The sequence below is a fragment of the Streptococcus mitis genome (genome assembly GCF_946190065.1).
Lineage (GTDB): Bacteria > Bacillota > Bacilli > Lactobacillales > Streptococcaceae > Streptococcus > Streptococcus mitis_DE.
On record NZ_CAMHZD010000020.1, the window covers coordinates 1 to 44,723 of the forward strand.

Consider the following 44,723-nt stretch of genomic DNA (forward strand, 5'->3'; position numbering starts at 1 on the left):
AGGCTCGGTAGCTCAGTTGGTAGAGCAATGGATTGAAGCTCCATGTGTCGGCGGTTCGATTCCGTCTCGCGCCATTTATATATTTTGGAAGGGTAGCGAAGAGGCTAAACGCGGCGGACTGTAAATCCGCTCCTTCGGGTTCGGGGGTTCGAATCCCTCCCCTTCCATTTTACGGGCATAGTTTAAAGGTAGAACTAAGGTCTCCAAAACCTTCAGTGTGGGTTCAATTCCTACTGCCCGTGTTAATAGAATTATGGCGGGTGTGGTGAAGTGGTTAACACACCAGATTGTGGCTCTGGCATGCGTGGGTTCGATCCCCATCACTCGCCTATTTTATATTATTGGGGTATAGCCAAGCGGTAAGGCAAGGGACTTTGACTCCCTCATGCGTTGGTTCGAATCCAGCTACCCCAGTTACTATTTGCCGGCGTGGCGGAATTGGCAGACGCGCTGGACTCAAAATCCAGTGTCCGCAAGGACGTGCCGGTTCGACCCCGGCCGCCGGTATAGTATTAAAGACAAGGTTTTCGGACCTTGTCTTTTTCTTTTATTTGTTGAATTTGTAACGCTGAGTTACTTAAAATTAGGCTCTTTGTCAACTGTAGTGGGTTGAAGAAAAGCTAAGCTCGAGAAAGGACAAATTTCGTCCTTTCTTTTTTGATGTTCAGAGCAATAAAAATCCTTTTTTTGAAGTTTTCAAAGTTTCGAAAACCAAAGGCATTGCGTTTGATGAGTTTGATGAGATTATTAGTGGCTTCTAATTTTGCGTTGGAATAGGGTAACTGAAGAGCGTTGATGATTTTCTCTTTGTCCTTTAGAAAGGTTTTAAAGACAGTCTGAAAAAGAGGATGAACCAGCTTTAGAATGTCCTTAATGAGTCCGAAAAATTTCTCTGGTTCCTTATTCTGGAAGTGAAAAAGCAAAAGCTGATAGAGATGATAGTGGTGTTTCAAATCTTCTGAATAGCTCAAAAGCTTGTCTAGAATCTCTTTATTGGTTAAGTGCATACGAAAAGTAGGGCGATAAAATCTCTTATCACTCAGTTTACGGCTATCCTGTTGAATGAGTTTCCAGTAGCGCTTGATAGCCTTATATTCATGAGATTTTCGCTCAAATTGCTTCATGATTTGGACACGAACACGACTCATAGCACGACTAAGATGTTGTACAATGTGGAAGCGATCTAGAACGATTTTGGCATACGGAAAAAGATGTTTAGCCAAGTCATAGTAAGGACTAAACATATCCATAGTAATGATTTTCACCTGACAACGAACAGAGCGATTGTAGCGCAGAAAATGATTTCTTATGATAGTTTGTGTTCTACCCTCAAGAACAGTGATAATATTGAGCTTATCAAAATCTTGAGCAATGAAACTCATCTTTCCCTTAGTGAAGGCATATTCGTCCCAGGACATAATCTCAGGGAGGTAAGAAAAATCAGACTTAAAACAGAATTCATTGAGCTTGCGAATAACAGTTGAAGTTGAAATAGACAGCTGATGGGCAATATCGGTCATAGAAGTCTTCTCAATTAGCTTCTGGGCAATCTTTTGGTTGATGATACGAGGGATTTGGTGATTCTTCTTGACGAGAGAAGTCTCAGCTACCATCATTTTCGAGCACTGATAGCACTTGAATCGACGCTTTCTAAGGAGAATTCTAGTAGGCATACCAGTCGTTTCAAGGTAAGGAACCTTAGACGGTTTTTGAAAGTCATATTTCTTCATTAGACTTCCGCAATCAGGACAATATGAAGTCTCATAATCCAATTTAGCGATGATTTCTTTATGTGTGTCCCTATTAATAACATCCATAATTTGGATATTGGGGTCTTTAATATCGAGTAGTTTTGTGATAAAATGTAATTGTTCCATAGGATTCTTTCTAATGATGGTTTGGTTGCTTTTCATTATAGATCTTATGGGACTTTTTTTCTACAACAAAATAGGCTCCATAATATCCATAGGGGATTTACCCACTACAAATATTATAGAGCCTAAAATTACTAGTTTTATAACAAATCATCTAATTTATCCGCTAATTTTTGTTGCTTGCTTGGATACAAATGAGAGTATGTATCTATTGTTGTAGTTATAGAAGCATGTCCTAATCTTTCTTTTACGACAAGATAATCTTCTCCTTGGTTTATTAGTAGGGAAGCATGTGAATGCCTGAAGTCATGAATTCTTATTTTTTTTAAAGAACTATCTCTTTGTAATATTTTTTTATATTGTTTTTCGATTGAATCCTTAGTTATCGTAATCGGGCTATTTTGAAATATCTGTAGATCATCTAGGTTGGTTGTAAATTCTTTTAATCTTTCATGCTGTGTTTGCCTCCATTCTTCTAGTGTCTCCACTAGTTTGGTGTTCATGATGATTCTTCGGGTTCCAGCTTTTGTCTTTGTACTACTAATGTGTTCTTCACCTTTTTTAACGTATATTGATTTACTTACATGGATTGTATTTGTAGAAAACTCTATGTCCTTCCACGTTAGAGCAAGAGCTTCTCCGAGTCTTAGACCAGTAAAAAATAGAACTGTGAATAGTAATTTTATATTGTATTCATCGTTGCTAAATAGTGTTAAGAAATGCTTAAATTCTTTTACTGTCCAGAAATTTAATTTTACTTTTTCTATGGGTAATTTTTTCAGTAATCCTACGGGATGTTCCTTGTAAAATCCCTTTCTTAATCCAACATCCAGAATTTTCTTTAGTAAAATTATAATTTTATTAATAGTGTTTGGACTTAGCTTCTTTTCTGAGTTTTGAGTATTTTTATCTCTTAGATGTTCTCTGAATTGATAGATATCTTCATAAGTTAATTTAGCTACATCATCAACTTTTTCAAAATAGTTTTTTATATGCCTGTTATAGTTGTTTTCTTGTGTATCTATATAGCTTTGTTTTCTGTTGTTTATTCTATCCTCTTCTTTTAAGAGATCATAAAGGATATCAATTGATATTTTTGAGTTGAAACTTTTTTCTTTAAGTTCGACACTTCGTAAGTATTGTTCGGCCTCCAATGCTTCTTTTTTAGTTTTGAATCCTTTTCTTACAATTCTACGTTGTTTTAGAGATATTGGATTTATACCATTGGAAACATCAACAATCCAAGTTCCGTCTCTACTTTTACGTAAAGCCATAAGCTACGCTTCTTTCTGGAGTTCAATTCCTAGTAGTTCTTCAGCGACACTGGCTGGAATTGTACCTATCCGTTTGTTATCGTAGATGTTAAAACCACGATTCACTAATAGTAATTTGCCGGTATGGATAATCTTTCTTGCAGTTCCTGGAGCAAATCCAAGTTCGATAAGGTCATCTTTTGTTACAGTTTTAATCATGTGATCTCCTTTTCTAATTAGATTAAGTAAGGGGAGGATTTACTCCCCTTGTCTGATACTTATTTTTGTTTTACATCTACTAAATGGATAGCATCCGCTTTATAGTACATTGTCGTACTAATCATAGTGGCTTGTAAATTGTCAAATGTTACTGGTACTTCATCCATTGCTTGGATATAGTCATTATCAACTAAAGCTTCTGGATTGTCTACTGAGACTTGGGTTGATTTCTTTTTGAATTGTCCATCCTTGATTGTTACATTGTATTTCCAACCAATGATTTTATCGGTATTAAAACGTCTTTCGCTACCATCTCGGTTTTTGATAATTTCTCCGTTTGCATCTGCTCGGACTTCCGTTTCAAATTTTGGAATAACTTCATCCAATTCAAATTTTGTTCCAATGTTATTAAAATTCCAGTCATTTTGTGAAAGCATTTTTGCCATAATTAATTTCTCCTTTTGATATTTTCTTTGATTGTGGGGATCAAATCCTCTCTTTTAAAGAGAATTGCCCTTTCTATTAATCCACTTGCTAAATCTGGTGGATATTCCATATTGTTGAGTGCGAGATAGTTAGTCTTCTCATACTCATGCAGTAAGTTATTGTCGTATAGAAATTTATACGCTTTTAGAATAGCTCCGGACCCTTTATAGGTAAACCATTCTAATTTTTGTTCTAGTTCTGTTTTTGATTTTGAAATAATGATAGAGACGGGTTTTGAATGGCCTAAAAACTTTTCCCAAGATCTCAAAGGTTTTGAGAAATAGCTATCACTATAGAACCTCACTTTTTCTTTGAGATATCCCTTGGTAAAGTTGAGAAGATCTATTTCTGAATGCAACCATTCTTGAATGAAGTAGTGAGCTTTTTCTTTCCTAAGTTCTAACTCAGTTCTTATCCAATTTTCTATATACCGCTTGCTGATACCGAGCTTCTCAGCTCGTTCTAAGCGTTTATCGTAAATTCTAAGTCTTTCGTCATCATTGGGTTTTCTCAAATATAAGGTCTGGCCGATTGTTTCATCTCCGTAGGTATTGTAGTAGGTGCTTTTTCCATATATAAAGCGTTTCTTCTGACAAATCTTTAGAAGCTGATTAGGAGTGAAATAGGGTGTTTCATTAAAATCATCTATTGCAATATCAATTCGTCTTACTGAAAAATGATTGTAATTGTAGTAGAGGTTGTTCAAAAACTGTCTTTCGGACAGACTATTTGGATCTAATACCATATCTCTATAGAACTCGAGTGCCTGTCCTGACATGACAAGCATGTAGGACGACTCTTTCGCTCCATAGTAGATACGGATATTCCCATAATGAAGCTGGCTATCATAGTTATAGTATTTAAGGCTCCCTTTATTCTCAATAAATAGGTCATAGTCAAGAAATAGAATGTCTTCGATTATTTCTCTTGGCGAAAATTCAGTCTTATCAAACTGAATTTGAATCCAGTCAAATACAGAACGTAAATGTTCATTTTTTGCCATAGATTTTGATTCAACTTTTTGCTTAATTTTGCCACCCTTAAAATCTCCGAAACCCTTGGAAATACTGAATTCTTTCGATGGTACACCTAACTTGCAGAGGGTGGTGTTACTACACACCCTATCGGTCAAAAATGGTCCGTCCGCATCTACGCTCATTTTCGGCTTTCTGCCTCATGGCTCAGCCGAAAACTCGCTATTAGCCGAACCTATTTTTTGACCTCTTGTTAACAAACCCTAGTAAGCCGGTTTGCATCGACTCTTCAATATCTTGGATTTTCTTTTTTAGGTTGGAATTCTCAATTTTTATCAGTCGTATTTCTCGTTTAAATTCCTGTTTCAAGGCGCTCAGTTCATCGTAGAGCTCATCTATTACTTGGTTTAGGGATTCTTGCTCATTATCTGCTAGACTCCCAAATACGGCTTGTATAGCCTCTTTGAGACCTATTTCAAGTTTTAGGTTAGCTAACTTTTGAAATTGTCTAAGGTCTTCGTCTGTAAAGTCATAGGCAACTGTATAACTTAATTGATGAGTTCTTGGATTTCTACTGATAGGAATTTTAATTTTCTTAAATTCCTTGCCACTTATCTCTCTAATCAGTTGAATCCAATTTTTAAGAGTAGAGGTAGAGTTTAGGCCAGAAATTTGATTGACTAACTCTTTATTGGTCATCTTTTTGTGAAACCTCCGAAATTTTCTTGTGCAACTGAAGAGTTTTCTGTGGTATAATTGTTACATAATATGTTTTGATCTTGGAACGAACGGCACATTTGTTTCAAGATTTTTTATTTTGTCGAATCCTACCTCCTTTATTAAAATTTTTTAAATCGACTACTAGTTACATACGCTTTTACCTCCTTTTATGCTATAATATTCTCAATGGAATATTCAATCTCAAAATAAATATTCCTTATGGAATAATTCTATTTTATACCGTTTAGAATATTTTGTCAAGCTAAAATATACGAATAAGAATATCTATAGGAGAATTATGTATACAGAGGATTATAAATTTTCAGAGAGGTTAAAAACTCTCAGAAAATCAAAAAAGTTAACTCAAGTACAAATATCGGAATTAATTGGAGTTCAACAAGGGACATATTCTCGGTGGGAGAATGGAACGTTAGAACCAGGATTAGAATTCGTTGTGAAATTAGCAAATATCTTTGGGACTACTACAGATTATTTGCTGGGACAAAAACCTTATTCAATTATCAGTAGTTTACCTCTAGAACAATTAGATCTTACCAATATTGCAAACTTTTCAAAGGATGAGTTTGATATTTTGAAACATTCAATAGCAGTTTCGGTGGCAAGAAATAAAATAAAGGCAACAGAACTAAAAGATAGAGTTATAGAAAAAAATCAGTTGTCAGAAAAAGATGCAGAACTTTTGAATAAGATTTTTGAAGAAGTTAAAACTTATTGGGAAAATTAGGAGGACGCTAGTCTTCAAAATTCCCTCCCAAAATGTGTCCAAAATATTGACAGAATTCTAGCTTTTCATTATAGTTCTTATGGAACTTTTTTTCTACAACAAAATAGGCTCCATAATATCCATAGGGGATTTACCCACTACAAATAGTATAGAGCCGGTTTTATTAATGTCCTGCATTTCCTAATAAGTTAACCATGACAACACCAATGATAATCAAAATTAAACCGATAATGCTATAAACATTTAGTGTTTCTTTGAAAATCATTACTGCGATAGAGGCTGTCAAAACTAAACCGACAGCTGACCATGTTGCATAAGCTATTCCTAAAGGAATTTTTTGCATTGCTAGTGAGAGGAAATAGAAACAAACGCCATAGCTAAGTAGGGCAGAAACGGTTGGAATAGGCTTTGTAAAACCGTCTGATAATTTCAAAAGGTTAGTTCCCAATATCTCTCCTACAATGGCGATAAAAAGATAAAAGTATGACATGTCTTTAACCTCCTATATGTCATGTTTTTGCTCTAAGAGCTATTATAGCTATCCGTTTTTTATAAATCTTGGCACAAGTCATGAGAATTTGTAGTAAAACTGTGGCAGACACTTTTTCAGAACCAATAGCTGATAAGTTTATTATATCATAAGATAAATTTTAAAAAAAGTCTTGATTTATTTCAATGTCTTGCGTGGTCTCGATTTTACTGGTAAAATTACTTTTAAGAACTTTAAAAAAGAGGTTTCTATATTTGACAAAACAATGACTTGTTGTCCCGAATGTGGGCATCCTTTGGAGAAAAAATTTTTAAAAGATGAGGGAGATATTCCTTATTGTTCACAATGTGCGAGTTTTCGTTTTCCAGTCTTTAATACAGCAATTAGTGCGATTTTATTTAATGAAAAACATGATAAGATTCTCTTGATTAAGCAATATGACATGGCTGAGCATATTTTGCTAGCTGGTTATGTGTCTAATGATATTCACAACCAATTTCTACAATCATTAAAGGCAATTAATTTAGCCTCTCTTATTACGGATATGGGTAATAAAATTGCACAAAACTAGTCCAAAACTCTTTTTAATAAGGAGTATACTTTCTAGCATTTTATAGTTACTAAAAAGTATCTAAACTTTGGAAGTGATACTAAGTTTTAAAAAATATTATGGAAAAAAAGCTTATAAAATCAATATTTCTGAGATTTAAAACTAATAATATTAGACTCAAAATCCAGTGTCCGCAAGGACGTGCCGGTTCGACCCCGGCCGCCGGTATAGTATAGAGTTAAGGAACGTTGTAAATCTTCGTTCCTTTTTTATATTATTTTTGCTATAATAATAGTTATTCAAATTTTATTTAGATTATGAAAGTGTAGGGAAGTATGTCTCGTTCTATCGATTTATTAAAACATCGGTATTTGAAAAATATTAAAGAAAATTCTGAATTGTTTGTCGGGATTGAGCTGGAATATCCTGTTGTAAACTTGGAAGGGGATGCTACAGATGTTGAAGTTATCAAACATTTATTCCGATATTTAGTTTCTGATTTGGATTTTACTGTCGAAAAGGTAGATAATTTTGGGACTCCTATTCAGTTAGTGAACCCATTAAGTCAGGATGCTATTTTATTTGAAGTTTCCTATACTACGATTGAGTTTGCATTTGGTAAGGCTGATACAATTCAAGAGGTCGAAAATCGTTTTAATAATTATATGGATGTAATTCAGAGAAAATTAGGCGAATCAAATCATGCTATTGTTGGCTGTGGTATCCATCCCAACTGGGATAAAAATGAGAATTGTCCAGTGGCTTATCCACGCTATCAGATGTTGATGGATTATTTGAATATGAGTAGAAATGTTGCTAAATCAGACTTACATCATTTCCCTGAATACGGAGCGTTTATCTGTGGGAGTCAGGTACAGTTGGATGTTTCAAAGTCTAACTACTTACGAGTGATTAATGCTTTTACCCAAATTGAAGCAGTTAAGGCTTATTTATTTGCTAATTCTGAGTTTTCAGGTGAGGATTGGGATACGAAAATTTCAAGGGATATTTTCTGGGAAGAATCGATGCATGGTATCTATCCAGAAAACGTTGGAGTCAATGCTAAACTCTTTAAAGATGAGGATGATTTTTTTGATTATCTAGATCATTCTGCAATTTTTACTGCGGAACGTGATGGACAAACCTATTATTTTTATCCGATTCAAGCTAGGGACTATTTGGCTACATCTGAAATCCAATCATATGCTCTTAATGGGGATGAGATTCTTATTTACGCTCAAGAGAAGGATTTTGAAACTCATCGTAGTTATCAGTACCAAGACTTAACGACTCGTGGAACAGTTGAGTTTCGTAGTGTGTGTACTCAACCTCTAGATAGAACCTTCGCTTCAGCAGCTTTTCACTTAGGATTGTTGGTTAATTTAGATAAGTTAGAAGCTTACTTAGAAACAGCACCTTTCTTTAAAGAATTTGGTCGTGATTACAAGTTTTTAAGACGGCAATTTTCTAAAAAAAATCTTATAGCTGAGGAAAAAACTGCGATTATAGAGTTTTCAAAAGACTTACTCCTTCTAGCTGAGGAAGGACTGGAGATGAGAAATAAGCAAGAAATGACCTACTTACAGGCTTTGAAAGAAGAATTGGGCCTATAATTTCTCTTACAAAAGGAGAATTTTCTGAAAAATCATGATATAATGTATGAGACTATAGATAAAGGACAGAGAGTAATGACATTAGTTTATCAATCAACGCGTGATGCCAACAATACAGTAACTGCTAGTCAAGCTATTTTGCAAGGTTTGGCGACGGACGGTGGTTTGTTTACACCGCTTACTTATCCAAAGGTAGATTTGGACTTTGACAAATTGAAAGATGCTTCTTACCAGGAAGTTGCTAAGTTAGTTTTGTCAGCATTTTTAGATGACTTTACAGCTGAGGAGTTGGACTACTGTATCAACAATGCCTACGATAGCAAGTTTGATATTCCAGCTATAGCGCCTTTGGTGAAATTAGACGGCCAATACAATTTGGAACTGTTCCATGGTTCAACAATTGCTTTTAAGGATATGGCCTTGTCTATTTTGCCATACTTTATGACAACAGCTGCTAAGAAGCATGGTTTGGAGAACAAGATTGTCATCTTAACAGCGACATCTGGTGATACTGGGAAAGCTGCTATGGCAGGGTTTGCGGATGTGCCTGGAACTGAGATTATCGTCTTTTATCCAAAGGATGGTGTCAGCAAGGTTCAAGAGTTGCAAATGACTACTCAGACTGGTGATAATACTCATGTTATCGCTATTGATGGTAACTTTGATGATGCTCAAACAAATGTGAAGCATATGTTTAACGATGTAGCCCTTCGTGAAAAGTTGGCTACCAATAAACTGCAATTTTCATCTGCCAACTCTATGAATATCGGTCGTTTGGTGCCACAGATTGTTTATTATGTTTATGCCTATGCTCAGTTGGTTAAGACTGGTGAGATTGTGGCTGGTGATAAGGTCAACTTCACAGTACCAACAGGAAATTTTGGAAATATCTTGGCTGCCTTTTATGCTAAGCAAATTGGTCTACCAGTTGGCAAATTAATCTGTGCTTCAAATGACAACAATGTTTTGACAGACTTTTTCAAGACACGTGTTTACGACAAGAAACGTGAGTTTAAAGTGACTACTAGTCCATCTATGGATATTTTGGTATCTTCAAACTTGGAGCGTTTGATTTTCCATCTTTTAGGTAATGATGCGGTTAAAACAGCTGAACTTATGAATGCCTTGAACAAGCAAGGACAATATGAGTTGACAGACTTTGATGCAGAGATTTTGGACCTCTTTGCAGCTGAATATGCGACTGAGGAAGAAACGGCAGCAGAAATCAAGCGTGTTTATGAGGCAGATTCTTATATCGAGGATCCACATACGGCGGTTGCCTCGGCAGTTTATAAGAAATACCAAGCGGCTACTGGCGATGTGACTAAGACAGTGATTGCTTCAACAGCGAGTCCATACAAGTTCCCAGTGGTTGCAGTAGAAGCTGTAACAGGTAAAGTAGGCTTGACTGACTTTGAAGCCTTGGCTCAATTACATGATATTTCAGGAGTTGCAGTGCCACCAGCAGTTGATGGCCTAGAAACGGCTCCAGTTCGTCATAAAACAACAGTGGCAGCTGCTGACATGCAAGCAGCGGTTGAGGCTTATCTAGGACTTTAAGACAGAGGAAGTAAACTCGGTTGGGAAACCAACTGAGTTTCTTTTCATCAGGAGGAAGGATTGTTTAGGAAAAATAAAGACATTCTGAATATTGCATTGCCAGCTATGGGTGAAAACTTTTTGCAGATGCTCATGGGGATGGTGGACAGTTACTTGGTCGCTCACTTGGGTTTAATCGCTATTTCGGGTGTTTCAGTGGCTGGCAATATTATCACGATTTACCAGGCAATTTTCATCGCTTTGGGAGCTGCTATTTCCAGCGTTATTTCAAAAAGTTTGGGGCAGAAGGATCAGTCCAAGCTAGCCTATCATGTGACTGAGTCGTTGAAAATTACTTTACTATTAAGTTTCCTTTTAGGAGTTTTGTCCATCTTTGCTGGGCAAGAGATGATAGGACTCTTGGGGACGGAGAGGGATGTAGCTGAGAGTGGTGGGCTCTACCTATCTTTGGTGGGTGGATCAATTGTTCTCTTGGGCTTGATGTCCAGTTTGGGGGCCTTGATTCGTGCAGCGCATAATCCACGTCTACCTCTCTATGTTAGTCTTTTATCCAATGCCTTGAATATTCTCTTTTCCAGTCTAGCTATTTTTGTCCTTGATATGGGTATAGCGGGTGTTGCTTGGGGGACTATCTTGTCTCGCTTAGTCGGTCTTGGAATTTTATGGTCGCAATTAAAGTTGCCTTTTGAGAAACCGACTTTTGGTTTAGATAAGGAACTATTGACCTTAGCTTTGCCAGCAGCTGGAGAGCGGCTCATGATGCGGGCTGGAGATGTCGTGATCATTGCCTTGGTTGTTTCTTTTGGAACGGAGGCAGTTGCTGGGAATGCAGTCGGAGAAGTCTTGACCCAGTTTAACTACATGCCTGCCTTTGGCGTCGCTACGGCAACGGTCATGCTGGTGGCTCGAGCAGTTGGAGAGGATAATTGGGAAAGAGTAGCTAGTTTGAGCAAGCAAACTTTTTGGCTTTCTCTGGTCCTCATGTTACCCTTGACCTTCAGTATCTATGCTTTGGGTATACCACTCACTCATCTCTATACGACTGATTCTTTAGCGGTGGAGGCTAGTGTTTTAGTGACACTTTTTTCACTACTTGGTACTCCTATGACGATAGGAACAGTCATCTATACAGCAGTCTGGCAGGGTTTGGGCAATGCTCGGCTTCCCTTTTATGCGACAAGTATAGGAATGTGGTGTATCCGCATTGGAACAGGATATCTGATGGGGATTGTGCTTGGTTGGGGCTTGCCTGGTATTTGGACCGGAACCCTTTTGGATAATGGTTTTCGTTGGTTATTTCTACGTTACCGTTACCAGCGTTATATGAGCTTGAAAGGATAGGAAATGCAAAAAACAGCTTTTATTTGGGATTTAGACGGGACTTTATTGGACTCTTATGAGGCGATTTTATCAGGGATTGAGGAGACCTATGCTCAATTTTCTATTCCTTATAATAAAGAGAAGGTGAGGGAGTTTATTCTCAAGTATTCTGTTCAGGATTTGCTTGTGCAGGTGGCGGAAGAGAGAAAACTGGATGTGGAAGTGCTCAATCAGGTGCGTGCCCAGAGTTTGGCTGAAAAGAATGCTCAGGTAGTTTTGATGCCAGGTGCGCGTGATGTGCTAGCTTGGGCAGAGGAAGCAGGAATTCAGCAGTTTGTTTACACTCATAAGGGAGATAATGCTCTTACCATTCTCAGAGATTTGGGGTTGGAGTCCTATTTTACAGAGATTCTAACCAATCAAAGTGGCTTTGCGCGAAAGCCCAGTCCAGAAGCAGCTGCATATCTGATAGATGAGTATCAGTTGAATCTTGATAATACTTATTATATAGGGGATCGGACTCTGGATGTGGAATTTGCCCAGAATAGTGGGATTCAAAGCATCAACTTTTTAGAGTCGTCTTATGAAGGCAATCACAGGATTCAAGAGTTAGCAGATATTACTTATATTTTTGAGAGCAAGTAACGAGAAGATTGTGTCAGTTTTGTGACAGAGACCTAACAAACTATTTCAAGTAACCGAGTTTGTTACAAGGAATAGACAGTTCTGTTAAATAGGCCCAAGAGGGCTTTTTTTCTGCATTTTTTGTGTTATGATAGACAGGTATTCATTTGAAAGGAATAGGAAAGAATGAAGAAAAGAATATTATTAGCTTCAACAGTAGCCTTGTCATTTGCCCCAGTATTGGCAACTCAAGCAGAAGAAGTTCTTTGGACTGCACGTAGTGTTGAGCAAATCCAAAATGATTTGACTAAAACGGACAACAAAACAAGTTATACAGTACAGTATGGTGATACCTTGAGCACAATTGCAGAAGCCTTGGGTGTAGATGTCACAGTTCTTGCGAATTTGAATAAAATCACTAATATGGACTTGATTTTCCCAGAAACTGTTTTGACAACGACTGTCAATGAAGCTGAAGAAGTAACGGAAGTTGAAATTCAAACACCTCAAGCAGATTCTAGTGAAGAAGTGACAACTGCGACAGCAGATTTGACAACCAATCAAGTGACCGTTGATGATCAAACTGTTCAAGTTGCAGACCTTTCTCAACCAATTGCCGAAGCTCCAAAAGCAGTAGAGACTACAAGTGCAAAAGAAGTAGCATCAAGTTCAGAAGTTGCAGAAGTAGCTCCTCAGGCAACGACTCCAGCTGAGAAAGAGGAAACACAAGCCAGCCCTCAAGCTGCTTCAACAGTGGAACCAACTACAACACCAGTAGAAGAAAAAGCACCTGAAACAACTGCAACAAGTTCAGAAGAAGCAAAAGAAGCCTCATCAAGTGAAGCTACAACAGCAGTTTCTACTTATCAACCAGAAGAGACGAAGATAGTTTCAACAACTTATGCAGCTCCAGCTGCGCCCGATTATGCTGGACTTGCAGTAGCAAAATCTGAAAATGCAGGCCTTCAACCACAAACAGCTGCCTTTAAAGAAGAAATTGCCAACTTGTTTGGAATCACATCCTTTAGTGGTTACCGTCCAGGAGACAGTGGAGATCACGGAAAAGGTTTGGCTATCGACTTTATGGTACCAGAAGGATCAGAACTAGGGGATAAGATTGCGGAATACGCTATTCAAAACATGGCTAGCCGTGGAATTAGTTACATTATTTGGAAACAACGTTTCTATGCTCCATTCGATAGCAAATATGGACCAGCTAATACTTGGAACCCAATGCCAGACCGTGGTAGCGTGACAGAAAACCACTATGACCACGTTCACGTTTCAATGAATGGATAAATCAGACTTTGTAATATCATTTTGACGAATGAGATCTAGATTTCGTGATAGAAAGCGATTCTCGTTCGTTTTTTTCTTTGTCATACTCTTCGAAAATCTCTTCAAACCACGTCAGTTTCGCCTTGCCGTACTCAAGTATAGCCTGCGGCTAGCTTCCTAGTTTGCTCTTTGATTTTCATTGAGTATCAATATGAATGGAAAATGGGAAGTTACCATTTTGTAATGATTGAAGCAACATTCTTGCAATCTATTTTACTTTATATTATACTTGATTAGTCAATTATTGATAAGTCAACAGAAAGAAGGAAGAAATGTTAGAGATTCAAGATCTGCTTTATCAACTCCGCTTGTCTGAGCAAGCGAGTACGCAATTGTTTGAAAAAAGACTTGGGATTAGTTTGACACGGTATCAGATTTTACTGTTTTTGCTGGAGAATTCTCCCTGTAATCAAATGGGAGTTCAGGAGCGTTTGAAGATTGATCAGGCTGCTTTGACCCGACATTTCAAAATTCTGGAAAAGGAAGGTTTGGTGGAGCGTCATCGTAATCCTGAAAATCAGCGAGAAGTGTTGGTAGAGGCTACGAAGTATGCTAAGGAGCAATTAGTGGTGAATCCACCTCTGCAGCATATCAAGGTTAAGCAAGAGATGGAAAGTATCTTAACAGAGTCTGAAAGAACAGAACTCAGCCGTTTATTAAATAAATTGGTTTTGGGTATTGAGAATATAGAGATCTAAGGAGAAAAATATGTCAATTATGACAACCATTTTAGCAACAATCGTTGCTTTCGAACATTTTTACATTTTTTATTTGGAAAGTATTGCAACGCAATCAGAAGCGACTAGTCGTGTCTTTAACATGGACAAGGAAGAACTGGCTCGTCCGTCAGTAAGTTCATTGTTTAAAAATCAAGGGATTCATAATGCTTTGCTAGGAGTCTTTCTCTTGTATGGAATTTATTTCTCACAGAATTTAGAAATTGTGACTATTTTTGTTTTATTTGTGATTGGTGCTGCGGCTTATGGTTCTTTAACAGCAGATAAGAAAATTATTTTGAAGCAAGGTGGACCAGCTATTTTGGCCTTGATTAGTATTTTATTCTTTAAATAAACTCAAAAATCAATTCTAGCCTCTCTAGTCCTTTTCACTCCAGAATAAGGGAAATATGTTATACTTGTTTTTAAGAAAAAGTCTCATTGAATTTGTTTTGAGGAGTTAGAAATGAAAGTATTAGTGACAGGTTTTGAGCCCTTTGGAGGGGAAAAGGTCAATCCAGCTTTGGAGGCCATTAAAGGTTTACCAGCTGAAATCCATGGTGCTGAGGTCCGTTGGCTAGAAGTGCCGACAGTCTTTCACAAATCGGCTCAAGTATTGGAAGAAGAGATGGACCGTTATCAACCTGACTTTGTCCTTTGTATCGGCCAAGCAGGTGGAAGGTCTAGCTTGACGCCTGAACGAGTGGCCATTAATCAAGACGATGCACGTATCCCGGATAACGAAGGTAATCAACCGATTGACCGTCCTATTCGTCCAGATGGTGCTTCGGCCTACTTTAGCAGTTTGCCGATTAAAGCGATGGTTCAAGCTATAAAAAAAGAGGGCTTGCCGGCCTCTGTTTCCAATACGGCAGGGACTTTTGTCTGCAATCATTTGATGTATCAGGTCCTCTATTTGGTAGAAAAGAAATTTCCACATGTTAAGGCAGGTTTTATGCATATTCCTTATATGATGGAACAGGTGGTGAATCGACCGACTACTCCAGCTATGAGTTTAGTGGATATTAGGCGAGGGATAGAAGCAGCAATCGGCGCCATGATAGAACATGGGGATCAGGATATCAAGTTGGTAGGTGGAGAAACTCATTGATAGAAAAAAGCTTGAGGGGAAAACCTTCAAGCTTTTGGACGTTTTCGAGCCAATACTGCTCGGTAGAAAATTATTTTATTGATTTGAATGTAGGGTAGGAGTGAGAAACTAGCAATTCCAAAGGTAATCCAATTGAGGAAGTACCAAGGAAGGAGTTGTAGGTCTAGAATAAAACGTTGAAATTTGTAGCCTTTCATCAGGAAACGACTGGTTTTAAGGATTTGTCCTGGTTTGGCTTGTCCCAAGTCGAGGGTGTCACAGAGGAGAAATTCTACCTGCGAATAGGCATAGTATTGTGGAATATAGAGACTATTTCCTATAATCATCAAGAGGATACTTGCTAGAAAGTAAAGACCAAAGATCATGAGGAAGTGCTCGGTTTCAATTGACGAGAGATCCAAATTGGGAAATTCAGGATGAAGGACAACGAATTTCTTTGCTAGAAAGCTACTGTAAAAAAGAAAGTAAATTCCAAGCAAACTAGGAATACTCCATAAGAAGAGATAGAAACGTTTGAGAAGGAGAGTCAAAAAGGTTTGTGAAAAGTGCTCTTCGTTAAAGAGTGTGAGACTATTTTTGACGGATAGTCCTGTATCAGGATTCTTGATGAGTTTCAGTGTTGTATAGACTGAACTGGTTAGAAGTATTGTTCCGATAAAGGAAACTAATAATGGAAAGAGGTAGGCTTGGAATACATGGCCAAACACGCTTAAAAAGGGTTGTTCTAAAATTGCTTCGTTGATACGCTCTAAGGGATTGAGGAAGCCAGACAAGATGACCAGCATGCTAGGTAAGAGATAGACGAGAAAGAGGCGGGGATTTTCAGCCTGAAATTGTCTGGCTTGCAGACGAACGGTTTTTAAATCAATTTTTGGGTATTTCATTCTCTCATTATACCATAGTTCGTGACAGTTCCTCCTTTTTTTGATAAAATCATACAGTATGCCCTTGGGCACAAAGTATGAACTGGGACTGTCTTTTCCAGCTTCGGAGGTAAAAAATGTCAGATTCACCAATCAAATATCGTTTGATTAAGAAAGAAAAACACACAGGAGCTCGTCTGGGAGAAATCATCACTCCCCACGGTACCTTCCCAACACCTATGTTTATGCCAGTTGGGACACAAGCCACTGTCAAAACTCAGTCGCCTGAAGAATTGAAGGAGATGGGTTCGGGAATTATCCTGTCAAACACCTATCATCTCTGGCTTCGTCCTGGAGATGAACTCATCGCACGCGCAGGTGGTCTCCACAAGTTCATGAATTGGGACCAGCCTATTTTGACAGATAGTGGTGGTTTTCAGGTTTATTCCTTAGCAGATAGCCGCAATATCACAGAAGAAGGGGTAACCTTTAAAAACCATCTCAATGGTTCTAAGATGTTCCTATCACCAGAAAAAGCCATTTCTATTCAGAACAATCTGGGCTCAGACATCATGATGTCCTTTGACGAATGTCCTCAGTTTTATCAACCATACGACTACGTTAAGAAATCAATCGAGCGTACCAGCCGTTGGGCTGAGCGTGGTTTAAAGGCTCATCGTCGTCCGCATGACCAAGGGTTATTTGGAATTGTGCAAGGGGCTGGATTTGAAGACCTGCGTCGCCAATCAGCTCATGACCTTGTCAGCATGGATTTCCCAGGTTATTCTATAGGTGGTTTGGCAGTGGGAGAAACCCACGAAGAGATGAATGCGGTCTTGGACTTTACAACCCAATTGTTGCCTGAAAACAAACCTCGCTATTTGATGGGTGTGGGAGCGCCAGATAGCTTGATTGATGGGGTGATTCGTGGGGTGGATATGTTTGACTGTGTCTTACCGACTCGTATCGCTCGTAATGGAACTTGTATGACCAGTCAAGGTCGTTTGGTTGTCAAAAATGCTCAGTTTGCTGAGGACTTTACGCCACTAGATCCTGAGTGTGATTGCTACACATGTAAGAACTATACACGCGCTTATCTTCGTCACCTGCTCAAGGCTGATGAAACCTTCGGTATCCGCTTGACTAGCTATCACAATCTTTACTTCTTGCTTAACCTGATGAAGCAAGTGCGACAAGCCATCATGGATGACAATCTCTTAGAATTCCGTGAGTATTTTGTAGAAAAATATGGCTATAATAAGTCAGGCCGTAATTTTTAAACTGGAATAGATATAAGCTAAAAATCCTAAGTTTTCTCTTGGGATTTTTCTTCTTTTTTTGATAGAATAAAGTGTACAATGAAAGGGAGAATAAACTCGTATGCGTATTAAATGGTTTTCCTTGATTAGGATTACAGGTTTACTTTTGGTACTCTTGTATCATTTCTTTCAGACGATCTTTCCTGGAGGATTTTTCGGGGTAGATGTCTTTTTTACATTTTCAGGTTTCCTGATTACAGCTCTACTTATCGAAGAATTTTCTAAAAATCATGAAATTGATTTGGTTGGATTTTTTAGGAGACGCTTTTATCGTATCGTACCACCTGTGGTTTTGATGGTCTTGGTAACCATGCCCTTTACCTTTCTAGTTCGCCAAGATTATGTGGCTGGAATTGGGGGTCAAATTGCGGGTGTCTTAGGCTTCATGACCAACTTCTATGAACTTCTAACAGGAGGAAGTTATGAATCTCAGTTCATTCCTCATTTGTTTGTTCATAATTGGAGCTTGGCTGTTGAGGTTCACTACTATATCCTCTGGGGCTTGGCAGTTTGGTTCTTATCCAAACAGGCTAAATCAAATGGTCAGTTGAAGGGAATGGTCTTTCTCTTGTCTGCTGCTGCCTTCTTGATCAGCTTCTTCTCTATGTTTATTGGTAGTTTTCTAGTAACTTCTTATTCTTCTGTTTACTTCTCCAGTTTAACTCATATCTATCCATTCTTTTTGGGAAGTGTGTTAGCAACGATTGTAGGCGTTCGTCAGACGACTTCCCTAGTTAAGCAATTGGATAAAATCTGGGATTTACGCAAGACCCTTTTGGTTTTTGGAGGAGGTTTTGGATTCTTACTCATTTTGACCTTCTTTGTCAAATTTACCTATCTCTTTGCCTATCTTATGGGCTTCTTGCTTGCCAGCCTTGCAGCCCTTGCTATGATTCTGGCGGCGCGTGTCTTACATGAAAAGACTCCTAACATGCAGGAGCCAAAGATGATCAGCTTTTTAGCGGATACTAGCTATGCGGTTTATCTTTTCCATTGGCCTTTCTATATCATTTTCTCACAGTTGACATCAAATCTTCTTGCTGTGTTACTGACTTTGTTTTTTTCTTATGGATTTGCCAGCCTGTCATTTTATGTGCTGGAACCTTGGATTGCGGGAAAGAACACACCTATTATACAAGCCCTTCGTCCCCTGCCTCATATTCACACAATCCTTGCAGCAAGTACTGGAATCTTGGCCTTCATTGTCTTCTTAGTAACTTTGCTGGCACCACAAGTGGGAGCTTTTGAGACAGACTTAACTGTCAATGGCTTGAAGCAAGCTGCAACAAATATTAGCCAGACCAAGGTGATGACAGAACGAGCAGAAGCTGATAGTTTAGGAATTGCTGATGGCACTATGTTAATTGGTGATTCGGTAGCACTAAGAGCTAATACAGCCTTGCAGACAGCCCTTCCTGGAGCACAGATTAATGCACAAGTCAGCAGAACAACCAAGACCGCCAACGAAATCATGCTCAACAATAGCCAGAATAAATTTCTACCAAAGATGGTGGTTATTGCAACTGGGGTAAATAATCCTGAAAATTACAAGGAAGACTGGGATAGTATCGTAAAAAATCTTCCTAAGGGCCACCATATGGTTTTGGTGACTCCTTATGAGGGAGATAAGACAAAAGAGACCTATGCAATCGTTGAGAAAGAGGCTGCCTATATGAGAGAATTGGCAGAGAAGACTCCTTACATCACGATAGCAGATTGGAACCAAGTTGCGAAAGAGCATCCAGAGATCTGGACTGGAACAGACCAAGTCCATTTTGGAAGTGACAATAGTAAGATTGAAGCAGGAGCTAAATTGTATGCAGATACCATTGCTACAGCCTTGCAAACAGCTCAAGACAAGCCAGTCAAATCAAAATAACTTGTATTAAAAAGAGAAGAGTTGGAGAAATCCAGCTCTTTTAAAATATCTCTAAAAAATAGGTCTATACCATTTACAAATGAATCAGAAAGGTTTATAATGTAATTGACATAATAAATATCAAAAGTAATCTTTTAAGGAGGTCATTATTATGCCTAATTACGTTAAAGCGGATCAGTTTTTCTATCCATTTGGCATTCGTCGCGGTGGGTACTTAGAACTTGTTGATGGCAAATTTGGGAAACATGTGGATCAAATTCCTGAAGGAGCAGAGGTTCTTGACTATACTGGTTATAGCATTGCACCAGGTCTTGTGGATACTCATATTCATGGATATGCAGGTGTAGATGTGATGGACAACAACATTGAAGGTACATTGCATACTATGAGTGAAGGACTTCTTAGTACCGGTGTTACCAGTTTCTTGCCCACAACTTTAACAGCCACTTATGAGCAATTGCTTGCAGTCACTGAAAATCTTGGAAACCATTATAAAGAAGCAACAGGTGCTAAGATTCGTGGGATTTATTATGAAGGTCCATATTTCACAGAAACTTTTAAGGGGGCACAAAATCCAACTTATATGAGAGACCCGGGTGTTGAGGAGTTTCATTCTTGGCAGGATGCTGCAAAAGGGATGCTAAATAAAATCGCTATTGCACCAGAACGTGATGGGGTGGAAGATTTTGTACGTACTATTACAGGTGAAGGTGTGACAGTTGCACTTGGACACTCAGATGCGACATTTGAACAAGCTAAGAAGGCAGTTGATGCTGGAGCTAGTGTATGGGTACATGCCTATAATGGGATGCGTGGTTTAACACACCGCGAACTAGGTATGGTAGGAGCTATGTATGAGCTCCCACATACTTACGCAGAATTGATTTGTGATGGTTATCACGTAGATCCAAAAGCTTGTGAGATTTTACTTAAGCAAAAGGGGACAGAAAACATCGCTCTTATTACGGACTGTATGACAGCTGGTGGGCTTGAAGACGGTGACTATATGTTGGGAGAATTCCCTGTTGTAGTAGCAAATGGAACTGCACGTCTCAAATCTACTGGTAATTTGGCAGGTTCTATCCTCAAACTTAAAGATGGTATGAGAAATGTAGTCGAGTGGGGTATTGCGAATCCGCATGAAGCAGTCATGATGGCCAGCCTCAACCCAGCTAAATCTGTTCACATTGACGATGTCTGTGGTCAAATCTGTGAAGGCTATGATGCGGACTTTATCGTACTAGATAAAGATTTGGAATTGGTAGCAACCTACCTAGATGGTGTGAAACGTTATCAAGCATAAGATAGAAAGCAGAAGTTAGAGATTAGCTTCTGCTTTTTTATCTATATTACTTTACCGGTAAATAAAAAAGTTAAAAAAATCACAAAAAATCTTGAACAAACAAATGAAAAGGCTTACAATTATATTATAAATAGTACAAATAAAAAACGGAGGAGTGCTTTATGAAAGCCTATACTTATGTTAAACCAGGACTTGCTTCTTTTGTTGATGTAGACAAACCAGTTATTCGCAAGCCAACAGACGCTATTGTGCGTATCGTAAAAACTACTATTTGTGGAACAGACCTCCATATTATCAAAGGGGATGTTCCTGCTTGCCAAAGTGGTACCATTCTTGGCCACGAAGGGATTGGGATTGTTGAAGAAGTTGGGGAAGGAGTTTCGAACTTCAAAAAAGGCGATAAGGTCTTGATTTCTTGTGTCTGTGCCTGTGGTAAATGCTACTACTGTAAAAAAGGAATTTATGCCCATTGTGAAGACGAAGGGGGCTGGATTTTCGGTCACTTGATTGATGGTATGCAGGCTGAATATCTACGTGTCCCTCATGCAGATAACACTCTTTACCATACTCCAGAAGACTTGTCAGACGAAGCCTTGGTTATGCTATCAGACATTCTGCCTACTGGATATGAAATTGGTGTCTTAAAAGGGAAAGTAGAACCTGGTTGCAGCGTAGCCATTATTGGTTCAGGTCCAGTTGGTTTAGCAGCTCTTTTGACAGCTCAATTCTATTCACCAGCTAAATTGATTATGGTGGACTTAGACGATAACCGCTTGGAAACTGCCCTATCATTTGGTGCGACTCATAAGATTAATTCTTCAGACCCTGAAAAAGCCATTAAAGAAATTTATGATTTGACAGATGGTCGTGGTGTGGATGTTGCTATCGAAGCTGTTGGTATTCCTGCAACATTTGATTTCTGTCAAAAGATTATCGGTGTAGACGGAACGGTTGCCAACTGTGGTGTGCATGGTAAACCAGTCGAATTCGATTTGGACAAACTTTGGATTCGCAACATCAATGTAACAACTGGTTTGGTATCTACAAATACCACTCCACAATTGTTGAAAGCTCTTGAAAGTCATAAGATTGAACCAGAAAAATTGGTAACTCATTATTTCAAACTCAGTGAAATTGAAAAAGCTTATGAAGTTTTCAGTAAAGCAGCAGACCACCATGCAATCAAAGTCATTATCGAAAACGATATTTCTGAAGCCTAGGTAGTAACAAGATTTTGGAACATAAGCAAATAGAAATTCAGTCATCATAGGATGGCTGGATTTTTTATCAAAAAAATTAAGAAATGAGCATTTTACTTTCCTTGTTTGGCAGAATTGGTTATAATATACGGTACAGAGGAATGAATATGTATCGTGTTATAGAAATGTACGGAGATTTTGAACCGTGGTGGTTCTTAGAAGGTTGGGAAGAAGATATTGTAGCAAGTAGAAAATTTGACCAGTATTATGATGCTCTCAAATACTACAAAACTTGCTGGTTTAGATTGGAACAAGAATCCCCTCTTTATAAAAGCAGAAGCGACTTGATGACCATTTTTTGGGACCCAGAAGACCAACGCTGGTGCGATGAATGTGATGAGTATTTACAACAATACCATTCTTTGGCTCTTTTGCAGGATGAGCAGGTTATTCCAGATGAAAAACTACGCCCAGGCTATGAAAAACAAACTGGTCAGGAAAGGCATCGTTCTTGCCGTATGAAATTAAAATAGAGAAAAAGTAACTTTTTGGGAGTTGCTTTTTTATTTTTTCCAAATCTTTGCGAATAGTATAGGTGAGGAGGTAAGTATGGTTCAAGAAATTGCACAAGAAATTATTCGTTCGGCCCGGAAAAAAGGGGCGCAGGATATTTATTTTGTCCCTAAGCTCGACGCCTATGAGCTTCATATGAGGGTAGGAGACGAGCGTTGTAAAATTGGTTGTTATGATTTTGAAAAATTTGCGGCCGTCATCAGTCATTTCAAGTTTGTGGCTGGTATGAATGTAGGGGAAAAGCGACGTAGTCAGCTGGGTTCCTGCGATTATGCCTATTGCGATAAGATGGCGTCCCTACGTTTATCTACCGTAGGCGATTATCGAGGGCATGAGAGTTTAGTTATTCGCTTGTTGCACGATGAGGAGCAGGATTTGCATTTTTGGTTTCAGGATATTGAAGAATTGGGCAAGCAGTACAGGCAACGAGGACTCTATCTTTTTGCTGGTCCAGTTGGGAGTGGTAAGACAACCTTGATGCACGAATTGGTCAAGTCCCTCTTTAAAGGACAGCAAGTCATGTCCATTGAAGATCCGGTAGAAATCAAACAAGAGGATATGCTCCAATTACAGTTGAATGAAGCGATTGGACTAACCTATGAAAATCTAATCAAACTTTCCTTGCGTCATCGTCCTGATCTCTTGATTATCGGAGAAATTCGGGACAGCGAGACAGCGCGTGCAGTGGTCAGAGCCAGTCTGACAGGGGCGACAGTCTTTTCAACCATTCATGCCAAGAGTATCCGAGGTGTTTATGAACGCCTGTTGGAGTTGGGTGTGAGTGAGGAGGAATTGGCAGTCGTTCTGCAAGGAGTCTGCTATCAGAGATTGATCGGGGGAGGAGGAATTGTTGACTTTGCAAACAAAGACTATCAAGAACACCAGCCAACTAGCTGGAATGAACAGATTGACCAGCTTCTTAAAGATGGACATATCACAAGTTTTCAGGCTGAAACGGAAAAAATTAGCTACAGTTAAACAAAAAAATATCATCACCCTGTTTAACAATCTCTTTTCTAGCGGTTTTCATCTGGTGGAGACAATCTCCTTTTTAGATAGGAGTGCCTTGTTGGACAAGCAGTGCGTGACCCAGATGCGCACAGGTTTGTCTCAGGGGAAATCATTCTCAGAAATGATGGAAAGTTTGGGCTTTTCAAGTGCCATTGTCACTCAGTTATCCCTAGCTGAAGTTCATGGAAATCTCCACCTGAGTTTGGGAAAAATAGAAGAGTATCTAGACAATCTGGCCAAGGTCAAGAAAAAATTAATTGAAGTAGCGACCTATCCCTTGATTTTGCTGGGCTTTCTTCTCTTAATTATGCTGGGACTGCGTAACTACCTACTACCACAACTGGATAGTAGCAATATTGCCACCCAAATTATCGGCAATCTGCCACAAATCTTTCTAGGAATGGTAGGGTTTGTTTCAGTAGGTATTCTTTTAGCACTCACTTTTTATAAAAGAAGCTCTAAGATGCGGGTCTTTTCTATCTTAGCACGTTTTCCCTTCTTTGGAATTTTTGTGCAGACCTATCTGACAGCTTACTATGCGCGTGAATGGGGCAATATGATTTCGCAGGGGATGGAGTTGACGCAGATTTTTCAGATGATGCAGGAACAAGGTTCCCAACTCTTTAAAGAAATCGGTCAAGACTTAGCTCAATCCCTACAAAATGGTCGGGAATTTTCTCAAACCATAGCAACTTATCCTTTTTTTAAAAAGGAGTTGAGCCTCATTATCGAGTATGGAGAAGTCAAGTCCAAGCTGGGTAGTGAGTTGGAAATCTATGCTGAAAAAACTTGGGAAGCCTTTTTTACCCGAGTCAATCGCACCATGAATCTGGTGCAGCCACTGGTCTTTATCTTTGTGGCTCTGATTATCGTTTTACTTTATGCGGCAATGCTCATGCCCATGTATCAAAATATGGAGGTAAATTTTTAAAATGAAAAAAATGATGACATTCTTGAAAAAAGCGAAGGTGAAAGCTTTCACACTTGTGGAGATGTTGGTGGTCTTGCTCATCATCAGCGTGCTTCTCTTGCTCTTTGTACCTAATCTGACCAAGCAAAAAGAAGCAGTCAACGACAAAGGAAAAGCTGCTGTTGTTAAGGTGGTAGAAAGCCAGGCAGAGCTTTATAGCTTAGATAAAAATGAAGATGCTAGCCTAAGTAAGTTACAAGCAGATGGGCGAATCACAGAAGAACAGGCTAAAGCTTATAAAGAATACCATGCTAAACAAAATACCAGTCAAACCGTTGCAGATTAAGGCCTTTACCATGCTGGAAAGCCTATTGGTTTTGGGTCTTGTGAGTATCCTTGCCTTGGGCTTGTCCGGCTCTGTTCAGTCCACTTTTGCGGCGGTAGAGGAACAGATTTTCTTTATGGAGTTTGAAGAACTCTATCGGGAAACCCAAAAACGCAGTGTAGCTAGTCAGCAAAAGACTAGTCTGAACTTAGATGGGCAGACAATCACTAACGGCAGTCAAAAGCTGACAGTTCCTAAAGGAATTCAGGCACCATCGCGACAAAGTATCACATTTGACCGAGCTGGGGGCAATTCGTCTCTGGCTAAGGTTGAATTTCAGACCAGTAAAGGAATGATTCGTTATCAATTATATCTAGGAAATGGAAAAATTAAACGCATTAAGGAAACAAAAAATTAGGGCAGTGATTTTACTGGAAGCAGTAGTCGCTCTAGCTATCTTTGCCAGCATTGCGACTCTACTTTTGGGACAAATTCATAAAAATAGGCAAGAAGAAGCAAAAATCTTGCAAAAGGAAGAAGTCTTGAGGGTAGCTAAGATGGCCTTACAGACAGGTCAAAATCAGGTAAACATAAATGGAGTTGAGATTCAGGTGTTTTCTAGTGAAAAGGGATTGGAGGTCTACCATGGTTCAGAACAGTTGTTGGCGATCAAAGAGCCATAAGGTCAAGGCCTTTACCTTATTAGAATCCCTGATCGCCCTTATTGTCATCAGTGGAAGCTTACTCCTCTTTCAGGCCATGAGTCAGCTTCTCATTTCAGAAGTTCGCTATCAGCAGCAAAGCGACCAAAAGGAGTGGCTCCTGTTTGTGGACCAGTTGGAGGCAGAATTAGACCGTTCGCAGTTTGAAAAAGTGGAAGGCAATCGCATTTATATGAAGCAGGATGGCAAGGACATCGCTATCGGTAAGTCCAAGTCAGACGATTTTCGTAAAACAGATGCCAGTGGACGAGGATATCAGCCTATGATTTATGGACTCAAATCTGCGCAGATTACAGAGGACAATCAGTTGGTGCGTTTTCATTTCCAGTTCCAAAAAGGCTTAGAAAGGGAGTTCATATATCGTGTGGAAAAAGAAAAAAGTTAAGGCAAGTGTTCTCCTCTATGCAGTCACTATGGCAGCCATCTTTAGTCTTTTGTTACAATTTTATTTGAATCGACAAGTCACCCACTATCAAGACTACGCTTTAAATAAAGAAAAGCTGGTCGCTTTTGCCATGGCAAAACGAGCCAAAGATAAGGTTGAGCAAGAAAGTGGGGAACAGGCCTTTAATCTGGGTCAGGTGAGCTATCAAAATAAGAAAACAAACTTGGTGACAAGGGTTCGCACGCCGAGGAGCCAATATGAGTTCTTATTTCCTTCAGTCAAAATCAAAGAAGAGAAAACGGATAAAAAGGAAGAGGTAGCGACTGATCCAATCGAAAAAGCGGAGAAGAAAAAATCAGAAAAGAAGTCTGAAAAGAAAGAGAATTCCTAGCCAATTAAGATACTTTGTGCTAAACTAAAAGCATGAAACATGATTTTAATCACAAAGCAGAAACTTTCGATTCTCCTAAAAACATCTTCCTCGCAAACTTGGTTTGTCAAGCGGTCGAGAAACAGATCGATCTTCTATCAGACAAAGAAATTCTGGATTTCGGTGGAGGGACGGGTCTATTAGCCTTGCCTCTAGCCAAGCAGGCTAAGTCTGTCACTCTTGTAGACATTTCTGAGAAAATGCTGGAGCAAGCTCGTTTGAAAGCGGAGCAGCAAGACATCAAGAATATCCAGTTTATGGAGCAAGATTTATTGGAAAATCCCTTGAAGCAAGAGTTTGATATTATTGTCGTTAGTCGGGTTCTTCACCATATTGATTTGGATGCAGCTCTCTCACTGTTTCATCAACATTTGAAGGAAGATGGACAACTCCTACTTGCTGATTTTACCAAGACAGAAGCTAACCATCATGGATTTGAATTGGTTGAACTGGAAAACAAGCTAACCCAGTTTGGTTTTTCATCTGTGCATAGTCAGATCCTCTATAGCGCTGAAGACCTGTTTCAAGGAAATTACTCAGAACTCTTTTTAACAGTAGCCCAAAAATCACTCGCCTAGTCAGGGAGTGATTTTTCTATAAGGATGGAAAAAAGAATGGAAATTTGATAAGATAGGAATATGGATTTTGAAAAAATTGAACAAGCTTATACTTATTTACTAGAGAATGTCCAAGGCATCCAAAGTGACTTGGCGACCAACTTTTATGACGCCTTGGTGGAGCAAAATAGCATCTATTTGGATGGTGAGACTGAGTTAGAGCAGGTCAAGGAAAACAATCAGGCCCTTAAACGCTTAGCGCTTCGCAAAGAAGAATGGCTCAAGACCTACCAGTTTCTCTTGATGAAGGCTGGGCAGACAGAGCCCCTACAGGCCAATCACCAATTTACACCGGATGTTATTGCTTTACTTTTGGTGTTTATTGTGGAAGAGTTGTTTAAAGAGAAGGAGATTACGGTCCTCGAAATGGGTTCTGGGATGGGAATTCTAGGCGCTACTTTCTTGACCTCGCTTGATAAAAAGGTGGATTACTTGGGAATGGAAGTGGATGATTTACTGATTGATTTGGCGGCTAGTATGGCAGATGTAATTGGTTTGCAGGCTGGCTTTGTCCAAGGAGATGCCGTTCGTCCACAAATGCTCAAAGAAAGCGACGTGGTCATCAGCGACTTGCCTGTTGGCTATTATCCTGATGACGCCGTTGCGTCGCGTCATCAAGTTGCTTCTAGCCAAGAACATACTTACGCCCATCACTTGCTCATGGAACAAGGCCTTAAGTATCTCAAGTCAGATGGATACGCTATTTTTCTCTCTCCGAGTGATTTGTTGACCAGTCCTCAGAGTGATTTGTTGAAAGGGTGGTTGAAAGAGGAAGCGAGTCTGGTTGCCATGATCAGTCTGCCTGAAAATCTTTTTGCCAGTGCTAAACAATCCAAGACGATTTTTATCTTACAGAAGAAAAGTGAAACAGCAGTAGATCCTTTTGTTTATCCGCTTGCTAGCTTGCAAGATGCAAGTGTTTTAATGAAATTTAAAGAAAATTTTCAAAAATGGACTCAAGGTACTGAAATATAAAATAGATTTTGTTATAATAGATGAAAACGCTTAAAAAGGGGTATCATGTTATGACAAAAACAATTGCAATCAATGCAGGAAGTTCAAGTTTGAAATGGCAATTATACTTAATGCCAGAAGAAAAAGTATTGGCGAAAGGGTTGATTGAACGTATCGGTTTGAAAGATTCAATTTCAACTGTAAAATTTGATGGCCGTTCTGAACAACAAATTTTGGATATCGAAAATCATACACAAGCTGTTAAAATTTTATTGGATGATTTGATTCGTTTCGATATTATCAAGGCTTATGACGAGATTACAGGTGTTGGACATCGTGTTGTTGCAGGTGGAGAATATTTCAAAGAATCAACAGTCGTTGAGGGAGATGTTTTAGAAAAAGTTGAAGAGTTGAGCTTGTTGGCTCCTCTCCACAATCCAGCCAATGCAGCAGGTGTTCGTGCCTTCAAGGAATTGTTGCCAGACATTACCAGTGTAGTTGTTTTTGATACTTCGTTCCACACAAGTATGCCAGAGAAAGCTTATCGCTATCCTCTACCAACAAAATATTACACAGAAAACAAGGTTCGTAAATATGGTGCCCACGGTACAAGTCACCAGTTTGTAGCAGGAGAAGCTGCAAAACTCTTGGGCCGTCCATTAGAAGACTTGAAATTGATTACTTGCCATATTGGTAATGGAGCTTCTATCACAGCTGTTAAGGGTGGTCAATCTGTTGATACTTCAATGGGATTCACTCCACTTGGTGGTGTGATGATGGGAACACGTACAGGAGATATTGACCCAGCTATCATTCCTTACTTAATGCAATATACAGAGGACTTTAACACGCCTGAAGACATTAGTCGCGTCCTTAATCGTGAATCAGGACTGATGGGGGTTTCAGGTAAATCTAGTGATATGCGTGATGTGATTGCTGCTATGAAAGAAGGGGATCACGATGCCACTTTGGCTTATGAAATGTATGTTGACCGTATTCAAAAACATATCGGTCAATACCTTGCAGTCTTAAATGGAGCAGATGCTATTATCTTTACTGCAGGTATCGGTGAAAATGCTGCAAATGTGCGTGAAGATGTTATCTCAGGTATCTCTTGGTTTGGTTGTGATGTTGACCCAGAAAAGAACGTCTTTGGTGTGACAGGAGACATCTCAACAGAGGCAGCGAAGATCCGTGTATTGGTTATTCCAACAGATGAAGAGCTAGTTATTGCCCGTGACGTTGAACGCTTGAAAAAATAAGTAAAACTAGTAAAAATATTCCGTACAAGGAGTTGGAAAAGAGATTTTTCCAGCTTCTTTTTCTGATGGAAATGTCCAAAACCTTGCTATGATTGGCTTTTTTGAAAAATATGGTATAATAGTAGTAATTTAATAGATGGAGTTGAGTTTTGAAGAAAAACTTTCGTGTAAAAAGAGAGAAAGATTTTAAGGCAATTTTCAAGGAAGGGACAAGTTTTGCCAATCGCAAATTTGTTGTCTACCAACTAGAAAACCAGAAAAACCATTTTCGAGTAGGTCTATCAGTTAGCAAAAAACTTGGGAATGCCGTCACTAGAAATCAAATTAAGCGACGGATTAGACATATTATCCAGAATGCAAAAGGGGGTCTGGTAGAAGATGTCGACTTTGTTGTCATTGCTCGAAAAGGAGTCGAAACCTTGGGATACGCAGAGATGGAGAAAAATCTACTCCACGTATTAAAATTATCAAAGATTTACCAGGAAGGAAATGGGAGTGAAAAAGAAACTACAGTTGACTAGTCTGCTAGGACTGTCCCTATTGATCATGACAGGCTGTGCGACTAATGGGGCAACTAGCGATATTACAGCCGATTCGGCTGATTTTTGGAGTAAATTTGTTTACTTCTTTGCTGAAATCATTCGCTTTTTATCATTTGATATCAGTATTGGAGTGGGGATTATCCTCTTTACGGTCTTGATTCGTACACTGCTTTTGCCAGTCTTTCAAGTGCAAATGGTGGCTTCCAGAAAAATGCAGGAAGCTCAACCACGTATTAAGGCGCTTCGAGAACAATATCCAGGTCGAGATATGGAAAGCAGAACTAAGCTAGAGCAAGAAATGCGTAAAGTCTTTAAAGAAATGGGTGTCAGACAGTCAGATTCTCTTTGGCCGATTTTGATTCAGATGCCGGTTATCTTGGCCTTGTTCCAAGCTCTATCAAGAGTTGACTTTTTAAAGACAGGTCATTTCTTATGGATTAACCTTGGTGGTGTGGATACAACCCTTGTTCTTCCGATTTTAGCAGCTGTATTTACCTTTTTAAGTACTTGGTTGTCCAACAAGGCTTTGTCTGAGCGTAATGGCGCTACGACTGCGATGATGTATGGGATTCCAGTCTTGATCTTTATCTTTGCAGTTTATGCACCAGGTGGAGTCGCCCTATACTGGACAGTATCCAATGCTTATCAAGTCTTGCAAACCTATTTCTTGAACAATCCATTCAAGATTATCGCAGAGCGCGAGGCGGTAGTTCAGGCACAGAAAGATTTGGAAAATAGAAAAAGAAAAGCCAAGAAAAAGGCTCAGAAAACGAAATAATAAGGAGGAATCTGGTAATGGTAGTATTTACAGGTTCAACTGTTGAAGAAGCAATCCAGAAAGGATTGAAAGAATTAGATATCCCAAGACTGAAGGCTCACATCAAAGTCATTTCTCGTGAAAAAAATGGCTTTCTTGGTTTATTTGGTAAAAAACCAGCTCAAGTTGATATTGAAGCTATTAGTGAAACAACGGTCATTAAAGCTAATCAGCAGGCTGTAAAGGGTGTTCCTAAAGAAATTAACGAACAAAATGAACCAGTCAAAACAGTCAGTCAAGCGACTGTTGATTTAGGGCATGTTGTAGAAGCAATTAAAAAGATTGAAGAAGGCCAAGGGGTTTCTGATGAAGTTAAGGCTGAAATTTTGAAAAATGAAAAACATGCTAACACCATTTTAGAAGAAACTGGGCATATTGAGATTTTAAATGAATTACAGCTTGAAGAATCTGGTTTCGGGGAAGAAATAGAAACTCCGATTGTTGAGAGTCAAGCTGAACAAACTGAAAGTCAAGAATTAGAAGATTTGGGCTTAAAAGTGGAACCGAGCTTTGACATTGAACAAGTAGCTACGGAAGTAACGACTTATGTCCAGACAATCATTGATGATATGGACGTTGAGGCGACGATTTCAAATGATTATAACCGTCGTAGCATCAATTTACAAATTGATACAAATGAGCCAGGGCGTATTATTGGTTATCATGGTAAAGTTTTGAAGGCCTTGCAACTATTGGCTCAAAATTATCTTTATAACCGCTATTCAAGAACCTTCTACATTACTATTAATGTCAATGATTATGTTGAACATCGTGCAGAAGTCTTGCAGACCTATGCTCAAAAATTGGCGACTCGTGTTTTAGAAGAAGGACGTAGTCATCAAACAGATCCTATGTCAAATAGTGAACGCAAGATTATTCATCGTATTATTTCACGTATGGATGGCGTGACTAGTTACTCTGAGGGTGATGAGCCAAATCGCTATGTCGTTGTAGATACAGAATAAACAAAATCAGGGTTCTCCTGATTTTTTGCTAGCTGGAGGAGATTAAATTAATGTTGAATAAGATAAGAGACTATCTAGACTTTGCTGGTTTACAGTACCGTAATCCTGATAAAGCGGGAGAAGAACGAGAGAAGATGCTGGAATTCCGCCACAAAGGCCAAGAGGCCCGAAAGGCTTTTACAGAATTGGCTAAAGCCTTTCAGGCAAATCATCCAGAATGGCAACTCCAACAAACTAGTCAGTGGATGAATCAAGCGCAGCGTTTGCGACCACATTTCTGGGTCTATCTACAGAGAGAAGGACAAGTGACAGAGCCTATGCTAGCCTTACGTTTGTACGGGAATCCTTCTGATTTTGGAGTCTCACTAGAAGTTAGTTTTATCGAACGCAAGAAAGATGAGCAAACTTTAGGCAAGCAGGCCAAAGTTTTAGAAATTCCAACCGTTGAAGGGATTTATTATCTAGCCTACTCTGATGGTCAAAGTCAACGGTGGGAGGTGAACGAAGAAAATCGTCGTACTTTACGTGAGAAGTTGAGAAGTCAGGAAGTTCGAAAAGTGTTAGTTAAAGCAGATGTTTCTTTTATTGAAAATCAATCATTAGAAGTGATTTTAGAAAAATTAGAAGATGCTTATGAACGCTTACTTCCCTATTATCAGGCTACTAGAGGATAGCAAATAGAATACTTATTTACGTCGAATTGTTTAATTGCTATTCTATGTATTTTTTCATATAATAGTAAAATAGAATGTGTGATTCAATAATCACCTCAAATAGAAAGGAAATTCTATGTCAAATCTCTCTGTTAATGCAATCCGTTTCCTAGGTATTGACGCTATCAACAAAGCCAACTCAGGTCACCCAGGTGTGGTTATGGGAGCGGCTCCGATGGCTTACAGCCTCTTTACAAAACAACTTCGTATCAATCCAGCTCAACCAAACTGGATTAACCGCGACCGCTTTATTCTTTCAGCTGGTCATGGTTCAATGCTCCTTTATGCCCTTCTTCACCTTTCTGGTTTTGAAGATGTCAGCATGGATGAGATTAAGAGCTTCCGTCAATGGGGTTCAAAAACACCAGGTCACCCAGAATTTGGTCATACAGCAGGAATTGATGCTACAACAGGTCCTTTAGGTCAAGGGATTTCAACTGCTACTGGTTTTGCCCAAGCAGAACGTTTCTTGGCAGCCAAATATAACCGCGAAGGCTACAATATCTTTGACCACTATACTTACGTTATCTGTGGAGACGGAGATTTGATGGAAGGTGTCTCAAGTGAGGCGGCTTCATATGCAGGCTTGCAAAAACTAGACAAGTTGGTTGTCCTTTATGATTCAAATGACATCAACTTGGATGGTGAGACAAAGGATTCCTTCACTGAAAGCGTTCGTGACCGTTACAACGCCTACGGTTGGCATACTGCCTTGGTTGAAGATGGAACAGATTTAGAAGCAATCCATGCTGCTATCGAAGCAGCTAAAGCTTCAGGTAAACCATCTTTGATTGAAGTGAAGACGGTTATTGGATACGGTTCTCCAAACAAACAAGGAACTAATGCTGTACACGGTGCCCCTCTTGGAGCAGATGAAACTGCAGCAACTCGTCAAGCCCTTGGTTGGGACTACGAACCATTTGAAATCCCAGAACAAGTATATGCTGATTTCAAAGAAAATGTTGCAGACCGTGGCGCATCAGCTTATGAAGCTTGGACAAAATTAGTTGCTGATTATAAAGAAGCTCACCCAGAATTGGCTGCAGAAGTAGAAGCTATTATTGATGGACGTGATCCAGTTGAAGTGACTCCAGCAGACTTCCCAGCATTAGAAAATGGCTTCTCTCAAGCAACTCGTAATTCAAGCCAAGATGCCTTGAATGTTGTGGCAGCTAAGTTACCAACCTTCCTAGGTGGATCAGCTGACCTAGCTCACTCGAACATGACTTATATCAAGACTGACGGACTTCAAGACGATGCCAATCGCTTGAACCGTAACATTCAGTTTGGTGTTCGTGAATTTGCAATGGGAACGATCTTGAACGGTATGGCCCTTCATGGTGGACTTCGTGTATACGGTGGAACTTTCTTCGTCTTCTCTGACTATGTGAAGGCAGCTGTCCGCTTGTCAGCCTTGCAAGGACTTCCTGTGACTTATGTCTTTACCCACGATTCAATCGCGGTTGGGGAAGACGGTCCGACTCACGAACCAGTTGAGCACTTAGCAGGTCTTCGTGCTATGCCAAATCTAAATGTTTTCCGTCCAGCAGATGCGCGTGAAACGCAAGCAGCTTGGTACCTTGCAGTGACAAGCGAAAAAACACCAACTGCCCTTGTCTTGACCCGTCAAAACTTGACTGTTGAAGAAGGGACAGACTTCGACAAGGTTGCAAAAGGTGCCTATGTTGTCTATGAAAATGCAGCAGACTTTGATACCATCTTGATTGCAACAGGTTCAGAGGTCAATCTTGCTGTCTCAGCTGCCAAAGAATTGGCTAGTCAAGGCGCAAAAGTCCGCGTAGTCAGCATGCCATCTACAGATGTCTTTGATAAACAAGATGCAGCATACAAGGAAGAAATTCTTCCAAATGCAGTTCGCCGTCGTGTTGCAGTCGAAATGGGTGCAAGTCAAAACTGGTACAAATATGTTGGTCTAGATGGTGCTGTTCTTGGTATTGATACCTTCGGAGCCTCTGCACCAGCACCAAAAGTATTGGCAGAATATGGCTTTACAGTTGAAAATCTTGTAAAAGTCGTTCAAAACTTGAAATAATTCTAAAAATCAGGGCGCAAGCTCTGGTTTTTTCTTACTAGAAAAGTAAGGTACAATCTTGTAAAAGTAACTGAAATTTGATATAGTAGTCCTATGTAAAAGACAAAGGAGAATATAATGGAATCACAATATACATTTTTAATCATTCTTGTGGCTATGGTGGGCTTGATGTTCTTTACGCAACGCTCTCAAAAGAAACAAGCACAAAAGCGTATGGAAAGCTTGAATAAATTACAAAAAGGCTATGAAGTGATTACAATCGGTGGACTTTATGGAACAGTCGATGAAGTAGATACAGAAAAGAAAACAATTGTTCTTGATGTAGATGGGGTTTACTTGACTTTTGAACTAGCTGCTATCAAGACAGTATTACCACTTAAAGAAACAGCTTCACTCGAAGGTGCAATTGAAAAATAAGACGGGATCACGAACTCCCGTTTTTCTATAAAAGAAAGGAAATGGGATGAAAAAACTAGTTTTTGTCTGTCTGGGAAATATTTGCCGCAGCCCTATGGCCGAGTTTGTTATGAAATCAATGACAGATAATTACGAAATCCAAAGTCGAGCGACTTCCTCTTGGGAACATGGTAATCCGATTCATAAGGGAACTCAGGGGGTTTTTCAAGAGTATGATATTCCTTATGACAAAGACAAAACATCGCTTCAGATTAGTAAGGAAGATTTTGAAGTCTTTGATTATATTATCGGCATGGATGCTTCAAATGTTTCTGACTTACGTCAGATGTGTCCAGTAGATTGTCAAGATAAGATTTACTCATTCGCATCTGAAAGTGTTCCAGATCCTTGGTATACAGGAGATTTTGAGGAAACCTATCAGCGTGTTCAAGAAGGTTGTCAAGCTTGGTTAGAACGTTTAGAAAAGGAGAGTGAAGGTGGAAAATCTTAAGAATGTTTACGAAAAGTATCGTGTCTATCTGACTCGTCCACGTTTAGAGCTTTTGGCAGTAGTTATGATTGTTTTCTGTGCCGTACTCGTTTTTTTTCTAAATATTCCCGGAAAAGGTGTTCTAAAGCTTGATAATGGAACGATTGTTTACGATGGCAGTCTTGTCCGTGGTAAAATGAATGGACAAGGTACCATCACCTTCCAAAATGGAGATCAATATACAGGTGGCTTCAACAATGGAGCCTTCAACGGAAAAGGTACCTTTCAATCTAAAGAAGGCTGGACCTACGAAGGTGATTTTATAAATGGTCAGGCTGAAGGAAAAGGAAAGCTGACAACAGAACAAGGAGTCGTTTATGAAGGGACTTTTAAACAAGGCGTTTTTCAACAAAAATAAAGCCTCCTTATCAAAGGAGGTATTGTTAGCATCTAAAAGTAAGCGCTTACTAGAAAATCTATCTCTTTCCAAGCTCCTCTTCCAATCAAGCTTGTGAAATAAAAAATATTTGAAATTGATTTCACAAACTCTAACAAAAAAACTTGATAAGTAAAGAAAATGATAAAAAATTCACAAACAATAAAAAATTCTTTGTGAAATGTTTATGAAACTGTTTACAAAGTTGAAATAATGCGTTATAATAAACTTGTGAAAAAATTAACAAAGGATATCAATCCTTGAAAGCTATGGAGGAAAATATGGCTGATAAAAAAACTGTGACACCAGAAGAAAAGAAACTCGCTGCTGAAAAGCATGTCGATGGCTTGGTGCAAAAAGCTTTAGTTGCTCTTGAGGAAATGCGTAAACTCGACCAAGAACAGGTCGACTACATCGTAGCTAAAGCGTCAGTGGCAGCTTTGGATGCCCACGGAGAATTGGCTTTACATGCCTTTGAAGAAACAGGACGTGGTGTATTTGAAGATAAAGCAACTAAGAACTTGTTTGCTTGTGAACACGTAGTAAACAACATGCGCCACACTAAGACAGTTGGCGTTATCGAAGAAGACGATGTAACAGGTTTGACTCTTATTGCTGAACCAGTTGGTGTTGTCTGTGGTATCACTCCAACAACAAACCCAACATCAACAGCAATCTTCAAATCATTGATTTCATTGAAGACACGTAATCCAATCGTTTTTGCCTTCCACCCATCAGCTCAAGAATCATCAGCTCACGCAGCTCAAATCGTTCGTGATGCTGCGATTAAAGCAGGAGCTCCTGAAAACTGCGTACAGTGGATCACTGAACCATCTATGGAAGCAACTAGTGCCCTTATGAACCACGAAGGTGTTGCGACAATCCTTGCAACAGGTGGTAATGCCATGGTTAAAGCCGCATACTCATGTGGTAAACCAGCTCTTGGGGTAGGTGCCGGAAACGTTCCAGCTTATGTTGAAAAATCAGCAAACATCCGTCAAGCAGCACACGATATCGTTATGTCTAAATCATTTGATAATGGTATGGTCTGTGCATCTGAACAAGCGGTTATCATTGATAAAGAAATTTACGATGAATTTGTAGCAGAGTTCAAATCTTACCACACTTACTTTGTAAACAAAAAAGAAAAAGCTCTTCTTGAAGAATTCTGCTTCGGCGTGAAAGCAAACAGCAAAAACTGTGCTGGTGCGAAATTGAACGCTGACATCGTTGGTAAACCAGCAACTTGGATTGCAGAGCAAGCAGGATTTACAGTTCCAGAAGGAACAAACATTCTTGCTGCAGAATGTAAAGAAGTTGGTGAAAACGAGCCATTGACTCGTGAAAAATTGTCACCAGTTATCGCAGTTTTGAAATCTGAAAGCCGTGAAGATGGTATTTCCAAAGCTCGTCAAATGGTTGAATTTAACGGTCTTGGTCACTCAGCAGCTATCCACACAGCTGACGAAGAATTGACTAAAGAATTTGGTAAAGCTGTTAAAGCTATTCGTGTTATCTGTAACTCACCTTCTACTTTCGGTGGTATCGGGGACGTTTACAATGCCTTCTTGCCATCATTGACACTCGGATGTGGTTCTTACGGACGTAACTCAGTTGGGGATAACGTTAGTGCTATTAACCTTTTGAATATCAAAAAAGTCGGAAGACGGAGAAATAACATGCAATGGATGAAACTTCCTTCAAAAACATACTTTGAACGTGATTCAATTCAATATCTTCAAAAATGTCGTGACGTTGAACGTGTCATGATCGTTACTGACCATGCCATGGTAGAGCTTGGTTTCCTTGATCGTATCATCGAACAACTTGACCTTCGTCGCAATAAGGTTGTTTACCAAATCTTTGCTGATGTAGAACCAGATCCAGATATCACTACAGTTGAACGTGGTACTGAGATTATGCGTGCCTTCAAACCAGATACAATCATCGCTCTTGGTGGTGGATCTCCAATGGATGCTGCTAAAGTAATGTGGCTCTTCTATGAACAACCAGAAGTGGACTTCCGTGACCTTGTTCAAAAATTTATGGATATCCGTAAACGTGCCTTCAAATTCCCGTTGCTTGGTAAGAAGACTAAATTCATCGCGATTCCAACTACATCTGGTACAGGATCTGAAGTAACACCATTTGCCGTTATCTCTGATAAAGCAAACAACCGTAAATACCCAATCGCTGACTACTCATTGACACCAACTGTGGCAATCGTAGACCCTGCTTTGGTATTGACAGTTCCTGGATTTGTTGCTGCGGACACTGGTATGGACGTATTGACTCACGCGACTGAAGCTTACGTATCACAAATGGCTAGCGACTACACTGACGGTCTTGCACTTCAAGCCATCAAGCTTGTATTTGAAAACCTTGAAAGCTCAGTTAAGAATGCAGACTTCCATTCACGCGAAAAAATGCATAACGCTTCAACTATTGCTGGTATGGCCTTTGCCAATGCTTTCCTAGGTATTTCTCATTCAATGGCCCATAAGATTGGTGCTCAATTCCACACAATCCACGGTCGTACAAATGCAATCTTGCTTCCATACGTCATCCGCTACAACGGTACACGTCCAGCTAAGACAGCAACATGGCCTAAGTACAACTACTACCGTGCAGATGAAAAATACCAAGATATCGCACGCATGCTTGGCCTTCCAGCTTCTACTCCAGAAGAAGGGGTTGAATCTTACGCAAAAGCTGTCTACGAACTTGGTGAGCGCGTAGGTATCCAAATGAACTTCAAAGCACAAGGAATTGATGAAAAAGAATGGAAAGAACATTCTCGTGAATTGGCCTTCCTTGCTTATGAAGATCAATGTTCGCCTGCAAACCCACGCCTTCCAATGGTTGACCATATGCAAGAAATCATCGAAGATTCTTACTATGGTTACAAAGAAAGACCAGGACGCCGTAAATAATTGTTATCAGCCTAGAGGCAGGAATTTCCTGTCTCTTTTTTGTGAAATTGGAAGATTGAAAATAATTTTTAGCTTTGCTATTTTCACTTTTCATTTTAGAAGGAAACCGGTAAATGACTAGGTAGACAAAGAAAGATAGCAGTATAGGCTTTCAAAGGAGAAAGAAAAATAAGTGAGGTGTAGACAAAAAACAACGCCCGTACTTGCAATTAAACTTAAATAGTTATATAATAGGTTTGTTGAAAGGTGATTTGTAGTGATTCAAGTTACTCTTTTCACAATAAAAATTTCATGATTTTCATAAGGAGGAAATCACTAATGGTAGTTAAAGTTGGTATTAACGGTTTCGGACGTATCGGTCGTCTTGCTTTCCGTCGTATCCAAAACGTAGAAGGTGTTGAAGTTACTCGTATCAACGACCTTACAGATCCAGTTATGCTTGCACACTTGTTGAAATACGACACAACTCAAGGTCGTTTCGACGGTACTGTTGAAGTTAGAGAAGGTGGATTTGAAGTTAACGGTAAATTCATCAAAGTTTCTGCTGAACGTGATCCAGAACAAATCGACTGGGCTAACGACGGTGTAGAAATCGTTCTTGAAGCTACTGGTTTCTTTGCTAAGAAAGCAGCTGCTGAAAAACACTTGCACGCTGGTGGAGCTAAAAAAGTTGTTATCACTGCTCCTGGTGGAAACGACGTTAAAACAGTTGTATTCAACACTAACCACGACGTTCTTGACGGTACTGAAACAGTTATCTCAGGTGCTTCATGTACTACAAACTGCTTGGCTCCTATGGCTAAAGCTCTTCAAGATAACTTTGGTGTTGTTGAAGGATTGATGACTACTATCCACGCTTACACTGGTGACCAAATGATCCTTGACGGACCACACCGTGGTGGTGACCTTCGCCGTGCTCGCGCTGGTGCTGCAAACATCGTTCCTAACTCAACTGGTGCTGCAAAAGCTATCGGTCTTGTAATCCCAGAATTGAACGGTAAACTTGACGGATCTGCACAACGCGTTCCAACTCCAACTGGATCAGTTACTGAATTGGTAGCAGTTCTTGAAAAGAACGTTACTGTTGATGAAGTGAACGCAGCTATGAAAGCAGCTTCAAACGAATCATACGGTTACACAGAAGATCCAATCGTATCTTCAGATATCGTAGGTATGTCTTACGGTTCATTGTTTGACGCAACTCAAACTAAAGTTCTTGACGTTGACGGTAAACAATTGGTTAAAGTTGTATCATGGTACGACAACGAAATGTCATACACTGCACAACTTGTTCGTACTCTTGAATACTTCGCAAAAATCGCTAAATAATTCATGAGTCGATAAAAAGCAAGGCCTCTGGTCTTGCTTTTAAAATATTAAAAAATGGATGACGCTATCATCCATTCTTTTTTAATTCTTTTTCAAAAGTATCTGATAGGGTAGTGAAGCTTAATTTCTCTAGAGTAAGCGGATGGGTAAAGGACAGTCGAAAGGCGTGGAGCATAAGTCGACTTGTTTTTGATTTACTATTATAGAGAGGGTCACCCAGGATAGGAAGATTATGATTCGAAAGGTGCACACGAATTTGATGGGTTCGCCCTGTCTTTAGCTTGCAACGAACCAAGGAAGTTTTGTTTGGAAATTGCTTTAATCTGCTTACATGTGTTTCAGCATATTGTCCATTTTTTGTATCAACTATTCGCTTTCTGCGATCATGGCGATCACGTCCAATTTTGTCTTTGAAAACAAGTTCTTTGCTATTGATATGTCCGTCGACCTGTGCCCAATATTCCCTAGAAATCTCTTTTTTCTCCAGTAAGCGATTGAGAATAGGCAGGATAAAAGGATTTTTGGCAAAGAGAACCAAACCACTGGTTTCCATGTCTAGACGATGAACGACATAGCAGGTTTGGCCAATATAGGCACTGACATGGTTAAGAAGGGCGATTTCGTTTGGCTGATTACCATGCGTTTTCATTCCCTCTGGTTTGTTGACAATAATCAGGTGTTGATCTTGATAAACTTCTTGAACGAGGTTAGGATTGCCCCAAGGAATTTCTTTTTCGGGATAATCTTCCTCGTCAAAAGTCAATTGGCAAACATCTCCAGGACTTACCATCTCGTTCCAATGAACTTCTCGCCGATTAATCAAAATATGTTTCTTGATTCTCAAAAAATGCCGGATTTTTCTAGGGATGAGGAGTTGTTCCTCAAGTAATTGCTTTACCGTCATTTGAGGTAGAGAGTCTGGTAATGTAAATGTGAATTTCATACAGATATTGTAACAAAAAAAGCCCTATTTGGATAGGAAATAGCTAAATTCTTGTCTTCCTATGATGAAGATGATAAAATAAACGCATGAAATTAGATAAATTATTCGAGAAATTTCTTTCTCTTTTTAAAAAAGAAACAAGTGAATCAGAGGATTCTGGGTCTACTAGCTTGCGTCGCTCTCGTAGTGATCGAAAAAAATTAGCCCAAGTAGGTCCAATTCGAAAATTCTGGCGTCGTTATCATCTAACAAAGATTGTCCTTATACTAGGTTTGAGTGCAGGCTTGCTAGTTGGAACCTATTTGTTTGCTGTAGCTAAGTCAACCAATGTTAACGATTTGCAAAACGCCTTGAAAACTCGGACTATCATTTTTGACCGTGAAGAAAAAGAGGCTGGTGCTTTGTCTGGTCAAAAAGGAACTTATGTTGAATTGACTGATATCAGTAAAAATTTGCAGAATGCCGTTATTGCGACAGAAGACCGCTCTTTCTATAAAAATGACGGGATTAACTATGGTCGTTTCTTCTTGGCGATTGTCACTGCTGGACGTTCAGGTGGTGGATCTACTATTACCCAGCAGCTAGCTAAAAATGCCTATCTGTCGCAGGATCAAACTGTCGAGAGAAAAGCAAAAGAATTTTTCCTTGCCTTAGAATTAACAAAAAAATATAGTAAGGATCAGATCTTAACCATGTACCTTAACAATGCCTATTTTGGAAATGGTGTGTGGGGTGTAGAAGATGCGAGTAAGAAATACTTTGGAGTTTCTGCATCAGAAGTGAGTCTGGATCAAGCTGCGACTCTGGCAGGGATGCTCAAAGGACCGGAACTGTATAACCCCTTGAAATCTGTAGAAGATTCTACTAATCGTCGTGATACTGTCTTGCAAAATATGCTTGCAGCGGGTTACATTGATAAAAACCAAGAAACCGAAGCTGCAGAAGTTGATATGACTTCGCAATTGCACGATAAGTATGAAGGAAAAATCTCAGATTACCGCTATCCTTCTTACTTTGATGCGGTGGTTAACGAAGCCATTTCCAAGTATAATCTAACAGAGGAAGAAATTGTTAATAATGGCTACCGCATTTATACAGAGCTGGACCAAAACTATCAAGCAAATATGCAGGTTGTCTATGAAAATACAGCGCTATTTCCGAGGGCAGAGGATGGAACATTTGCTCAATCAGGAAGTGTGGCTCTCGAACCGAAAACAGGTGGAGTTCGTGGAATTGTCGGTCAGGTTGCTGGCAATGATAAAACTGGATTCCGGAATTTCAACTATGCAACTCAATCAAAACGTAGCCCTGGTTCTACAATTAAGCCTTTAGTTGTTTATACGCCTGCAGTTGAAGCTGGCTGGGCTTTGAATAAGCAGTTGGATAACCATACCATGCAGTATGACAGCTATAAGGTTGATAACTATGCAGGGATCAAAACGAGTCGAGAAGTTCCTATGTATCAAGCCTTGGCAGAATCGCTTAATCTGCCTGCTGTTGCCACTGTTAATGATTTGGGCGTTGATAAGGCTTTTGAGGCGGGCGAAAAATTCGGACTCAACATGGAAAAGGTCGATCGTGTTCTTGGTGTCGCCTTGGGAAGCGGTGTTGAAACCAACCCTCTTCAAATGGCTCAAGCATATGCTGCCTTTGCAAATGAAGGTTTAATGCCGGAAGCTCATTTTATTAGTAGAATTGAAAATGCTAGTGGTCAGGTCATTGCGAGCTATAAAAATTCACAAAAACGGGTGATTGATAAATCTGTAGCTGACAAGATGACCAGTATGATGTTGGGAACATTTACAAACGGAACAGGTATTAGTTCATCACCTGCAGACTATGTCATGGCAGGAAAAACTGGTACAACTGAAGCAGTTTTTAATCCTGAATACACAAGTGACCAGTGGGTGATTGGTTATACTCCGGATGTGGTGATTAGTCACTGGCTTGGTTTCCCTACCACTGATGAAAATCACTATCTAGCTGGTTCTACTTCAAACGGTGCAGCTCATGTCTTTAGAAACATTGCTAATACCATTTTACCTTATACGCCAGGAAGTACCTTTACGGTTGAAAATGCTTATAAGCAAAATGGAATTGCACCAGCCAATACAAGAAATCAAGTACAGAGTAATGAAGAAAATCAGGCGGATAATAGCCTTTCTGATATTAGAAGTCGTGCACAAAATCTGGTAGATGAGGCTAGCCGTGCTATCTCGGATGCGAAGATTAAGGAAAAGGCTCAAACGATATGGGATTCGGTAGTCAATCTATTTCGTTAAGATGCTTGTCAAAGCCTAGCTTTCTTGTTATAATAGATAGGATGGAGGCGTTATGGCACTAAAAAAAGCAAGCCTAGCTTGTGCGGTTTGTGGTTCGAGAAACTATTCGATCAAGATCAGCGGAAACCCCAAGCCTACACGACTAGAAGTAAATAAATTTTGTAAACATTGTGGTAAGTACACTGCACACAGAGAAACGAGATAGGAGAGAGCGATGCGTTTTATTGGAGATATTTTTAGACTTCTTAAAGACACAACATGGCCAACTCGCAAGGAAAGCTGGAGAGATTTTCGTTCTATCATGGAATACACTGCTTTCTTTGTTGTGATTATTTATATTTTTGACAAGTTGATTGTTTCAGGTTTGATTCGATTTATTAACATTTTTTAGAAGACCTGTGGAGTTATTCACGCTAGAAATCTTCTATTATGAAAGGAAGTATCATGGATAGTTTTGATAAAGGATGGTTTGTCTTACAAACCTATTCTGGTTATGAAAATAAGGTAAAAGAAAATCTATTGCAACGTGCACAAACCTACAATATGTTGGATAATATTTTACGTGTTGAAATTCCAACACAAACAGTGCAAGTTGAAAAAAATGGAAAGAGAAAAGAAGTAGAAGAGAATCGCTTTCCAGGTTATGTTCTTGTAGAAATGGTAATGACGGATGAAGCTTGGTTTGTTGTTCGAAACACACCAAACGTTACAGGGTTCGTCGGATCTCATGGAAATAGATCAAAACCAACTCCATTATTGGAACAAGAAATCCGTGATATCTTGGTTTCTATGGGACAAACTGTACAAGAGTTTGATATCGATGTTGAAGTTGGTCAAACTGTACGTATCATTGATGGTGCTTTTGCAGACTATACTGGTAAGATTACAGAGATTGATAACAATAAAGTGAAGATGATTATCTCTATGTTTGGTAATGACACAGTTGCAGAAGTAAACTTAAACCAAATTGCAGAATTATAACCCTGAGAGAGGCAAGACCTCTCTTTTTTGTGCAGTTTAGACGGTGTAGGGAACAGAATGGATGAAACGTGCCAAAAGTGTTTCTGAATCTGTTAGACTGTATCTAGAAAGGGGGACGTTATGTTTAAAGAATTGTATAAAGAAGTCCAGGGAATTGTGTATAAGAGTAGAAATGAATATTACTTGCATTTATGGGAACTATCGGATTGGGACCAAGAGGGTATGCTCTGCTTACATGAATTGATCAGTAGAGAAGAAGAGCTAGTAGAAGATATTCCTCGTTTACGAAAATACTTCAAAACTAAATTCCGTAATCGAATTTTAGACCATATCCGTAAACAAGAAAGCCAGAAGCGTAGATATGATAAAGAACCCTATGAAGAAGTAGGTGAGATTAGTCATCGTATAAGCGAGGGAGGTCTGTGGCTAGATGAGTATTATCTCTTTCATGAGACACTAAGAGATTATAGAAACAAACAAAGTAAAGACAAACAAGAA

Annotated in this window: 49 protein-coding genes and 6 tRNA genes; 46 read left to right on the forward strand and 9 right to left on the reverse strand. The window is 39.4% G+C overall.

The annotated features are described in order from the left end of the window. Window position 1 precedes the first annotated feature (1 nt). The 6 genes from OCF96_RS08550 to OCF96_RS08575 all read left to right on the forward strand — a co-directional run bounded on the left by OCF96_RS08550 (window position 2) and on the right by OCF96_RS08575 (window position 507). Window positions 2-74, forward strand: a tRNA-Phe gene (locus tag OCF96_RS08550). Window positions 75-86: 12 nt separating this feature from the next. Further along, window positions 87-167, forward strand: a tRNA-Tyr gene (locus OCF96_RS08555). Between the two features lie 4 nt (window positions 168-171). Continuing rightward, window positions 172-242 (forward strand) — tRNA-Trp (locus OCF96_RS08560). Window positions 243-256: 14 nt separating this feature from the next. Next, window positions 257-329, forward strand: a tRNA-His gene (locus OCF96_RS08565). A 13-nt stretch (window positions 330-342) separates the two neighbouring features. Next, a tRNA-Gln gene (locus OCF96_RS08570) sits at window positions 343-414 on the forward strand. 9 nt (window positions 415-423) lie between these two features. Further along, window positions 424-507: transfer RNA gene (locus OCF96_RS08575), tRNA-Leu, on the forward strand. Window positions 508-620: 113 nt separating this feature from the next. On the opposite strand, the gene OCF96_RS08580 is transcribed toward OCF96_RS08575, so the two are convergent. The 6 genes from OCF96_RS08580 to OCF96_RS08605 all read right to left on the reverse strand — a co-directional run bounded on the left by OCF96_RS08580 (window position 621) and on the right by OCF96_RS08605 (window position 5,505). Then, the gene (locus OCF96_RS08580; protein ID WP_261446928.1) at window positions 621-1,877 is read right to left on the reverse strand and encodes an ISL3 family transposase; all 1,257 of its coding nucleotides are present in this window, start codon (window positions 1,875-1,877) and stop codon (window positions 621-623) included. A 137-nt stretch (window positions 1,878-2,014) separates the two neighbouring features. Next, window positions 2,015-3,148, reverse strand: coding sequence for a tyrosine-type recombinase/integrase (locus tag OCF96_RS08585; RefSeq protein ID WP_009732034.1), 1,134 nt, complete (start codon window positions 3,146-3,148; stop codon window positions 2,015-2,017). Between the two features lie 3 nt (window positions 3,149-3,151). Continuing rightward, the gene (locus OCF96_RS08590; protein ID WP_000598356.1) at window positions 3,152-3,346 is read right to left on the reverse strand and encodes a DUF3173 domain-containing protein; all 195 of its coding nucleotides are present in this window, start codon (window positions 3,344-3,346) and stop codon (window positions 3,152-3,154) included. Between the two features lie 59 nt (window positions 3,347-3,405). After that, window positions 3,406-3,792, reverse strand: coding sequence for a hypothetical protein (locus OCF96_RS08595; protein ID WP_061599443.1), 387 nt, complete (start codon window positions 3,790-3,792; stop codon window positions 3,406-3,408). Window positions 3,793-3,794: 2 nt separating this feature from the next. After that, window positions 3,795-4,991, reverse strand: a complete 1,197-nt coding sequence (locus OCF96_RS08600; protein WP_261446929.1) for a replication initiation factor domain-containing protein — start codon at window positions 4,989-4,991, stop codon at window positions 3,795-3,797. Window positions 4,992-5,031: 40 nt separating this feature from the next. Beyond that, window positions 5,032-5,505 carry a hypothetical protein gene (locus OCF96_RS08605; RefSeq protein WP_049502267.1) on the reverse strand — a complete coding sequence of 158 codons (474 nt, stop codon included), beginning with the start codon at window positions 5,503-5,505 and terminating at the stop codon, window positions 5,032-5,034. A 319-nt stretch (window positions 5,506-5,824) separates the two neighbouring features. On the opposite strand from OCF96_RS08605, the gene OCF96_RS08610 reads away from it, so the two are divergent. After that, on the forward strand, window positions 5,825-6,271 hold the full coding sequence (locus OCF96_RS08610) for a helix-turn-helix transcriptional regulator (RefSeq protein WP_000287814.1): 447 nt from the start codon (window positions 5,825-5,827) through the stop codon (window positions 6,269-6,271). 163 nt (window positions 6,272-6,434) lie between these two features. Here the strand turns inward: OCF96_RS08610 and OCF96_RS08615 are convergent, their stop codons facing one another. Continuing rightward, on the reverse strand, window positions 6,435-6,761 hold the full coding sequence (locus tag OCF96_RS08615) for a DMT family transporter (protein ID WP_009732038.1): 327 nt from the start codon (window positions 6,759-6,761) through the stop codon (window positions 6,435-6,437). Window positions 6,762-6,933: 172 nt separating this feature from the next. Here OCF96_RS08615 and OCF96_RS08620 point away from each other — a divergent pair, with 172 nt between their 5' ends. The 9 genes from OCF96_RS08620 (at window position 6,934) to pcp (ending at window position 15,593) form a co-directional block, all read left to right on the forward strand. Beyond that, the gene (locus tag OCF96_RS08620) at window positions 6,934-7,332 is read left to right on the forward strand and encodes an FmdB family zinc ribbon protein (protein WP_009732039.1); all 399 of its coding nucleotides are present in this window, start codon (window positions 6,934-6,936) and stop codon (window positions 7,330-7,332) included. Between the two features lie 314 nt (window positions 7,333-7,646). Further along, the gene (locus OCF96_RS08625; RefSeq protein ID WP_261446930.1) at window positions 7,647-8,924 is read left to right on the forward strand and encodes a glutamate-cysteine ligase family protein; all 1,278 of its coding nucleotides are present in this window, start codon (window positions 7,647-7,649) and stop codon (window positions 8,922-8,924) included. 75 nt (window positions 8,925-8,999) lie between these two features. Continuing rightward, window positions 9,000-10,484 carry a threonine synthase gene (thrC, locus tag OCF96_RS08630; protein WP_261446931.1) on the forward strand — a complete coding sequence of 495 codons (1,485 nt, stop codon included), beginning with the start codon at window positions 9,000-9,002 and terminating at the stop codon, window positions 10,482-10,484. Window positions 10,485-10,544: 60 nt separating this feature from the next. Continuing rightward, window positions 10,545-11,825: an MATE family efflux transporter gene (locus OCF96_RS08635; protein ID WP_261446932.1), complete on the forward strand. Its 1,281-nt coding sequence runs from the start codon at window positions 10,545-10,547 to the stop codon at window positions 11,823-11,825. A gap of 3 nt (window positions 11,826-11,828) precedes the next feature. Continuing rightward, a complete protein-coding gene (locus tag OCF96_RS08640) occupies window positions 11,829-12,449 on the forward strand; it encodes an HAD family hydrolase (RefSeq protein ID WP_261446933.1) in 621 nt (206 codons plus the stop codon). Window positions 12,450-12,614: 165 nt separating this feature from the next. Next, complete coding sequence (locus tag OCF96_RS08645; RefSeq protein ID WP_261446934.1) at window positions 12,615-13,727, forward strand: LysM peptidoglycan-binding domain-containing protein; 1,113 nt, start codon at window positions 12,615-12,617, stop codon at window positions 13,725-13,727. A gap of 311 nt (window positions 13,728-14,038) precedes the next feature. Continuing rightward, on the forward strand, window positions 14,039-14,464 hold the full coding sequence (locus tag OCF96_RS08650) for a MarR family winged helix-turn-helix transcriptional regulator (RefSeq protein ID WP_049521867.1): 426 nt from the start codon (window positions 14,039-14,041) through the stop codon (window positions 14,462-14,464). Between the two features lie 10 nt (window positions 14,465-14,474). Continuing rightward, window positions 14,475-14,837, forward strand: a complete 363-nt coding sequence (locus OCF96_RS08655; RefSeq protein WP_049521866.1) for a DUF1304 domain-containing protein — start codon at window positions 14,475-14,477, stop codon at window positions 14,835-14,837. 111 nt (window positions 14,838-14,948) lie between these two features. Continuing rightward, complete coding sequence (pcp, locus tag OCF96_RS08660; RefSeq protein WP_261446935.1) at window positions 14,949-15,593, forward strand: pyroglutamyl-peptidase I; 645 nt, start codon at window positions 14,949-14,951, stop codon at window positions 15,591-15,593. A 26-nt stretch (window positions 15,594-15,619) separates the two neighbouring features. Here the strand turns inward: pcp and OCF96_RS08665 are convergent, their stop codons facing one another. Beyond that, window positions 15,620-16,477 (reverse strand): DUF975 family protein, encoded by an 858-nt coding sequence (locus OCF96_RS08665; RefSeq protein ID WP_261446936.1) that lies wholly within the window; start codon window positions 16,475-16,477, stop codon window positions 15,620-15,622. Window positions 16,478-16,593: 116 nt separating this feature from the next. On the opposite strand from OCF96_RS08665, the gene tgt reads away from it, so the two are divergent. The 25 genes from tgt to gap all read left to right on the forward strand — a co-directional run bounded on the left by tgt (window position 16,594) and on the right by gap (window position 40,019). Continuing rightward, window positions 16,594-17,736 (forward strand): tRNA guanosine(34) transglycosylase Tgt, encoded by a 1,143-nt coding sequence (gene tgt, locus OCF96_RS08670; RefSeq protein ID WP_001285237.1) that lies wholly within the window; start codon window positions 16,594-16,596, stop codon window positions 17,734-17,736. Between the two features lie 100 nt (window positions 17,737-17,836). Beyond that, the gene (locus OCF96_RS08675) at window positions 17,837-19,654 is read left to right on the forward strand and encodes an acyltransferase family protein (protein ID WP_261014606.1); all 1,818 of its coding nucleotides are present in this window, start codon (window positions 17,837-17,839) and stop codon (window positions 19,652-19,654) included. Window positions 19,655-19,805: 151 nt separating this feature from the next. Continuing rightward, window positions 19,806-20,957, forward strand: coding sequence for an N-acetylglucosamine-6-phosphate deacetylase (nagA, locus tag OCF96_RS08680; RefSeq protein ID WP_261446937.1), 1,152 nt, complete (start codon window positions 19,806-19,808; stop codon window positions 20,955-20,957). Window positions 20,958-21,118: 161 nt separating this feature from the next. After that, window positions 21,119-22,177, forward strand: coding sequence for a zinc-dependent alcohol dehydrogenase family protein (locus tag OCF96_RS08685; protein ID WP_261034253.1), 1,059 nt, complete (start codon window positions 21,119-21,121; stop codon window positions 22,175-22,177). A 146-nt stretch (window positions 22,178-22,323) separates the two neighbouring features. Beyond that, entirely contained in the window at window positions 22,324-22,689 is a 366-nt protein-coding gene (locus OCF96_RS08690) for a DUF1033 family protein (RefSeq protein ID WP_050225212.1), read from the forward strand. Window positions 22,690-22,765: 76 nt separating this feature from the next. Further along, a complete protein-coding gene (comGA, locus tag OCF96_RS08695) occupies window positions 22,766-23,707 on the forward strand; it encodes a competence type IV pilus ATPase ComGA (RefSeq protein ID WP_261446938.1) in 942 nt (313 codons plus the stop codon). After that, window positions 23,655-24,671, forward strand: a complete 1,017-nt coding sequence (gene comGB, locus OCF96_RS08700; RefSeq protein WP_261446947.1) for a competence type IV pilus assembly protein ComGB — start codon at window positions 23,655-23,657, stop codon at window positions 24,669-24,671. The genes comGA and comGB overlap by 53 nt, the downstream gene beginning before the upstream one ends. 1 nt (window position 24,672) lies before the next feature. Further along, window positions 24,673-24,996: a comG operon protein ComGC gene (gene comGC / locus OCF96_RS08705; protein WP_000738641.1), complete on the forward strand. Its 324-nt coding sequence runs from the start codon at window positions 24,673-24,675 to the stop codon at window positions 24,994-24,996. After that, window positions 24,959-25,393: a competence type IV pilus minor pilin ComGD gene (gene comGD / locus OCF96_RS08710; protein ID WP_261446939.1), complete on the forward strand. Its 435-nt coding sequence runs from the start codon at window positions 24,959-24,961 to the stop codon at window positions 25,391-25,393. Before comGC ends, comGD begins: the two co-directional genes overlap by 38 nt. Next, window positions 25,356-25,658 carry a competence type IV pilus minor pilin ComGE gene (gene comGE / locus OCF96_RS08715; protein ID WP_261446940.1) on the forward strand — a complete coding sequence of 101 codons (303 nt, stop codon included), beginning with the start codon at window positions 25,356-25,358 and terminating at the stop codon, window positions 25,656-25,658. The genes comGD and comGE overlap by 38 nt, the downstream gene beginning before the upstream one ends. Next, window positions 25,621-26,082, forward strand: coding sequence for a competence type IV pilus minor pilin ComGF (gene comGF, locus OCF96_RS08720; RefSeq protein WP_261039426.1), 462 nt, complete (start codon window positions 25,621-25,623; stop codon window positions 26,080-26,082). Before comGE ends, comGF begins: the two co-directional genes overlap by 38 nt. Continuing rightward, window positions 26,060-26,473 (forward strand): competence type IV pilus minor pilin ComGG, encoded by a 414-nt coding sequence (gene comGG, locus OCF96_RS08725; RefSeq protein WP_261446941.1) that lies wholly within the window; start codon window positions 26,060-26,062, stop codon window positions 26,471-26,473. The genes comGF and comGG overlap by 23 nt, the downstream gene beginning before the upstream one ends. A 32-nt stretch (window positions 26,474-26,505) precedes the next feature. Continuing rightward, window positions 26,506-27,090 carry a class I SAM-dependent methyltransferase gene (locus OCF96_RS08730; RefSeq protein WP_261039424.1) on the forward strand — a complete coding sequence of 195 codons (585 nt, stop codon included), beginning with the start codon at window positions 26,506-26,508 and terminating at the stop codon, window positions 27,088-27,090. Between the two features lie 60 nt (window positions 27,091-27,150). Beyond that, complete coding sequence (locus OCF96_RS08735) at window positions 27,151-28,104, forward strand: class I SAM-dependent methyltransferase (protein ID WP_261039423.1); 954 nt, start codon at window positions 27,151-27,153, stop codon at window positions 28,102-28,104. 50 nt (window positions 28,105-28,154) lie between these two features. After that, window positions 28,155-29,345 carry an acetate kinase gene (locus tag OCF96_RS08740; protein ID WP_261446942.1) on the forward strand — a complete coding sequence of 397 codons (1,191 nt, stop codon included), beginning with the start codon at window positions 28,155-28,157 and terminating at the stop codon, window positions 29,343-29,345. Window positions 29,346-29,494: 149 nt separating this feature from the next. Beyond that, entirely contained in the window at window positions 29,495-29,866 is a 372-nt protein-coding gene (rnpA, locus tag OCF96_RS08745; protein WP_033688042.1) for a ribonuclease P protein component, read from the forward strand. After that, window positions 29,841-30,665 (forward strand): membrane protein insertase YidC, encoded by an 825-nt coding sequence (locus OCF96_RS08750; RefSeq protein ID WP_205008227.1) that lies wholly within the window; start codon window positions 29,841-29,843, stop codon window positions 30,663-30,665. The genes rnpA and OCF96_RS08750 overlap by 26 nt, the downstream gene beginning before the upstream one ends. A 17-nt stretch (window positions 30,666-30,682) precedes the next feature. After that, complete coding sequence (gene jag / locus OCF96_RS08755; protein WP_084926819.1) at window positions 30,683-31,669, forward strand: RNA-binding cell elongation regulator Jag/EloR; 987 nt, start codon at window positions 30,683-30,685, stop codon at window positions 31,667-31,669. 50 nt (window positions 31,670-31,719) lie between these two features. Beyond that, window positions 31,720-32,343: a ribonuclease P gene (locus tag OCF96_RS08760; RefSeq protein WP_084926820.1), complete on the forward strand. Its 624-nt coding sequence runs from the start codon at window positions 31,720-31,722 to the stop codon at window positions 32,341-32,343. Between the two features lie 115 nt (window positions 32,344-32,458). Further along, a complete protein-coding gene (gene tkt / locus OCF96_RS08765; RefSeq protein WP_261446943.1) occupies window positions 32,459-34,435 on the forward strand; it encodes a transketolase in 1,977 nt (658 codons plus the stop codon). Between the two features lie 117 nt (window positions 34,436-34,552). Further along, on the forward strand, window positions 34,553-34,852 hold the full coding sequence (yajC, locus tag OCF96_RS08770; RefSeq protein WP_000445810.1) for a preprotein translocase subunit YajC: 300 nt from the start codon (window positions 34,553-34,555) through the stop codon (window positions 34,850-34,852). Window positions 34,853-34,898: 46 nt separating this feature from the next. Then, a complete protein-coding gene (locus tag OCF96_RS08775) occupies window positions 34,899-35,342 on the forward strand; it encodes a low molecular weight protein-tyrosine-phosphatase (RefSeq protein WP_261446944.1) in 444 nt (147 codons plus the stop codon). After that, complete coding sequence (locus OCF96_RS08780; protein ID WP_261446945.1) at window positions 35,329-35,739, forward strand: MORN repeat-containing protein; 411 nt, start codon at window positions 35,329-35,331, stop codon at window positions 35,737-35,739. Before OCF96_RS08775 ends, OCF96_RS08780 begins: the two co-directional genes overlap by 14 nt. Before the next feature lie 299 nt (window positions 35,740-36,038). Beyond that, window positions 36,039-38,690, forward strand: a complete 2,652-nt coding sequence (gene adhE, locus OCF96_RS08785) for a bifunctional acetaldehyde-CoA/alcohol dehydrogenase (RefSeq protein WP_060627203.1) — start codon at window positions 36,039-36,041, stop codon at window positions 38,688-38,690. A 318-nt stretch (window positions 38,691-39,008) separates the two neighbouring features. Then, window positions 39,009-40,019 (forward strand): type I glyceraldehyde-3-phosphate dehydrogenase, encoded by a 1,011-nt coding sequence (gene gap, locus OCF96_RS08790; protein WP_000260687.1) that lies wholly within the window; start codon window positions 39,009-39,011, stop codon window positions 40,017-40,019. A 67-nt stretch (window positions 40,020-40,086) separates the two neighbouring features. Here gap and OCF96_RS08795 read toward each other — a convergent pair whose 3' ends face one another. Next, window positions 40,087-40,962: an RluA family pseudouridine synthase gene (locus OCF96_RS08795; RefSeq protein ID WP_315898999.1), complete on the reverse strand. Its 876-nt coding sequence runs from the start codon at window positions 40,960-40,962 to the stop codon at window positions 40,087-40,089. 86 nt (window positions 40,963-41,048) lie between these two features. On the opposite strand from OCF96_RS08795, the gene pbp2a reads away from it, so the two are divergent. From pbp2a to OCF96_RS08820, 5 genes are all read left to right on the forward strand, one after another. Continuing rightward, window positions 41,049-43,244, forward strand: a complete 2,196-nt coding sequence (pbp2a, locus tag OCF96_RS08800) for a penicillin-binding protein PBP2A (RefSeq protein ID WP_261018158.1) — start codon at window positions 41,049-41,051, stop codon at window positions 43,242-43,244. Between the two features lie 52 nt (window positions 43,245-43,296). Continuing rightward, window positions 43,297-43,449, forward strand: a complete 153-nt coding sequence (gene rpmG, locus OCF96_RS08805; RefSeq protein ID WP_261018157.1) for a 50S ribosomal protein L33 — start codon at window positions 43,297-43,299, stop codon at window positions 43,447-43,449. Between the two features lie 9 nt (window positions 43,450-43,458). Next, window positions 43,459-43,635, forward strand: coding sequence for a preprotein translocase subunit SecE (secE, locus tag OCF96_RS08810; RefSeq protein ID WP_001210990.1), 177 nt, complete (start codon window positions 43,459-43,461; stop codon window positions 43,633-43,635). Between the two features lie 53 nt (window positions 43,636-43,688). Beyond that, entirely contained in the window at window positions 43,689-44,225 is a 537-nt protein-coding gene (gene nusG, locus OCF96_RS08815; RefSeq protein WP_000376740.1) for a transcription termination/antitermination protein NusG, read from the forward strand. A gap of 120 nt (window positions 44,226-44,345) precedes the next feature. Then, on the forward strand, window positions 44,346-44,723 hold a 378-nt coding region (locus tag OCF96_RS08820; protein WP_261446946.1), incomplete at its 3' end, for a sigma-70 RNA polymerase sigma factor region 4 domain-containing protein.

What these genes read in the sequence shown, in the direction of transcription:
- OCF96_RS08580 (WP_261446928.1), bottom strand. Translation starts at nt 1,877, where the DNA reads ATGGAACAATTACATTTTATCACAAAACTACTCGATATTAAAGACCCC.
- OCF96_RS08585 (WP_009732034.1), bottom strand. Translation starts at nt 3,148, where the DNA reads ATGGCTTTACGTAAAAGTAGAGACGGAACTTGGATTGTTGATGTTTCC.
- OCF96_RS08590 (WP_000598356.1), bottom strand. Translation starts at nt 3,346, where the DNA reads ATGATTAAAACTGTAACAAAAGATGACCTTATCGAACTTGGATTTGCT.
- OCF96_RS08595 (WP_061599443.1), bottom strand. Translation starts at nt 3,792, where the DNA reads ATGGCAAAAATGCTTTCACAAAATGACTGGAATTTTAATAACATTGGA.
- OCF96_RS08600 (WP_261446929.1), bottom strand. Translation starts at nt 4,991, where the DNA reads ATGAGCGTAGATGCGGACGGACCATTTTTGACCGATAGGGTGTGTAGT.
- OCF96_RS08605 (WP_049502267.1), bottom strand. Translation starts at nt 5,505, where the DNA reads ATGACCAATAAAGAGTTAGTCAATCAAATTTCTGGCCTAAACTCTACC.
- OCF96_RS08610 (WP_000287814.1), top strand. Translation starts at nt 5,825, where the DNA reads ATGTATACAGAGGATTATAAATTTTCAGAGAGGTTAAAAACTCTCAGA.
- OCF96_RS08615 (WP_009732038.1), bottom strand. Translation starts at nt 6,761, where the DNA reads ATGTCATACTTTTATCTTTTTATCGCCATTGTAGGAGAGATATTGGGA.
- OCF96_RS08625 (WP_261446930.1), top strand. Translation starts at nt 7,647, where the DNA reads ATGTCTCGTTCTATCGATTTATTAAAACATCGGTATTTGAAAAATATT.
- thrC (WP_261446931.1), top strand. Translation starts at nt 9,000, where the DNA reads ATGACATTAGTTTATCAATCAACGCGTGATGCCAACAATACAGTAACT.
- OCF96_RS08640 (WP_261446933.1), top strand. Translation starts at nt 11,829, where the DNA reads ATGCAAAAAACAGCTTTTATTTGGGATTTAGACGGGACTTTATTGGAC.
- OCF96_RS08645 (WP_261446934.1), top strand. Translation starts at nt 12,615, where the DNA reads ATGAAGAAAAGAATATTATTAGCTTCAACAGTAGCCTTGTCATTTGCC.
- OCF96_RS08650 (WP_049521867.1), top strand. Translation starts at nt 14,039, where the DNA reads ATGTTAGAGATTCAAGATCTGCTTTATCAACTCCGCTTGTCTGAGCAA.
- OCF96_RS08655 (WP_049521866.1), top strand. Translation starts at nt 14,475, where the DNA reads ATGTCAATTATGACAACCATTTTAGCAACAATCGTTGCTTTCGAACAT.
- pcp (WP_261446935.1), top strand. Translation starts at nt 14,949, where the DNA reads ATGAAAGTATTAGTGACAGGTTTTGAGCCCTTTGGAGGGGAAAAGGTC.
- OCF96_RS08665 (WP_261446936.1), bottom strand. Translation starts at nt 16,477, where the DNA reads ATGAAATACCCAAAAATTGATTTAAAAACCGTTCGTCTGCAAGCCAGA.
- tgt (WP_001285237.1), top strand. Translation starts at nt 16,594, where the DNA reads ATGTCAGATTCACCAATCAAATATCGTTTGATTAAGAAAGAAAAACAC.
- OCF96_RS08675 (WP_261014606.1), top strand. Translation starts at nt 17,837, where the DNA reads ATGCGTATTAAATGGTTTTCCTTGATTAGGATTACAGGTTTACTTTTG.
- nagA (WP_261446937.1), top strand. Translation starts at nt 19,806, where the DNA reads ATGCCTAATTACGTTAAAGCGGATCAGTTTTTCTATCCATTTGGCATT.
- OCF96_RS08685 (WP_261034253.1), top strand. Translation starts at nt 21,119, where the DNA reads ATGAAAGCCTATACTTATGTTAAACCAGGACTTGCTTCTTTTGTTGAT.
- OCF96_RS08690 (WP_050225212.1), top strand. Translation starts at nt 22,324, where the DNA reads ATGTATCGTGTTATAGAAATGTACGGAGATTTTGAACCGTGGTGGTTC.
- comGA (WP_261446938.1), top strand. Translation starts at nt 22,766, where the DNA reads ATGGTTCAAGAAATTGCACAAGAAATTATTCGTTCGGCCCGGAAAAAA.
- comGB (WP_261446947.1), top strand. Translation starts at nt 23,655, where the DNA reads ATGGACATATCACAAGTTTTCAGGCTGAAACGGAAAAAATTAGCTACA.
- comGC (WP_000738641.1), top strand. Translation starts at nt 24,673, where the DNA reads ATGAAAAAAATGATGACATTCTTGAAAAAAGCGAAGGTGAAAGCTTTC.
- comGD (WP_261446939.1), top strand. Translation starts at nt 24,959, where the DNA reads ATGCTAAACAAAATACCAGTCAAACCGTTGCAGATTAAGGCCTTTACC.
- comGE (WP_261446940.1), top strand. Translation starts at nt 25,356, where the DNA reads ATGGAAAAATTAAACGCATTAAGGAAACAAAAAATTAGGGCAGTGATT.
- comGF (WP_261039426.1), top strand. Translation starts at nt 25,621, where the DNA reads ATGGTTCAGAACAGTTGTTGGCGATCAAAGAGCCATAAGGTCAAGGCC.
- OCF96_RS08730 (WP_261039424.1), top strand. Translation starts at nt 26,506, where the DNA reads ATGAAACATGATTTTAATCACAAAGCAGAAACTTTCGATTCTCCTAAA.
- OCF96_RS08735 (WP_261039423.1), top strand. Translation starts at nt 27,151, where the DNA reads ATGGATTTTGAAAAAATTGAACAAGCTTATACTTATTTACTAGAGAAT.
- OCF96_RS08740 (WP_261446942.1), top strand. Translation starts at nt 28,155, where the DNA reads ATGACAAAAACAATTGCAATCAATGCAGGAAGTTCAAGTTTGAAATGG.
- jag (WP_084926819.1), top strand. Translation starts at nt 30,683, where the DNA reads ATGGTAGTATTTACAGGTTCAACTGTTGAAGAAGCAATCCAGAAAGGA.
- OCF96_RS08760 (WP_084926820.1), top strand. Translation starts at nt 31,720, where the DNA reads ATGTTGAATAAGATAAGAGACTATCTAGACTTTGCTGGTTTACAGTAC.
- tkt (WP_261446943.1), top strand. Translation starts at nt 32,459, where the DNA reads ATGTCAAATCTCTCTGTTAATGCAATCCGTTTCCTAGGTATTGACGCT.
- yajC (WP_000445810.1), top strand. Translation starts at nt 34,553, where the DNA reads ATGGAATCACAATATACATTTTTAATCATTCTTGTGGCTATGGTGGGC.
- OCF96_RS08775 (WP_261446944.1), top strand. Translation starts at nt 34,899, where the DNA reads ATGAAAAAACTAGTTTTTGTCTGTCTGGGAAATATTTGCCGCAGCCCT.
- adhE (WP_060627203.1), top strand. Translation starts at nt 36,039, where the DNA reads ATGGCTGATAAAAAAACTGTGACACCAGAAGAAAAGAAACTCGCTGCT.
- gap (WP_000260687.1), top strand. Translation starts at nt 39,009, where the DNA reads ATGGTAGTTAAAGTTGGTATTAACGGTTTCGGACGTATCGGTCGTCTT.
- OCF96_RS08795 (WP_315898999.1), bottom strand. Translation starts at nt 40,962, where the DNA reads ATGAAATTCACATTTACATTACCAGACTCTCTACCTCAAATGACGGTA.
- pbp2a (WP_261018158.1), top strand. Translation starts at nt 41,049, where the DNA reads ATGAAATTAGATAAATTATTCGAGAAATTTCTTTCTCTTTTTAAAAAA.
- rpmG (WP_261018157.1), top strand. Translation starts at nt 43,297, where the DNA reads ATGGCACTAAAAAAAGCAAGCCTAGCTTGTGCGGTTTGTGGTTCGAGA.
- secE (WP_001210990.1), top strand. Translation starts at nt 43,459, where the DNA reads ATGCGTTTTATTGGAGATATTTTTAGACTTCTTAAAGACACAACATGG.
- nusG (WP_000376740.1), top strand. Translation starts at nt 43,689, where the DNA reads ATGGATAGTTTTGATAAAGGATGGTTTGTCTTACAAACCTATTCTGGT.